The organism is Buchnera sp. (in: enterobacteria) (assembly GCF_056343165.1).
Genome location: NZ_JBWHTS010000004.1, coordinates 1 through 48,245, shown reverse-complemented (window position 1 = coordinate 48,245; position 48,245 = coordinate 1). Strand labels below are relative to the sequence as shown.

Here is a 48,245-nt window from a genome sequence, read left to right as displayed (position 1 = left end):
CAGGCTTTCGCCCATTGTGCAATATTCCCCACTGCTGCCTCCCGTAGGAGTCTGGACCGTGTCTCAGTTCCAGTGTGGCTGGTTATCCTCTCAGACCAGCTAGAGATCGTTGCCTTGGTAGGCTATTACTCTACCAACAAGCTAATCTCGTCTGGGTTCATCCAAAAGCATGAGGCCGAAAGGTCCCCCACTTTGGTTTTTCAACATTATGCGGTATTAGCTACCATTTCTAGTAGTTATCCCCCTCTTTTGGGTAGATCCCCAGATATTACTCACCCGTTTGCCGCTCGCCGACAAGAGAGCAAGCTCTCTTTCGCTGCCGCTCGACTTGCATGTGTTAGGCTTGCCGCCAGCGTTCAATCTGAGCCATGATCAAACTCTTCAATTGAAAAACTTTTCTTAAAGAAAGAAAATCTTTAAGATATTTTAAATAACAAAAATAGATTTTGTACTTAATTGTCTGTGCCCACACAGATTATCTAATATATTTTTAAAGAGCATTTTTATGTATTTGAAACTTTAGATTAAGAGATTACATTTTTTTTATTCTCTTGTCAACCTTTTTATAAATAATTTTTACATTTTTATATTAATATTTATTTAAAAAATATATTTATATTTTTTATCAAATAAATAATTTTGAAATTATACTTTAATAAATAAAAAATTATAATATATTATAAATATAAAATTATTCTTATTTCTTTTAGAAATATCATGAATATCTATTTTTATTATTTTTTTAACAGATCAAAACATTCAATACAATAAAAAAGGCTTTTATAATGAATTTAAAAAATATAATAAAAGAAGACATTAAAAATGCCCTCATTAAGATTAAAAATATAAAATATGATCCTATTATTACATTAAATAAAAAAATAACACTAGGTCATTATCAACTTAATAATTTAATAAAAATAGCTAATATATTAAAATTAGAACCATATCAATTATCTCATATAATAATCTCTGATATTAAAAAAAAATATATTTATAAAGAAATAACATTTTCTCAGCCAGGTTTTATTAATATTTTTATTAATTCAAATTGGATCTCTGAAAAATTAGAAGAAATCTTTATTTCAGCTCGTCTTGGTATAAATCGTTATCAACCAAAAAATATTGTAATAGATTATTCTTCTCCAAATATTGCAAAAGAAATGCATATTGGGCATTTGCGTTCAACAATAATTGGAGATGTTATGGCAAGAATATTAGAATTCTTAGGACACAATGTAATTAGAGAGAACCATATTGGTGATTGGGGAACACAATTTGGAATGTTGATTGCATATTTAGAAGATAAAAAAATAAAAAATTGCAATTTTTCTCTCATGAAACTAGAAGAATTTTATTGTAAAGCGAAAAAAAAATACGATATTGATGATTTATTTGCAGAAAAATCTAGAAAATACGTAGTAAAGTTACAAAATGGAGACAAATATTGTCATTCTATTTGGAAAAAATTAGTTTCTATTACAATGTTAGAAAATTACAAAATGTACGAAAAACTAAATGTGACTTTAAAAGAACATCATACTATGGGAGAAAGTGTATATAATAAAATGCTTCCTGATATCGTTGAAGATCTCAAAAACAAAAAGATAGCATTTGAAAAAAACGGTTCTATAATTGTTTTTTTGAAAGATATTCAAAATAGATCAGGAGAATCTATGGGTGTTGTTATTCAAAAAAAAGATAAAGGTTTTTTATATTCCACTACTGATATTGCTTGCTTTAAATATAGATATCAAAAATTATGTGCTGATCGTATCATATATTATACTGATTCTCGACAGCATCAGCATTTGAAACAAGCATGGATAATAGCTAAAAAAGCTAATTATATATCTCAAGATTTATTGTTAGAACATCATATGTTTGGAATGATGTTATCAAAAAATAAACGTCCATTTAAAACTCGTGATGGTAATACTATAAAACTTTCTACACTATTAAATGAATCTGTAGAAAGAGCAAGAGATTTAATTAAAAAGAAAAAGCCTAATTTACCGAAAAAAAAACTTATTCAATTAGCAACTATAATAGGTATCGGAGCAGTAAAATATGCCGATTTATCTAAAAATAGAAATACTAATTATATATTTGATTGGGATACAATGCTCAAGTTTGAAGGAAATACAGCTCCATATATTCAATATGCTTACACTAGAATCATATCTATATTAAATAAATCTATTATCCCTAGAAACAAATTAAGAGAAAAAGTTATTTTAAAAAAACAAAGTGAAATTAATCTAGCCATTAAAATATTAGAATTTGAAGAAATTATTTTACTTATTGCTCACAATGGAACACCTCATATATTGTGTAAATATCTCTATGAACTTGCAACAAGTTTTTCTAATTTTTATGAAAGTTGTTCTATACTTTTTTCTAAAAAAATAAAAATTACCAAAAGTAGACTTAAATTATCTATTTTAACTGCTAAAACATTAAAAAAAGGATTAAATATGCTTGGAATAAAAATATTAAAAAAAATGTAAAATATAATTAATAGTTAAAATTTTCAAAAACAGTACGGTGGGGAAATAATATAGTACTATTAAGTGCACTACTTACTACCACACCAATCTGTATTCAAAAGCATGAATAAATAATTTTGTTTTTATTAAGTTCCAATAATATTTGTTATTTTTATTTTCTTTATATCTGTAATTTCAAATTGAGATAAAACAGTTAGTTCTGGAAAACTTTGTCGTAAAAATCTCGATAAAAAATAACGTAAAGGATGACTGACTAATAATATTAGAGGAGAACCGATTAATATTTGTTTTTTAATTGCTTCTTTAGTTTTTGTCAATAAACTTTTAGATAAATTAGGTTCTATAGTATTAGCTCCGGATTTTAAGCTATTTAATAACAATTGTTCTAAATTTGGTTCTAATCCTATTATTTCAACAATATTATTTTGATTAAATAATTTTTGCATAATAAGTTTTCTTAATGCAATACGAACAATACTTGTTAATTCATTTGGATCTTTTTGATTTTCTGCATATTCTGATAGTGTTTCTAAAATAGTTCTCATATCACGTATTGGGACTTGTTCTAATAATAAATTCTTAAGAACTTTATGAAGAACTGTTAAATTAATTATATTAGGAATTAAATCCTCAGTTAATTTTGGCATTTCTATGCTAACATGCTCTAATAATTTTTGAGCTTCTTGACGGCCAAACAACTCATCAATATGATTAGTAATTAAAACATTTAAATGTGTTGAAATGACAACACTAGCTTCTATAACAGAGTAACCCTTTTTTTGAGCTGTGCTTTTAAAATCTTCATTAATCCAATATCCAGATAAACCAAAAGCAGGTTCATATATTTTTTCAAAAGGTAAAGATTCTGTTTCTCGACCTGAATGAATAGCCATAAAACGTCCAAAAAAACATTTTCCTTGACCTACTTCTACTCCTTTAATAAAAATGCGATAAACATTTCCCGACAAATGCATATTGTTTTTAACACGTACTAATGGCGGCAAAAATCCAATTTCTTGAGCGATTTTTTTACGAACTACGCGAATTCTTTCTAATAAGTCACCTTTCTGATTAACATCAGTCATTGGTGTTAATTGGTAACCTATTTCTATTCTGATCGGATCTTCCAGTTCAACATCATTCCAAGACGCTTCTGAAATTGAGTCATGTATTAGTTTGTATTTTTTATTAGAATGTAAAAAATTACCTTCTAAATCATATTTTCTTTCATATAGCCACCAAGAAAGAATAAATAATAAAACCGTAAATACTAAAAATATAATATTTGGCATGCCTGGGACTAAACCAAGAACACCTAATACTATTGCGCTCAACAAAACAACTCGAGGATTATAAAACAATTGGCTAACCATTTGTTCTCCAACGTTCTGATTGCTACTGACTCGAGTTACAATAACACCTGCTGCAGTCGAAATAACCAGAGCTGGAATTTGAGCAACTAAACCGTCTCCAATAGTTAGTAATGTATAAACTTCTACTGCTTTGTTTAACAACATATTATGTTGTATTAAACCAATAATTAACCCCCCGAAAATATTAATAATCATTATTAAAATTCCAGCAATTGCATCTCCGCGTACAAACTTGCTGGCACCATCCATAGAGCCGTAAAAATCAGCTTCTTGTGTTATTTTTATGCGACGTTTTTTAGCTTTCTCTTCACCAATTAAACCTGCATTTAGATCAGCATCAATTGCCATTTGTTTTCCTGGCATAGCATCCAATATAAATCGAGCACCAACTTCTGCTATTCTGCTAGCTCCTTTAGTAATAACAATAAAATTAATAATTACTAAAATTATAAAAACAACTATTCCAATAGCAAAATTTCCACCTACTAAAAAATGGCCAAACGATTCAATTACTCTTCCTGCTGAATCAGTTCCAGTGTGACCCCTTAAGAAAATAACACGAGTAGAGGCTACATTTAAAGCCAAACGCAATAATGTAGAGAACAGCAAAATTGTTGGAAAAGCAGCAAATTCTAAAGTATGACGAGTAAACATAGAAACAAGCAAAATTATTATTGATAAAGCAATATTAAAAGTAAAAAAAATATCTAAGACTAAAGGTGCTAGTGGCAAAACCATCATTGATAAAATCATCAAAATAAGTATTGGACCTGCAAGTATTTGCCATTGAGTTGTTTTTAAATTTTTTATAATACGAAAAAAAGAAGATAAATTAATCATTAGTCTTATGTTCTCCTGTAAAAGTTAATTCTAATGGAACTGATATATTTCTAGGTTTTTCAGGAAAAACGCCACCTTCTTTTTTCCATTTTCGTACTTTCCAAACCCATGCTAAAACTTCTGCGACAGCTTTGTAAAGAGGACCTGGAATATATTGTCCTATTTCGGAATAACGGTATAATGAACGCGCTAATGATGGTGCAGAAATAATAGAAATATTATTTTTCAGAGCTAAATTTTGTATTTTAACAGCAATTTCACCCGTGCCTTTTGCTATTACTTTAGGTGCATTCATTTTTCTTTCATCATATTTAAGTGCAACAGAATAATGTATTGGATTAGTTATAATCACGTCGGCTTTAGGCACATCTGCAATCATTCTTCTACGTACAGAAGCCTTCATTTCTTGACGAATTCGTATTTTTATATTCGGATTTCCTTCTTTTTCTCTAAATTCATCTTTGATTTCTTGACGAGTCATTTTTAATTTTTTATAGTAGTTGAATTGCTGCCAAAAAACATCAAAAAAAACAATGGGAATTAATCCTAATATAACTAAAAAACAACAAACAGAAATTATATTGAATCCATATAATAATGAAGATATATAATTTTTATTAATCAAGAATAATATCTGAAATAAAGCACTCGATAAATACCAAAAAGATATGCTACTAACTACAAATATCTTTAATATTATCTTCAAAAATTCTACTATTATTTGAATAGAAAAGATTCTTTTTAAACCCTGAAAAGGATTTAATTTTATCAAATTAAATTTTAACGATTTTAAATTTAATTCAATACCACTAAACAGTATAGGAGGTATTGTAATTATAATTAACAAAGATATTAAAAATGGAGAAAAAACAAATAATATATCTTTTAAAGATGCAAAAATTTTTAATAAAATGTTATTTTTATTTAAAAAATCGTTTTTATCAAAACAAAAACTACTAGACATCATTTTAATAAAATGTAAAATAATTACATCTCTATACCACCATAAGTTTATAAATCCAACCAATAAGACCAATAAAGAATTTAATTCTCTAGAATACCTTGATTGTCCTTTTTTGCGAAATTTTTTAATACGATGCTCAGTAGGATGTTCAGTTTTTTCCTCATTTACATTATGATTCATTATAAATATTTTCAACCACTATTTTATACATGAAAAATTCATTAAACCTCTGTATTAGAAAAAAAACAAGTTAATTTTATTAATGATTCAAATAGATTATATTTATTTTTTGAATATTAATAATATATATAATTATATTTAATTTTTCTAAAATACATATTTTTTATATTGATTTTGTATTATTGATGTTCACATTTTTAAATATATTAATCTAATATAAATTATTTAATATATAATATTATTATATATGAAATTACATTCACTATTAAAAATAAATTTTTTCAAATATAAAAATTCTATTTTTAATAAAAAAATTTTATTTTTGAGATCCCAATCGATGCTTACAAGTCAATATTTTTTATCAACTTTAAAAAACACACCCTGTGATGCTAAAATTATTAGCCATCAACTAATGTTAAGAAGTGGCATGATTAGAAAAATATCTTCCGGTTTATATATTTGGCTCCCAACTGGAATTAGAGTACTAAAAAAAATAAAAAAAATAATTAGAGAAGAAATGAAAAAAATAAATGCATTAGAAATTTCAATGCCTATTATACAACCTGAATATTTATGGGAAAAAAGTGGTCGTTTAAATATATACGGAGAAGAATTGATAAAATTTTCCGATCGTCGTAAAAATAAATTTGTTTTAGGACCTACTAATGAAGAAATGGTAACTAAATTTATTAGTAACGAAATCGCTTCATATAAAAATCTTCCTTTGATTATATATCAAATACAATCAAAATTTAGAGACGAAACACGCCCTCGTTTTGGAATAATCAGAACACGTGAATTTACCATGAAAGACGCTTACTCTTTTCATATTGATCAGAATTGTCTAGAAAATACTTATGATAAATTTTATAATAGTTATATTAATATATTTAAAAAAATTAATCTGGATTTTTGCGTAGTAAAAGCTGATTCAGGTTCTATGGGAGGGAATATTTCTCATGAATTTCAAGCCTTTTCTAAAAACGGAGAAGATGAAATAGTTTTTTCTAATGATAAATCATATTCTTCAAATATAAATATGGCTGAATCTATAGAAACAGTTAATTTCTTTAAAAATCAAAATCAATTTAAAATTATCCAAAATAATAATATACAAACTAAAAAATCTATAATAATTTCGGAGAAATTAAACACACCATTAAAAAATCAAATTAAAACCTTTTTGGTTGAAACAAAAATAAATAATATCAATTCAATAGCTGCTTTATTAATACGAGGAGATCATGAATTAAATTTATATAAAATAGAAAAAATTGACATAATAAAAAAACCTTTAGTTTTTCTTGATGAACAAAAAACTATTTCATTTGCAGGAGTGAAAAAAAAATTCTTAGGTCCTTTAGGATTAAACATTCCTATTATTGCAGATATTTCTACTTATAAAATGAAAAATTTTACTACTGGTTCAAATATTGATGAACATTTTTTAATTAACGTAAATTGGAATGTTGATCTACCTGAACCAATAATAAAAGATATTAGAAAAGTTACAGAAAATGACTTAAGTCCAAATGGTATTGGCTATTTAAATATTAAAAAAAGCATTGAAATTGGTCATATATTTCAAATTGGACAAAAATATTCTAAAAATATAGGAAAATCTATTAAAATTAAAAACGGTAGAAAAGAAAATTTATATATGGGATGTTATGGAATAGGAATAGAGCGAATTTTAGCAGCTATTATTGAGCAAAATCATGACGAAAATGGTATTATCTGGCCAAATTCCATTGCGCCTTTTGAATTAGTTATTTTGCCGATAAATATGGAAAAATCGAACAAAATTAAAAAAATAGCAAACTCTTTATATAAAAATTTTAAAAAAACAGGAATAGATGTCATATTAGACGATCGACATGAACGGCCAGGAGTTATGTTTAATGAAATTGATTTAATTGGTATTCCTCATCAAATTATTATTAGTTCACGTTCAATAAGCAGTAATAATATCGAATACCGGGAAAGAAAAAACAAGAAAAATATTTTAATTGACATAAAAGAAATAATCAATTTTATTTTGCAAAAACTCAAAAAATAATATTACAAATGAATTTTGTTTTTATAAAAAGCAATTTTTCTAGAAAATTATTTTGTTAATTCTAATTAATATAATTAATCAAATTTTTTTAAAAAATTTGATTAAAAATTTTTTATAATGTGTTGAGCTGGTTTTATAAAAGAAAATACTAGTATAAATATCATCTTATATAAAATCAGTATTAATATATTTAATTTTATTTTTGCATGATTGGTATTATATAATATTAAAATTGAAAAATATCAAGAATTACAAGCTGTTATTTATTAAAAATTCGAAAGTATAAATTTTTTTAAAAAATTTTTTCACTTATATTCTAATTTTATATTTTTTGAACCTACTAATAATTTTAATTCACTTAGAAAATCATCAGTAATTGTTATAAACCATTTTTTGTTTAATTGCAAATTTGCACATGGTATTTTTTGATAATCAAAAATACAAACAGGAATATTTCCTTTCAATTGTTTGTCTAAAAAATTATATAATATTTTTAAAAAAAATATATCAGTTTTCTCTTTATTTAATATAACTATTAATTTATTGATATTATTTTTTCGCATCATGTTTAAATCTGTAAGATCATAAGCTGTCATTTTTATATTTTGATTTATAAAACTAACATTTAAAACTCCTCTCACAAATAAGATCATGTTTAGTTTTAAAATAGATTCATGCTGATTCAATAAATTTGAAAAAATCACAACTTCTAGACGACTAGTATTATCATCTAATATTAAAATAGCTATACGATTCTTATTTTTAGTTATTTTAATTTTAATAGAAACTATGATTCCTGCAACTAAAATTTTTCTATTTTTTTCACAAAATTTTAACTGCGATAATTTTATACCATTTACATAATGTATTAGTTCTTTTTTATATTGATCAATAGGATGTCCTGTTAGATAAAATCCTAAAACTTGATATTCATTTTCTAATTTATTTTTTTCAGAATTAAACAAATCAACAAAATTATTTTTTTTTACTTGACTTAACTCGTTTTTAAAAATACCGAAAAGACTTTCTTGCTTAAAAAATTTTGTTCTAAGAGATTCTTTTGATGCATTGATAGCATCATCAATAGATTTCAGCAAATAATTTCTATTTTTTTCAAAACAATCACAACTTCCAGACATTATTAATTTTTCTAAAACTCTACGGGTTATCTTATTAGAATCAATCCTCATACAAAGATCGAATAAATCATGAAAAAACCCATTTTTTTCACGTTCTTTAATAATATTTCTTACTGAATTTTCTCCTATACCTTTAATTGCACCAATACTATAAACTATACTGTTGTTTTCATTGACATAAAACTCATATTTGCTTAAATTAATATTTGGAGGTATAATTTTTACTCCCATATGAAGAGATTCATTGACTAAAATAAGAATTTTTTCTGTATTATCAATATCAGACGTCATAGCTGCAGCTATAAATTCAGCAGGATAATGTGATTTTAACCATAAAGTTTGATAAGATAATAAAGCATAAGCTACAGAATGAGATTTATTAAAACCATATCCTGCAAATTTTTCTAATAAATCAAAAATTTTCATGGATAATTTTTGATCAATACCATTTTTTAAAGCTCCGGCTTCAAATATAGCTCGTTGTTTTGACATATCTTTTAAATTTTTTTTACTCATTGCTCGTCTTAAAATATCTGCACTACCTAATGTATAACCAGCTAAAACTTGTGCTATTTGCATGACTTGTTCTTGATATAATATAATACCATATGTCGATTCTAGTATAGGTTTTAATAATATATGCTGCCATTTATGATCTGGATATGAAATATGCTCTCGCCCGTGTTTTCGATTAATAAAATTATCTACCATTCCAGATTGCAACGGACCAGGTCTAAAAAGTGCTACTAAAGCTATAATATCTTCGAAACAATCAGGCTTTAATCTATTAATTAAATCTTTCATCCCATACGATTCTAATTGAAAAACACAAGTAGTTTCAGATTTTTTTAATAAATTAAAACATTTAATATCATTCAAAGGAATCACATTAATATCTATTAATTTTTTTTTATGAAGATTTAATTTCATATTAATCATTTCTACAGCATGATTAATAATTGTTAACGTTCGCAAACCAAGAAAATCAAATTTTACTAATCCTACATATTCTATATCATTTTTATCAAATTGAGTAACTGGATTATTCCCTTTTTCATCACAATATAATGGACAAAAATCAGTAATTTTAGTAGGTGAAATGACCACACCTCCTGCATGTTTACCAACATTTCTATTTATTCCTTCTAACTTTTTAGCGATATCAACTAAACTTTTAACATCTTCATTATTTTTATAAAGATTAGACAATTCAGATTCTTCAGAAAACGCTTGATTTAAAGTAATTCCTGGATCTAAAGGTACTAATTTAGATAATTTATTAATAAATCCATATGAATACCCTAAAACTCGACCTACATCTCTAATAACAGCTTTTGCTGTTAGTGTTCCAAAAGTAATAATCTGCGCTACTGCGTTTCTACCGTATACATCTGAAACATGATCAATTACTTTATCACGTTTTTCCATACAAAAATCAATATCAAAATCAGGCATTGAGATACGTTCAGGGTTCAAAAACCTTTCAAATAAAAGATCAAAAGAGAATGGATCCACTTCTGTAATTTTTAAAGCATATGCTACAAGAGAACCCGCACCAGAACCTCTTCCCGGACCTACTGGTATATTATTATCTTTAGCCCATTGTATAAATTCCATAACAATTAAAAAATATCCAGGAAAACCCATTTTATTAATTATGTTTAATTCCATATCTAGGCGATTTTTATACTGATTATAAATATATTTGTAATTTTTTTTCTTTATGTGCAAAAATCTCAAACGTTTTTTTATCCCTTGATATGCTTGCGTAATTAAATAATCTTTAACATTTGTTTTTCCAGTTGAGAAATGAGGTAAAAAATACTTTCCAGAATTTATGAAAACATTACAACGCTTTGCAATTTCTACAGTATTTATAAGTGCTGCTGGAATATCTGAAAAAAGATCAAACATTTCTTTTTCACTTTTTAAAAATTGTTGATCACTATAATTGTCTTGAATTTTTGAATGTTGTAATGTTTTGCCTTCGTTGATAGCAATTCTAATTTTATGGATTTTAAAATCTTCTTTATTTAAAAAACAAACATCATTTGTAGCAACAACGGGAATGCCTTGAGATAAAGATAAATCTACAGCTAAATCTAGATATTTTTCTTCATTTTTTCTATTAGTACGAAATAATTCTAAATAATAAGAACCAGGAAAATATTTTTTATAAAATGATAAACAAGTAGATATTAATGAAGATTTACCATAAAGCAAAACTTTCCCAAGTTCACCTTCAGAACCTCCGGAAAGTAATATTAATCCTTCATTTAGTTCTAATAACCATTTTTTTTCAATAGTCACATCGCTATTGTTTGTATAGCCTTTTTGATAAGCGTATGAAATTAATAAAATTAAATTTTTATATCCTTCTTTTGTAGAAGCTAACAAAGTTAATTTTGTCAATTCGTTCTTTATTAAGTCAGAAAAAAATTGTACTGTAATACCAATAATAGGTTTTAAACCTAATTTATGAGCTGTGCTATAAAATTTAATTACACCGTATAAATTATTATAATCAGTTATCGCAATAGCTGGCATGTTCAAAGATGCTGCTTTTTTAACTAGGTCTTCAGGCTTTGATAATCCATCAACAATTGAATAATCACTATGAACATGAAGATGAATAAATTTTGGTTCATTCATATATTTTTCCGGTATTGATACATAAATAAATATTTTACAATAAATATTTTTTAGCAAAAATAACGTTAGATTTACAAATGATGTTATTATTTACTAATGCTATATTTTTAAAAACTAACATGTTTTTGCTCGATTTTAAAATAGTTACTTGTATAAGAATTTGATCACCAGGAGTCACTATCTTCTTAAAACGAGCATTATCTATACCTACGAAATGATATAATTTACCTATATTTAATTTACCTGTACTTTTATATATTAAAATACTTGCAGCTTGAGCCATAGCTTCAATAATTAATACACCAGGGAAAATTGGTTTATTTAGAAAATGCCCCTGAAAAAAAGGTTCATTTATAGTACAATTTTTTATGGCTTGCAAACATTTAAATATTTTAAAATTTAAAACTCGATCAATTAATAAAAAAGGATAGCGATGAGGTAAAATTTTTAAAATTTTTTTAATATTTAAAGTATTGTCTATAAAATTCAAAATGTTTACCCTGTTTAAAATTTTTTACATAAAAATTAATCTTATATTTTCAAAAATATAGATTACATTAAAAATGTATCACTACCAATTTTTACCAAAATTAAACTGAAATGGTTCCAACTGATAATTTTTATTTTTTTGAATAGGGATTGCATAAGAAAAAACTAATGGACCAATTGGAGAAAACCATTGCAATGAAAGACCAACTGATGCATAAATATCATTTAACATTTTTTCTTTTAAAAATGAACAAAAATCAATATTTTTAGCATCATCAGATTGTGTATCCCAAATATTACCAGCATCTAAAAATAAAGAAGAACGAAGAAACTTAGAATATTTTTTATCTACAAAAGGCGTGGGCACAATAAGTTCCAAATTCGAAACTAAAGTTAAGTTCCCACCAATAGAATCAATTGATTCACATATATTATTATTTTTATATCCAATACAATTATCTAAATGAGTGCTGTCATAAATTTTTTTAGGACCAATAGTATTGGTACGAAAACCACGAATATTATTCATGCTACTAGCATAAAAATTTTCATAAAAAGGAAGTTTTTCTTTATTGAAAAGATTTCCTATGCCCATGTAAAAATGACTTAAAAAAATAAAATTTTCTTTTTGATTTAAGGGGATATATTGATCAACATCTAACATTATTTTATAAAAATTATTGTCAGATCCAGGAATAGTATTTTTCCCGGTGATATGTATTTGATTGCCAGAAATAGGAAAATAACGATATTCTAAATTATCATATATCCAAGAATAATTTATAGTAAAATCATCCACTAAACTATTTTTTAAAAATGCTGTATTTAATGATTTTTTTATTAATGGAAGAGTGTTAATTTTTTTTTCTTGATTATTAATACCATTGTGAGTATATCCTAATCCAAAATTCAATCTATTAGTATTATTAATCAAAAATCCTAAATTACTTTCAAAACCATAAGTTTTTTTTATAAGATTTGAAACACTGTTAAAATTATACTTAAAATCGTTATAAAAAAATCTAGTGTTTAAATCTGTACTATTAGAAAAAAAATATGGATAACTCATGGATATATCAGCATAGTTTTGATTATCATTTTTAATGATACTAGCTTTTAAAGCATTTCCGGAACCAAACATGTTTTCTTGAGAAAAAGAAATATTAAAACTTGTACCACTATCTCTTCCATATCCTAAACCAAAATTTATGGAACCAGTAGGCTGTTCTTTAACTTTATAAGTAATATCTATTTGATTAGGTTTATTAGGATTGATTTGTTGAATTATCTCAACATCACTAAAATATTTTGTTTTTTCTAGTGATTTTTTTCCTAATTCTACTAACTTTATATTAAAGTATTGACCTTCTAATTGTTTAATCTCACGACGTAAAACTTTATCTTGAGTAGTTTCATTTCCTAAAAAATGAATCTTTTTTACAAAAAAACGTTGTTTAATATCAATATTAAAATCTAACGTTATTGTTTTTTTTTCGTGATCGATTTCAGGATTAACTATAACTGTAGAATTGATATATCCATTTTCAGATAAAAATCTTGTTATTTTATGTGCTATAAAATCAATTTTTTCTTTGTTATAAAATTCGTAAGGATTAATTTCAATTAAATTAGTAATAAATTCTCGATATGGAAACAAATCACCATTAACAAAAAAATTTGAAATTCTATACTTATAGCCTTCAGAAACATTGATTGTAATATTTACCTCATTTTTATCTTTTAAAAAATCTATTTTTTTAGTACTACAATCAAAATAAAAATATCCATGACGTAAATAAAAATTTCTTAAACGTTCTAAATCATTATTTAATTCTTTTGGAGAATAAGTAGATTGGTCTAAAAAATTCCACCAAGAATGATAATCTTTTAAATGCAACAACGAAGAGATTTTTTCTTTAGAAAAATCTTGAACGCCAATTATTTTAATACTATTGATTTTTATTGGGAGGCCTTCGTCAATTAACATTTTTAAATTAACAGTATTATCTCTATAAAAAAATTTTAATACTTTTATATTTGATTTGTATCTTCCTATATCATGATAAAAATCTTCTATTGTCTTGATAAACATATTAATAAAAAAATCATTAAATGGTTTTCCTTTTTCAATGTTTAATTTTTTTAAATATTTATCTAATATAGAATTCTTAACAATATCATTACCAGAAATAACTATATTAGAAATAATAGGTCTTTCTCTAATGTTAAATACAACAGTTTTTCCTGAAAAAATTACTTTAACATCTTCAAATTTTCCCGTTTTAAACAAAGATTTAATGCTATTTTTTACATCATATTGAGAAATTTCACTACCAATACTAAAAACAATTTTTTTTAACGCTTCGTTCTTTGAAAAGTTTTTTAACCCTTTAAACTGAATGTCTTTAACAAGTAATGTATTTTCTGCACAAACGAATGTACTAAAAAACATCAAAAAAGCTATAAAAAAATTTTTAATTAACATTATTATTATAATTTTTCCTGCAATAAACTTCTTATTTTCGTAAAATTTATTAAAAAATACTTACAAGTAAGAAAAATTATGAAGTAAAATAAAATTTAAAAAACATTCATTCATTATTTTTTTGTATTTTTTATTAAATTATTTAGTAAAAAAATATTTTTTAAAATAAATTAAAACTTTATTTTTAATATAAATTTAAAGTTTTTTACATAAAAATTTTTATAATAAAAAATATGCTATTCTTCATATTTTTTAAATCCTCCAAAACGACGTTCACGGGATATAAAAGAATCTATAGCACATTGGAATACATCTTGATTGAAATCTGGCCATAGAACATCAGTAAAATATAATTCAGAGTAAGCTATCTGCCATAATAAAAAATTACTAATTCTTTTTTCTCCTCCTGTTCTAATAACTAAATCTACCGGAAGAAGTTTTTTAGTCGATAAATATTGAGAAAGAGTATTTTCTTCAATATCATTTACATCTAAAATTCCTTGTTGAACTTTATTAACAATTTGTTTTATACTTTGAATTATATCCCATCTTCCACCATAATTTGCAGCTATATTTAAAATGAGACCGCTATTATTTAAAGTTATTTGTTCTGCATAATGAATGCTATCTTGTAATTTTTTATTAAAATATGTTATATCACCAAGAACTTTAAATCTAATATTATATTTTTTTAAGTTTTTAATTTCACTGTCTAATGCATAAGAAAATAATTTCATTAAAGATTTTATTTCAGATAGTGGACGATGCCAATTTTCACTACTAAAAGCGTATAGCGTTAATATTTTTAAATTATTTTTAATGGAAAATCTTATTGCTTCTTTGACTGCTTTAAAACCTTCCTTGTGACCTAAAAAACGCATTTTTCCCTTTTTATTGGCCCATCGTCCATTTCCGTCCATAATAATTGCTACATGACGAATATTATGTATATTTTTTTCTTTAAGTTCTTTTTTTTCTTTATGTTCTAATGAAAATTTATACTGCATAATACGTATATGTTTCTCTTTAAAAAATAATTTCGTTAAAATATCCTGAATAAGATGATTAATACATTAAAAATGCACCTTCAAGAAGATAAAGATAAAACTTTATTTTTAGCTAATATTCTCGCTTTTCTGTCAATTTCTAAAACATCTTGAACACATTTAGGTTCAGAAAAAAAAGAAGACATTAATATTTCAATATTTACCTCATAAATCTTAGTAAAAGAAATTTTAGAATGAAGAAAAGCTGATACAGCGATTTCATTGGCTGCATTTAAAACAATCATAGCAGATTGACTTTGAGAAAAAGCATCAATCGCTAACTTTAAACATGGAAATTGAATGAAGTTAGGTTCAAAAAACGATAAATGATTTAATTTAGAAAAATCTAAATAATCAACTCCTGCATGAATACGATTTGGCCAAGACATGGCATATGAAATAGAGACTCTTATATCAGGTACTGATAATTGTGCTAATACAGCACCATCACAATATTGTATCATAGAATGAACAACTGATTGAGGATGAATTAAAATTTTAATTTCTGATTCTGAAGCATTAAACAACCATCTTGCTTCAGCATATTCCAAACCTTTATTCATCATAGTTGCTGAATCCACAGAAATTTTTTTCCCCATCAACCAGTTTGGATGAGCACATGCTTGATCTGGAGTTACGCTAGATAAATCAGATGTAGAAAATTTATAAAATGGACCTCCGGAACCAGTTAAAACAAGATTTTTAATACTATTTTTTTTTAAACTAGATACTCCTAAATTTTTTTGAATTTCTAACGGTAAAACTTGAAAAATAGCATTATGTTCACTATCAATAGGAAAAATTTTAGCACCACTGGAAGCAAGTGCTTTCATAAACAAATAACCACATGTAATCAAAGATTCTTTATTAGCTAATAATATTGTTTTTCCAGCATGTATTGCTGATAATGTTGGCAACAAACCTGCCATCCCAACAATTGCAGATATCACTTGATCTGTTTCTTCTAATGAAGCCAACGTACAAATGTCTTTTTCTCCATAAAGAACTTCTGTTTTTATTTTTCTACTCTTTAATTTTTTTCTTAATATATTAGCGGATTTTTCATCTCCCATCGCCGCCCAATCAGGAGTAAAAAATGCACATTGCTGTACCATAGTAGCAACGTTTTTATTACCTACTAAAGCTATTACTTTAAATAAATTGCGATTTTTTTGAATTATAGATAATGTACTGATACCAATGGAACCCGTTGATCCTAAAATAGTAATTTTTTTCATAAGTATTCTTAATCATAAAAAATTAATAAATTTTTTATATAAATTTTTTAATTTACACTTTATTAGATCAATAATGTACATCTAAAAAATAAAAAACTTAAAATTTCATAAGTTCTATTTCTTTTTTAGATAAAATACAATCTATTTTTTTTATATATTCATCTGTCATGATTTGTATTTTAGTTTGTGAATTATGTTCATTATCTTCACTAATAATTTTATTTTTAAGAAGTTTTTTAATCTTATCATTTGAATCTCTGCGAATATTGCGAATTTTAATACGACTAGTTTCGGCATCATTACGAATAACTTTAATTAATTTTTTTCTTCTTTCTTCTGTTAATGGAGGTATTGGTACTAATATATCTTTACCTTGTAAAATGGGATTTAAATCAAAATTTGAATTCAAAATAGCTTTTCTAATCAAAGATGTAATAGAATTATCAAATACATTAATTTTAAGAGTATGAGAATCTTCCACTATTATATTAGATAGTTGACGTAAAGGTGTTTTGGAACCAAAATATTCAATATAAATGCCATGAAGCAATTGTGGTGATGCTCGACCAGTTTTGATATTATTAATATTTTTTTCAAATGTTTGAATACACATCTCCATTTGTTCACGAGTTTTGATGCTAATCTGATTGATCACATGATTACCTATAGAATATATTCTTAATTTTATATTATTTTAAAAACTTTTTAAAAACTTATATAGTTAGTATATATAGCCTTATCTAGTAATAAGAGTACCTTCATTATTTCCCGTTATAATACGATATAAAGATCCAGACTTATTTATATTAAACACTCGGATGGGTAAATTATGATCTCGTGCAAGTGTAAAAGCAGCTAAATCCATTACTTTTAGTTCTCTTTGAAGAACATCTTTATATGTTAATTTTTTATATAGAATAGCATGATCATCTTTTTTTGGATCTTTTGAATACACCCCGTCAACTTTTGTACCTTTTAAAATGATATCGGATTCAGTCTCGATTCCTCGCAAACACGCAGCTGAATCAGTTGTAAAAAAAGGATTACCTGTTCCAGCAGAAAAAATGACAATAAAATTATTAGATAATAAATTTATTGCTTCTTTACAACTATATATTTCACAAATACCATTTAATGGTATTGCAGACATTAAACAAGTCTTAATAGAAGAAATTGAATCAATTGTATCTCTCATGGCTAAACTATTAATAATCGTTGATAATATGCCCATATGATCTGCTGATACACGATTAAAACCTAATTTAGATAATTTTGAACCACGAAATAAATTGCCACTTCCAATAACTAATCCTACTTGAACTCCAATTTTAACTATAGATTCAATTTCTTTTGTTATTCTTTTTAAAGAACTTATATCAATACCAAAGTTATTAACTCCTTGTAATACTTCTCCACTTATTTTTAATAAAATACGTCTATATATAGATTTTTTATTTGTGGACATATCCTCAACCTAAATATATTTTATATTAACATGTTTTAAAATCCATATTTTAATTTAAAGAAAAATTCTATTTATAAATAACTTCACCTAATTCAAATCTAACGAACGATTTAATATATGAATTGTTTTCATTTAAAATATCTCCTACTGTTTTTGTAGGATCCATAATAAAACTCTGACCTGTTAAAGAAATATTATTAATAAATTTATTCATTTTTCCATCTATAATTTTTTTCAATAAATTAGGCGATTTCTTTAGATTACTTGCTAATTGTAATTGAATATCATATTCACGTTTAAAAACTGAACTAGGTACATTTTCTGGCTGTAAATATTCCGGTTTGCTTGCAGCTATGTGCATTGCAATATTTTTTAATATTATTTCATTTAAAAAAGCACCACTAACTAAAACACCAATACGAATGCCATGAAGATAGGAAATAATATTATCGCCTTCTATAAAACAAAAACGACGTATATTAATATTTTCACCTACTTTAAAAACTAAATCTGTTCTTTTTGATTCAAAAATATCTTTTAATTGATTAACATCTTTTATTTTTTTTTCTATTGCTTTTAATAAAATATCTTCTCCTAAAGAACTAAATAAATTATCTTTAGATACAAAATCAGTTTCGCAATTCAATTCAAGCATAACACCAATATTATTTTGAATTTTTGCAAAAATCATACCTTGATTAGTAATATTATTTATTTTTTTTTCGGCAACCAGTTTTCCTGACTTTCTTAAGTTATCAATAGCTAATTCAACATTTCCATTCTCTTTTAATAATGCTCGTTTACATTCTAAAAAACCTGCTCCTGTTCGAGATCTTAATTCTTTAATAAGACAAGAATTTATTTTGTTATTTGTCATGTTAGTTTCCTTTCGTATAAATAACTTATTTAAAACTTGTAAAGTTTTTAATATCTCAATAAATTTTTTTATTCAACATCTATATTATTTTTAGAATTAATCAAAATTTTATCCGATAAACTTTTATTATGTGTTTTAGATATAATAAGTACTATAGATTTTAAATATAGATTTACTGATCGAATAGCATCATCATTACCGGGTATAATATAATCTACACCATCGGGATTAGAATTAGTATCAACGATAGCAAATACGGGAATACCTAAATTATTAGCTTCTTTTATGGCAATATTTTCATGTGCTGCATCAATGACAAATAGACAATCAGGTAACCCTCCCATATTTTTAATACCACCTAAACTATTTTCTAACTTATACAGTTCGCGCGTTCTTATTAAAGCCTCTTTTTTAGTCAGCTTAGAAAATGTACCATCTTTAGATTCTATTTCTAGATCTTTCAAACGTTTTATAGATTGTCTAACTGTTTTCCAATTCGTTAGCATTCCACCTAACCAACGATGGTTAACATAAAATTGTTCACAATTGATTGCAGCTTCTTTGATTCCTTTACTAGCAGCTCTTTTAGTGCCCACAAAGAGTATTCTTCCTTTTCTTAGAGAAATTTTTTTTAATTCAGAAAGAGCAAAATTAAACATTGGAAGTGTTTTTTCTAAATTAATAATGTGTACTCTATTACGGGTTCCAAAAATAAAAGGTTTCATTTTTGGATTCCAATAACGTGTTTGATGACCAAAATGAACGCCTGCTTTTAGCATATCGCGCATTGATACTATTTCCATAGTCGCCTCTAAAATTAAATTAAAAACATTAAAATATTTTACAAGTATTATCTCAAACAAAAATAAAGATCAATATATTAATTTTTTATTTTTATTTAATATCTATGATATTTATATCATTTTTTTATTGTTAAAATGAATAATTATTGACATTTTTACATGATTTTACAATTAAATTTTTAAAAAAAAAAAATTAAAGTTATAATTTAAATCTTAAATTTTTTAAATTTATATAAAATGGTTAAATTTTATGAGTTGTATAATTAAAACAGAATCAGAAATTAAAAAAATGCGAATATCTGGAAAATTAGCATCTGAAGTCTTAGAAATGATAGAAAAACATCTGAAACCCAAAATAAGCACAGAGGATATTGATCAAATTTGTCATGATTATATTATTCATAAGCAAAAAGCTATTTCAGCATGTTTAGGCTATCATGGATTTCCAAAATCAATCTGTATTTCTGTTAATGATGTAGTATGTCACGGTATTCCCAGTAAAAATCAAGTATTTAAAGAAGGAGATATAGTTAATATAGATATTGCGATTATTAAAGAAAACTATTATGGGGATACTTCAAAAATGTTTTTTATAGGAGAAACTAGTCTTGTATCTCAACGTTTGTGTCAAGTTGCCCAAGAAAGTCTTTACCGATCTTTAAAAATAGTTAAACCCGGAATACCTCTATATAAAATTGGTGAAACTATTCAAAATTATGTTGAAAGCAATCATTTCTCTGTAGTAAAAGAATACTGTGGTCATGGAATTGGTCGTCATTTTCATGAAGAACCTCATGTACTACATTATAAAAACAAAGCGAATAATATTATTTTAGAAACAGGAATGATTTTTACTATTGAACCTATGATTAATTCCGGAAGCCCTCAAGTAAAATGCATGAAAGACGGTTGGACTATAAAAACTCAAGATCATTCTTTATCAGCTCAATATGAGCATACTGTATTAGTCACAGATTATGGATGCGATATTTTAACATGGCGAAAAGACGAAGAAATTTCTCCAAATTTGTTTAATAAAAATTAAATTTTTTATTATAAAAAATTTTTCTTACTTCATTAATGATAAATTAGGTTTAATAAAAATATGCAAGAATTCAAAAAAATAGTTGAACAAGCGTATGAAAATAAAAATACAATTCAACTTGACAATGTGGATCAGAAAATTTTAACAACCATTTTTCACGTTATTGAATTGTTAAATAATGGAAAAATTAGAATTTCAGAAAAGAAAAACGGTTCTTGGATCACACATGAATGGTTAAAAAAAGCAGTATTACTATACATGTATATAGAAAAAAATAAATTCGTTAAAGGAAATTATACTAATTACTATGACAAAATTCCATTAAAATATGAAAAATATGATGAAAAAGAATTTAAAAAAGAAAAAGCACGCATAGTACCACCAGCAACAATAAGATATGGTTCTTTTATTAATCATAACACTGTAATCATGCCTTCTTATATAAATATAGGTGCATACGTTGACCAAGGTACTATGGTAGATACTTGGTCTACCATAGGATCTTGTGCTCAAATTGGCAAAAATGTACATATATCTGGAGGTGTAGGTATAGGAGGTGTTCTTGAACCTCTCCAAAGCAATCCTACAATTATTGAAGATAATTGTTTCATTGGTGCTCGTTCTGAAATTGTAGAAGGAGTTATCGTAGAAACAGGATGCGTAATTTCTATGGGTGTTTTTATTGGACAAAGTACTAAAATATATGATAGAGAAAATGGAAAAATTTTTTATGGAAAAGTGCCGGCTCACTCTGTGGTAGTATCCGGAAGCTTGCCATCCAAAAATAAAAATTATAATCTTTATTCTGCTATTATTGTAAAAAAAGTAGATTCGAAAACATTGAGCAAAACAGAAATTAACAAATTATTACGAAATATAAAATAAATTGACATAAAGCCGCCCGTATTTTTCGGGCGGGGACCATGCAACAATTATTCACTTACTAAATATATACTATCATTACCTCTTTTAATATGAAAAACTAATATTTTAGGTTTAGTATTTAAAATTTTCTTCAATTCTTCTATGTTGCTTATTAATTTCTGATTAACTCTAATAATAATATCATCTTTTTTAAAACCAATCTTGAATGCAGGGCTATTGAATTTTACTTTTTCTACTTTTATAACTTTTTGTCCACTAGACACGTAATTGCTTAACTCTATACCTTCCATTCCTATATAAATGTTTTCTGAACCTGAATTATTTTTTATAGACTCTCTTAATTCAACAGTTATATGTTTAATTTTTCCTTCTCTAAACACTCCTAATTCCATTTTAGTTTTCACTGGCAAAGAACTTATTTCAGCGCGTAATGCTGAAAAACTAGAAATAGGTTTTTGATTTAAAGAAATTATAATATCACCAGCCTGAATACCTGATTCAGATGCAGACGAATTAGGTAAAACTTGACTGACAAAAGTGCCTTTTTGTGCATTTATTTCCATGATTTGTGCTAAATCTGAATTTAGCTCCATACCTATTATACCCAATTCCCCTCTTCTTACTTGTCCAAATTGAACTATTTGCTCAGTTAAATTTTTTACCATGTTTCCCGGAATAGCAAAACCTATTCCAATGTTACCACCATCTGGGGCTAAAATAGCAGTGTTAATTCCTATCAATTCACCGTCTAAATTAACTAATGCCCCACCTGAATTACCTCTATTGATTGCTGCATCAGTTTGAATAAAATTTTCATAGTGTTCAATGTTTAAACCACTTCGTCCTAAAGCAGAAATAATACCTGAAGTAACAGTTTCTCCAAGTCCATATGGATTTCCAATTGCTACAGTATAGTCCCCTACTCGTAAAGCATCAGAATTAGCAATCTTTATAGCACTTAAATTATTTGCATTTTTTAATTGTATTAATGCTATATCAGAACGGGGATCTTTACCAATTACCTGAGCTTCATAACGACGTCCATCACTCAATTGTACTTGAATTTTATTCGCATGCTCAACAACATGATTATTTGTTACTGCATATCCTTTATTAGCCTCAATAATTACACCAGAACCTAACGCTGTAAATTTTCCGTTTGTATTATCAGAATTAGGATTAATTTGACAAAAAGGAGAATGACGAAATGGTGAATTGCCTTGACAAAAAGGAGAATTATCGCCAAAAAATGGTTGAAATTGATGAGGTAAACGAGAATTACGTACAATAGTACTCCCTTCAATATTAATGCTAATTACTGAAGGCATAACTTTTTCTAACATTGGCGCTAAACTAGGAGATGATTCTCTTGTAACAGTGCTGTTGTTTATGATAGGAGCAATGTTACTCCAAGACATTCCAAAACTTAGTAATAGCGTCAAAATCAGTATTACTTTGCTTAATACCATGGCTGATTTTTTCATTATTTCTTTCTCGTGATTACAATCTAATCTGTAAATAAAAATATTTTATAATGCATTACATAATAGAATAAATTTTTATTATACACTCCATCGATATTTAACTCCATTGCTGGTTAACATCTATAATATAAAAATTTATACTAATATCAAGATTAGAAAAAAGACCATAAAAAATAAATATTTATTTTTTGGAAAATTTAAAAATCACAATAATTATCGTGCAAAAAATATCTATTATTTTATTTATTTAATGCAATCCAAAAAATTTATTTTAATTAATATAGGAGAACAACGTTCTTTATGTATTTTAATATAATTTATAGTATTTTTATCTTTATTGTACTCATCATGTTTAATTTTTATAAAAAACCGTTAAGTAAAGAAAAACAAAATGTTGTAGTATTAACAGGAAAAACCATGGGAACATATTGGCAAGTTAAAATTCCTAATTTAAAAAATAAAACATACATAAAAAATTTAATACAAAAATACTTAAATCAAGATGAAAATATGCTTTCATCTTGGAAAAAAAATTCTATAGTATCTCAATTTAACAAAAAAAAAAAAAATCAACTGCAAAAAATTAATGCAAATTTTTTTAAAATCATTTCAATGGCTTTAAAAGTCAATAAAAAAACTCATGGAAAATTAGACATTACAATAAGTCCATTAATTGATATGTGGGGATTCGGTACTAAAAAAAAACTTATTAATTATCCCTCAAAAAAAAAAATAAAAGAAAAAATTTATTTTACAGGAAGTCAACATTTAAAACTGATTAAAAATTCTTTTGGAATGTTTCTAGAAAAAGATATGGATGGAATAGAAATCAATCTTTCCACTCTTGGTGAAGGTTTTTCTGCGGATCATATATCATTAATATTAAAAAAAAAAGGAATAAAAAATTATACGATCTCAATTGGAGGAACTGTATTAGTTAAAACAGATAATTATAAAAAAAAATCAAAAATAATTGCCATTCAAAAACCAATTGATCAAAAAAAATCAATACATTTGTTAGCATATTTAAAAAATAATGCAATCAGCACAGCAGGTAGTTATCGTAATTATTATTTTCTTCAAGGACAACGTATTTCACACTTAATTAATCCCACTAACGGAAAACCTATAAATCATAATTTAGTTTCAGTTAGTGTTATTTCTTCAACAGCTTTAGAAGCTGACAGCTGGGACACGGGATTATTAATTTTAGGTTTTACAGAAGCTAAAAAATTAGCTCTAAGAGAAAATTTATCTGTCTGTCTTATTACTAAAGAAAAAAATATTTTTTCAACCTGGATTTCACCTAAATTTAAAAAATTTTTAGTGAAAAAATAATTTCTAATAAATTAGTATATAAAAATCAAATGATATAAACTATACTTAATTTTTTCTATTAATTGATAATATCTGATATATTTGTAATAATAAAAATTAATATTAATATCTAATTGAAAATTAATTCAAAAATAATGCAAAAATTTTTTAAATATTATTTTTTTTCAAAATTTTATACTAAATAGCGCTAATTTTATCTAGATAAACTACAGGATAAACTGATAGATAGCGAGCTAGGAAATAAAACCTAATAAATTATTATCCTGGAGGAAAGAAATGGAAATATTATCAGGAGCTGAAATGGTCGTTCGATCATTAATTAATCAAGGAATACAGCATATATTTGGTTATCCTGGTGGTGCTGTACTAGATATTTATGATGCCCTAAAAACTGTTGGTGGAATTAAACATATTTTAGTAAGACATGAACAAGCCGCAACTCATATGGCTGATGGTTATTCTCGTTCTACTGGAAAAACAGGAGTTGTATTAGTCACTTCTGGACCTGGCGCAACTAATGCTATTACTGGCATCGCTACAGCATACATGGATTCTATCCCTATGGTCGTTATATCTGGTCAAGTTGCTTCTTCATTAATCGGTTATGATGCTTTTCAAGAATGTGATATGATTGGTATTTCCCGACCAGTAGTAAAACACAGTTTTTTAGTTAAAAAAACTGAGGATATACCAGTCGTTTTCAAAAAAGCTTTCTGGTTAGCATCAACTGGACGACCAGGACCTGTAGTAATTGATCTGCCGAAAGATATTTTAAAAAAAGAAAATAAGTTTAAATGGCCAGAAAATATTAACATACGATCATATAATCCAACAACTAAAGGTCATATAGGACAAATTAAAAAAGCTCTACATACACTGTTAAAAGCTAAAAAACCCGTAATTTATGCAGGTGGTGGTATTATTAGTTCTAACAGCAGTGAAGAACTAAGAGTATTTGCGGAAAAAATAAACTGTCCTGTTACTACCTCTTTAATGGGATTAGGTGCTTTTCCAGGAACTCATACTCAAAATATTTCTATGTTAGGAATGCATGGTACTTATGAAGCTAACATGACGATGCACCACGCTGATGTAATTTTTGCGATCGGAGTAAGATTTGATGATCGAACAACAAATAATTTAAATAAATATTGTCCAAACGCTATCATTTTACATGTTGATATCGATCCAACTTCCATTTCTAAAACTGTATCAGCTAACATACCTATTGTTGGTGACGCAAAACATGTCTTGCGAAAAATGTTAGATTTACTACAAAAAGAAAAAAATATTTTATATTTAGAAAGTTGGTGGGATGTTATTAAAAAATGGAAAACAGTTAATAGTCTAAAATACAATCAAAATAGTAAAAAAATAAAACCGCAAACAGTTATTAAAACTCTTTTTAAACTTACAAAAGGTGAATCTTACATTACTTCAGATGTTGGACAACATCAAATGTTTACTGCATTATATTATCCATTTGATAAACCTAGACATTGGATTAATTCAGGTGGTCTAGGTACTATGGGATTTGGATTACCTGCAGCATTAGGAGTAAAATTAGCTTTACCTGATGAAACTGTCATCTGCATCACTGGAGATGGTAGTATTCAAATGAATATTCAAGAATTATCTACAGCACGACAATATAATTTAGCAATATTGATACTAAATCTTAATAATTCTTCTTTAGGAATGGTCAGACAATGGCAAGATATGATTTATTCTGGACGACATTCTCATTCTTATATGGATTCACTGCCAGATTTTGTAAAATTGTCAGAATCTTATGGACATGTTGGTATTAAAATCACTAAACCTGAAGAATTGGAAGAAAAATTAACAATAGCGTTGAATAAACTATCTCATGGGTATTTAGTATTTGTAGATGTCCATATAGATAATTCTGAGCACGTTTATCCTATGCAAATTCAAGGCGGCGGAATGAATGAAATGTGGTTAAGGAAAAAAGAGGTTTCCTAAAATATGCGAAGAATTTTATCTATTCTATTAGAAAACGAATCAGGTGCATTATCAAGAGTAATAGGACTATTTTCACAAAGAGGATACAATATAGAAACTATTACATTAGCGCCTACTGAAGATCCTTCTTTATCAAAAATGACTATACAAACAGTAGGAAATGAAAAAGCAATTGAACAAATTGAAAAACAACTTCATAAATTGATAGATGTATTAAGAGTCGTGCAAATTGGACAATCGTCTCACATAGAACGTGAAATTATATTATTAAAAGTTCAGATGAATAACCATCGTAAAGATGATATAAAACATATTACTGAAGTATTTCGAGGACAAATTGTAGACATAACATCTACAACATATATATTACAATTATCTGGAACTACAAAAAAAATTGATTCTTTTCTGAAAATTATACGTAATATATCAGAAATCATCGAGGTAACTCGTTCTGGAATTGTTGGTATTTCTAGAGGATAAATTTTTATATAAAAAAGAAAACATTTCATATATTCAAATTTCATATATTCAAATTTAATATTTAATAAAAATTTTAATTTTTTTATAAATTTTTTAAATGTTTTGATAAAAATATTAAAAAAATTTTTTAAATCTAAATTAATAATCTATTTCTATATATTAAACATGGTCATTTTAATATAAAATGACCATGCATTATCCTTACTTTAAATTATATACTTTTAATGAATTATTTTCCACAATGAATAGAATATTTAAACATATTCCAGTAATGAAAAAAGAATTAATTAATTCTTTAAAAATAAAGAGAAACGGTATTTATATTGATAGTACATTCGGAGCTGGCGGACATTCACATGAAATTTTGAATCAATTAGGAAAAAATGGAAAATTGTATTCTATTGATAGGGATCCAATTTCTGTTTCTATAGGTAGTAATATTAAAGATTCGCGTTTTCATATAATTAATAAGAATTTTTCAAAATTACTGGATTATGCAAAAAATGAAAAAATTATAGGAAAAGTTAATGGAATTATTTTTGATCTAGGGGTATCTTCATTACAAATTGATGATAATCAAAGAGGATTTTCATTTAAAAAAGATGGTCCTTTAGATATGAGAATGAACCCTAACTATGGAATTTCTGCTTCAGATTGGCTTTTTAAAAGTAATGTAAACGAAATTGCTTCTGTTTTAAAAAATTTTGGAGAAGAACGTTTTTCAAAAAAAATAGCTTACGCAATTAAAAATGTTAATCAAATAAGAAAAATAAATAGCACTTTAGAATTAGCTCATATTATCAAAAAGGCTATACCGATAAAAAATAAATTTAAACATCCAGCTAGAAAAAGTTTTCAAGCTATTAGAATTCATATTAATCAAGAATTAGAAGAAATTAAAAAAGCTTTAGAAAGCACACTAAAAATATTAAAACCAGGAGGACGTATATCAATTCTTAGTTTTCATTCTTTAGAAGATAGGATAGTAAAACAATTTATGATTAAACATAGTAAAAAAGCAATCGTTCCATCCGGGATGGCTGTTACAGAAAAACAATTAAATAAATTAAAAATATGCAAATTAAGAATTATCGATCGTATATTCCCCAATAAAAACGAAATAAATGATAATCCTAGAGCTCGGAGCTCTATACTTCGTATAGCAGAAAAACAATAATAAACATGAAAATTCAACGTTATGACTTACCAACAATAATTAAAAATGATTTTCTTTTGTACGGCAAAACTCATTTATTTTTATTAATAGCTGTCATATTATCTGCTAGTTTTGTTATTATGACAGTTTACAAAACTCGACTATTAATTACTCAAGAAGAAGAACTCGTTCTGCAAAAAAAAAAAAAATGATGAATGGAGAAATTTAATAATTGAAAAAAATTCTTTATCTCTTCATTCTAAAATTAAAAAAAAATAATTTTGATTTAATAAAGAAAATGCATAAAAAAGAAAAAAATAAATTTTTTAAAGAAAAAATGATAAAAAAAACAAACTATATAAATTGGAGATTTTTAATATTATCTAGTTTTATTTTTCTGTCTTTAATTGTTTTAACACTACGCATAATTTTTTTACAAATAATTGATTCTAATACACTTGTGATAAGAGGAGATCGTAGAACGTTAAGAACACAATCTTTACTAAATACAAGAGGTCTTATTATTGATCGAGAAGGATATCCTCTAGCAGTTACTGTACCAGTCAGTGCTATTTGTGCAAATCCATCATTAATTCCCGATACTAAAAACATCAAAAATAAAGAACGTTGGAAAGCTTTATCAAAATCTATTTCTACGCCACTAGAAAAAATATTTTTACATATAGATGCTCATAAAAAATCACAATTTATTTATTTAGCTCGCCAAATTAGACCTGAAATTTGTGAATATATTAAAAAATTGCACTTACCTGGCGTTTTTTTATTAAAAGAATCTAAACGATATTATCCTTTTGGAAAAATAGTAGCTCAACTGATAGGCATGACTAATATAGATGGAATCGGAATTGAAGGAGTAGAAAAAAGTTTTGATAATATGTTAACAGGGAAACCAGGAAAAAGAAAAATAAGACAAGACAACAAAGGAAAAATTATTGAAAATATATGTTTATTAAATAAAAGTCCATCAAACAACTTAACACTGAGCATCGATTCCGAATTACAAACTGTTGCATATTGCAAATTGTACAAAGCAATAAAAGAAAATAAAGCTGATTCTGGAACTGCTATCTTAATTGATATTAAAACCGGGGAAATTTTAGCTATGACAAATAGCCCCGGATACAATCCTAATAATAAAAGAAAACTGTTAAAAAATAATGTTCGTAATAGAGCTATTACAGATATTTTTGAACCAGGTTCAACAATAAAACCAATAGTCATTATGGAAGCATTAAAACTAGGAATAATTGAAGAAAATTCAGTAATTAACACTAAACCTTTTTTTATTAAAAAACATCAAATAAGAGATGTTTCTTACCATGAACAACTTAGTATAACTGGAATATTACAAAAATCGAGTAATATAGGAGTATCAAAAATTGCTCTGTCTATGCCAATTTCAAAATTAATTGATAGTTATATTAATTTTGGTTTAGGAACAACAACTCAATTGGGACTGGTTGGAGAAAAAAGTGGTTTTGTTCCTAAAAAAAAAAACTGGTCTGATTTAGATAAAGCTACTTTATCTTTTGGATATGGACTAATGGCAACACCTCTTCAGCTAGCACGATTGTATTCCATAATTGGTGGATATGGAGTATCTCGTCCACTTTCAATTATAAAAATTAAAAAACCAGTAGAAGAAAAAAGAATTTTCCCTGAAAAATATGTAAAAAAAGTAATTGATATGATGGAAAGTGTTGCTAGACCAGGAGGGGGAGGTGTGCAAGCTGCAGTTAAAGGATATCGTGTTGCCGTTAAAACTGGAACTTCAAAAAAAGTAGGAACAAATGGACGTTATATTAAAAAATATATAGCTTATACTGCAGGAATTGCACCAGCAAGTAATCCAAAATTTTCATTAATAATTGTTATCGATAATCCTAAAGGTAAGAAATATTATGGAGGTGCAGTTTCTGCTCCTGTTTTTAGTGAAATTATGACGGCAGCATTAAAAAAGATGAATGTCAAACCAGATAATTGATTAAATTAAAATGCTACTTTTAAATAAAAATTAAAAGGAACTGAATGAATAAAACTTGTCTAAAATATTTTTTATCACCATGGATTAAAAACATTCCAAATAAATATATTTTAAATTTAAACACAGACAGTAGAACCATCATTACAGGTGATTTGTTCATAGCTGTTCCAGGAATTGAGAAAGATGGACGCAATTTTATCTTGCAAGCTATTTATAAAAAACCAGAAGCAATTTTATACGAAACTGAAAAAAAAGAAAATCATGGAAAATTTAAATATATTAAAAATATTCTTATAATATATTTCTTTAAACTATCTGAAAATATATCCATGCTAGCAAGTCGTTTTTATAAAGAACCAGGAAAAAAAATAAAAATCGTTGGTGTTACTGGTACTAATGGAAAAACGACTGTAACACAATTAATTAATCAATGGAGTAAAATTTTAGGTGATAAAACTGCAACGATGGGAACTTTAGGAAATGGTTTTAATGACGAATTAAAACCGACAAAAAATACAACCTCTTCTGCTATTTTCATTCATTCTTTTTTATCTAAAGCATTAGAAAAAAAATATAAACTAGTTACTATGGAAGTATCTTCACATAGTTTAATACAAAACCGCGTTAAAGAAGTTCCTTTTTATATTGCTATATTTACAAATTTAACACAAGATCATCTTGATTATCATGAAAATATGAAAAAATATGAATCAGCAAAATGGTTATTATTTAGTAGACACAAAGTTAAAAAAATTATATTAAATGCTGACGATAAATTTGGAAAAATATGGTTAAAAAAACTAATTAACTTTTATACAATAGCAGTTACTATTAAAAATCCTAAACAAAAAAAATATTCAACAAAATGGATTAATGCTACCAATATTAAAAATCACAATAATTCTATTCTTATTACATTTGAATCAAGTTGGGGATCAGGTGAAATATCATCGAATCTAATTGGATGTTTTAACGTTAAAAATATATTATTATCATTAGTTTGTCTTTTAGAATTAGGTTATAGTTTATTAGATTTAATTCATACATCTAAAAAAATAATACCCGTAGATGGTAGAATGGAAACATTTACTACGACCAAAAAACCAACTTTTATTATCGATTATGCTCATACACCAGATGCATTAAAAAAAACACTTGATGCAATTCACCTTCATTATAAAAGATATATATGGTGTATATTTGGATGTGGAGGAGAAAGAGATCAAAAAAAACGTTCTATTATGGGAGCTATTGCGGAAAAAAATTCAAATAGAGTTATCATTACTAATGATAACCCAAGAAATGAAAAAGAAAAAAAAATTATACAAGATATTTTAAATGGTTGTAAAAACAAAAAAAAAATAATAATTATTCCTGATAGAAAAAAAGCAATATCTTATGCCTATTTTAAAGCAAAATATAATCATATAATTTTAATAGCTGGGAAAGGACATGAAAAAAAACAAATTATTCGGGATAAGCAAATAAATTATTCAGATAAAAAAATAGTCTTAAAATTATTGGAAAAAAAGATATGATTTCTTTATCATTAAAAAAAATTGCTTCCATTACGAATGGAAAGCTGTATGGAATAAATCGATTTATAGATGAAATCGTTATCGATACTCGAAAAATTGTTCCAGGCTGTCTTTTTATTGCTTTGATCGGCAAAAAATTTGATGCTCATATTTTCATAAACGATGCTATTAAAAAAGGATGCTATGCTTTTATTACAGAAAAAAATATAAATTCTTATGTTTCATATGTTACAGTAGAAAACACGTCTATTGCTTTAGGCCAAATTTCTGGTTGGATTCGTAAAAAATCTTATGCAAAAGTATTAGCTATAACTGGTTCTTGTGGTAAAACTTCAGTAAAGGAAATGACAGCATCTATACTAAAAAAAAATGGAAAAACAATATCTACTATTAGTAATTTAAATAATAATATTGGCGTACCCATAACTTTATTACAGCTTACAAAAAAACATAAATATGCCGTGATTGAATTAGGAGCAAGTAAACCAGGTGATATTTCTTATACGACCAATATCGCTCAACCAGAAATTATATTAATTAACAATATTCATTGCGCTCATTTAAAAGGATTTAAATCATTATTAGGAGTATCTAAAGCAAAATCTGAAATATTTTCTGGTTTAAAATCTAATGGAACGGTGATTATTAATTTAGACAGTCATCATCTTTCAAAATGGAAAAAAGATATAAAAAAAAATAATGTCTTATATTTTTCTATCAAAAAAAAAAGTATAGTAATTTTTTTTGTACTGATATTAAAATTTATGTACATGGCACATCTTTTACAATGCATACACCGCATGGAAAAATAAATCTTTTATTACCATTTCTAGGTTATCAAAATATATCTAATGCGTTAGCAGCCAGTGCTCTTTCTTTTGCCCTAAAAATACCTTTAAAAAAAATAAAAACAGGACTATTAGAAACTCCTATTATTCCAAGAAGATTGCAATCAATTATACTGGAACCTAATAAAATTTTAATTGATGACACTTATAACTCAAATGTTTCATCTATGATCTCAGCAATAAAAGTACTAGAAAACATGCCTGGTTACAAAATATTAGTTACTGGAGATATGGCTGAATTAGGAGAAAAAAGCATTCTATATCATAGAATGATAGGAAATACTGCTAATTTAGCAAATATTAATAAAATTTTTAGTATTGGTAATATAAGCAAGGAAATTACTAAAATTTTTAATAACGGAAAACACTTTTGTAACAAAAAAAAATTGAGTGAACATTTAAAGTACTTTTTTTTAAAGAAAAAAAAAATAACAGTATTAGTTAAAGGATCTCGCAGTGCAAAAATGGAAGAAGTAGTAGAAGAAATTCTTAAGGAGAGAAAAAAATGTTAATTTTTTTTAATAAATACTTAAATTTCAATTTAAATGTTGTTGCTGATATTCCATATCGCGTAATCTTTAGCTTATTGACTTCTTTTTTTGTTAATTTATATATAGGACCATATTTTATATGTTACTTTAAAAAATTACAAAAATATCAAATAATACGAAAAAATGGACCAAAAACACACTATATAAAAAATAAAACACCTACTATGGGTGGAATTTTTATAATTTTTTCTATACTATTTTCAACATTATTATACTGTAATTTATCTAACATTTATATTTGGTATGTAACTGGCATTCTAATCAGCTACGGTGTAATAGGTTTAATAGATGATTACAAAAAAATAAGTTGTCAAAATACTCAGGGATTAACATTAAAATTAAAATATTTTTGGTTATCTATTTTTGCTTTAATATTTATTTATATAATTAAAATTAATAATCAAGATATTATTTCTACCGAGTTGATAGTTCCTTTTTATATAAAAAATTCTTTTGAAATTAATTATTTATATGTATTTCTTTGTTATTTTATAATCGTTGGAACCAGTAATGCAGTTAATCTTACAGACGGATTAGATGGTTTAGCTATCATGCCTGTAATCTTTTTGACTTGTGGTTTTGCATTAATATCTTTATTTAGTAACAATATAAATTGTCCTAATTTTTTACATGTTCATTACGTAAAAAATTCAGAAGAACTAGCTATATTGTGCATGGCAATTATCGGTTCAGGATTAGGTTTTCTATGGTTTAATGGTTATCCCGCCAAAGTATTTATGGGAGATGTGGGATCTTTGTCATTAGGTGGTTCTTTGGGAACTATAGCAATATTATTGCATCAAGAATTATTGTTGGTTATCATGGGTGGCATCTTTGTTTTTGAAACAATATCCGTTATATTACAAATTATATCGTTTAAAATTAGAAAAAAAAGAATTTTTAAAATGGCACCAATTCATCATCATTACGAAGTCAAAGGCATATTAGAACCTTTAATTATTGTGAGATTCTGGATCGTGTCATTTATATTACTATTAATAGGTCTCATTTCTTTAAAGGTATATTGATGACATACAATTATTTTGGAAAAAAAATATTAATTTTAGGTATAGGATTAACAGGCATATCATGTCTTGATTTTTTTTTAAAAAAAGGAATACAACCTAAAATTATTGATGAATCCAAATGTCCTGCCAATCTTATTAAAGTTCCTAAAACAATTGAATATAGTTTGGGAAGTTTAGAACATAAATGGATATTAGAATCAGATTTAATTGTTATAAGCCCAGGTATTTCTTCATTTAGACCTATTTTAATGCAAGCCCGTTTACTAGGAATTGAAATTATTAGTGATATTGAACTATTTTCTAGAGAAGTAAAATGTCCTATTATTTCAATTACGGGTACTAATGGAAAAAGTACTGTGGCTACAATGATTGCAAAAATTGCAAAAAATTCAGGTTATCAAATTTCTCTGGGTGGAAATATTGGTTTTCCTGTTCTGAAAATGCTTGATAAAAAAGTGGATTTATACATAATAGAACTATCTAGTTTTCAATTAGAAAATACATTTACTTTAAAATCAAAAATAGCAGTTATTCTTAATATTAGTGAAGATCATATTAATCGATATCCACAAGGTTTTGAACAATATAAACAAACTAAGTTATCTATTTATAATCAAGCACAAATTTGTATAATTAATTCGAATGATAAAATAGATAATGCTATTTGTAAAAAAAATAAGAATTGGATTAGTTTCGGAACAAATAAAAGTGATTATTATATTGTTTGTAAAAATAACAAAACTATTTTAACTTATAAAAACAAAAAAATATTAAATGCTAACGAAATATTATTATCCGGTTATCATAACTATAACAATATATTAGTATCTATAGCGATTTCCGATGCAATGCAATTCCCTAGAAATAAAACAATAAATACACTTAAAAATTTCTCAAATTTACCACATCGGTATCAAATAATAAAAAATAAAAAAGGAATAGATTGGATAAATGATTCTAAATCTACGAATGTAAATAGTACTAAAGTTGCTTTAAATTCTATAAAAAAAACCGGAACAATACGATTATTATTAGGTGGAGATAGCAAGTCTGCAAATTTTAATGAATTAAAAATTGATTTTGAAAATCTTAAAATAAAAATTTATTGTTTTGGTAAAGATGGTATTAAATTATCAAAGATATGTAAAAAAAAGTCTATTTATGTTGAAAATTTAAAAACAGCGATGATGTTAATTTCAAAACAGGTTGAATCAGGTGATACGGTACTTTTATCTCCTGGATGCAGTAGTTTAGATCAGTTTTCCAACTTTGAAGAGAGAGGTAATCTTTTTATAAAATTAATAAAGGAAATAACTTGATATACACACAAAAAAAAAACACTAAAAATAAAGAGAAAATTAAAAAAATAAATAATAAAAAAGATTCTTTTTTTATACTATATGATCGTACATTAGTCTGGTTAACCCTAATTTTATTTTCTATCGGATTAATTATGGTTATCTCTGCATCAATCCCTATAAGTCAAAATATATATCACAATCCATTTTTTTTTATAAAAAGAGAAATTTTTTATTTTTTTTTAATATTTTTGTTATCTTTTATTTTTTTACGTACACCGATTATTTATTGGAAAAAAAAGAGTAATATTATACTGATAATTTCAATTATATTACTAATTTCTGTATTACTAATAGGTGATTCAATACACGGATCTTTTCGATGGATAAAAATCGGTTTTTTACATATACAACCTTCTGAAATATGTAAAATTTCCTCTTTTTGTTATATATCTAGTTATTTATCACGGAAATCCAATGAAGTACGTAATAATTTCTGGGGTTTTTTTAAACCCATAAGCATTGTTATAATACAATCAATTTTTTTATTAGCAGAACCTGATTTAGGAACTGTTGTTGTTCTTTTTTTTACTACTTTATCAATTTTATTTCTTTCTGGTGCTAAAATAGGACAATTTTTTATAATTATATCTATTGTCATATTATTAGTAATTTTATTAATATTATTAGAACCTTATCGTATTAAAAGAGTTCTATCTTTTTGGAATCCCTGGGAAGATCCATTTGGAAATGGATATCAACTAACACAATCATTAATAGCATTAGGTCGTGGAAATTTTCTAGGACAAGGTTTGGGAAATTCGATACAAAAACTAGATTATTTACCGGATGCACACAGTGATTTTATATTTTCTATTGTAGGTGAAGAGTTGGGCTATATTGGTTGCTTTTTAATATTATTAATAATTTTTGCTATTTCTTTTCGTGCTATGTGTATAAGTCAAAAAGCTTTTGAAACAAAACAAATTTTTCCAGGTTTTTTAGCCTGTTCTATTGGCATTTGGTTTAGTTTTCAAACATTGATTAATGTGGGTGCTGTTACTGGAATTTTACCAACTAAAGGATTAACTTTACCATTTATTAGTTATGGAGGATCTAGCTTAATTATAAACTCAATAGCTATTTTTTTTCTATTAAGAATTGATTTCGAAATAAGATTGAGGACATCACAAGCATTTCCTAGAGGAACTAAATGATTTCTAAAAAAATAATAATTATGGCAGGTGGAACTGGTGGACATGTTTTTCCAGGACTAACTATAGCTCGTTACTTAATTAAAAAAGGATGGTCTGTTAATTGGATAGGAACAAAAAATGGAATAGAGTCTAAAATTATACCTGAACATGGTATTAAAATTCATTTTATAAAAATTAAAGGATTACGTAATGCAAACTTAAAAAATTTAATTATTTCACCAATATATATATTACGTGCTTATTTTGATATTAAAAAAATAATAAAAAATTGGTCTCCAGACATCATGCTGGGAATGGGAGGATATGTATCTGGTCCAGGAGGAATAGCTGCTTGGAATTGTAAAATTCCATTTGTTTTACATGAGCAAAACAAAATTGCTGGGATAACAAATAAATGGCTTTCTAAAATATCTACAAAAAATATGCAAGCATTTCCTAATGTTTTAAAAAATGCAGAAGTAGTTGGAAATCCAGTTTGTGAAAGTATTATCAATATTCCTTCTCCTGTTCATCGTTTTAAAAATAGAGAAGGTCCTTTACGTGTATTGGTTATTGGGGGGAGTCAAGGGTCTACAATTTTAAATCGAATATTACCAGAGGTATCATTTTTATTAAAAAAAAAAATTATTGTTTGGCATCAAACAGGAGTTAATAAACTGGAAAAAACAAAGAAAAAATATCAGGAATTTCAAATAAATCAATATATAATTACCTGTTTTATAAAAAACATAGCTTCTGCTTATGAATGGGCTGACATCATTGTCTGTCGATCTGGAGCATTAACTGTAAGTGAAATATCAATAGTAGGAATAGCGGCGATTTTTATACCTTATCCACATAAAGACAAACAACAACATCGAAATGCAGAAAATTTAGAATTAATTGGTGCTGCAAAAATAATCGACCAATCAAGATTTAACACGAAATTAATAGTCAATATACTTAATTCACTTAACAGAGATAAACTTTTAAATATGGCAAAAAAAGCTTTTTCTCTTGGTGTTCGTGATTCAATGTTAAATATTTTTAATGTTATTAATAATATTCCTAAAAAAAAATAGTTTTTATATATTTAAACACATTAAAATCAAAAAGATAAAAATATGAATTCAAAAGATATAAAAAAAATAAATTTTTTTATTTCTGAAAAAAAAAATAAAAATATTCATCTTATTGGGATTGGTGGCTCAGGCATGGTAGGGATTGCTTTAATTTTATTAAAATTAGGATATAAAATTAGCGGTTCTGATTTATTAAAAAGTTTAGTCACAAAAAAGTTAATTAAACTAGGCGTAACTATATACTTTCAGCACTCTGAAAAAAATATTCAAAATGTTGATTTTATTGTTAAATCTGGTGCTATTTCATTGAAAAATAAAGAAATTATTGCTGCTAAAAAAAATAACATTCCTATATTGTTAAGAGCAGAAATGCTTGCAATATTAATGCGTTTTAAATTTGGAATAGCAATTTCTGGTACGCATGGGAAGACAACTACTACATCGATCATTTCAGATATTTTTATTGAAAGCAATCTCGATCCCACTGTAATTAACGGTGGTTTAATCAAATCAATTAATTCTTATGCAAGATTAGGATCTTCTCATTATTTTATTGTAGAAGCAGATGAAAGTGATGCTTCTTTTTTATATTTAAATCCAAAAATAGTTATTTTGACTAATATTGAGTCTGATCATATGGATTATTATGATGATAATTTTCAAAAATTAAAACATACTTTTTTAATTTTTTTGAAAAAAATTCCATTATATGGGACTGCTATAATATGTATAGACAACAACGCTGTTCGTGATATTTTACCTTATATCAAGTGTAAAGTAATTACATATGGATTCAATAAAAATGCAGACATACGAGTTTTTTGTTATAAACAAAATTATTTTCTTGGAAATTTTCAAATCGTTATAAAAAATAATGAAAAATTAAACATAACATTAAATATACCTGGTAAACATAATGCATTAAATGCAGCAGCTGCTATTGCTCTAGCAATAAATCAAGGTGTAAAAAATCATGATATAATCTCATCTTTAAAAAAATTTCGAGGTACTTGTAGAAGATTTGAATTTCTTGGATATCTTTCACTTAAAAAAAATATTAGTGATAATGTCAATTGTATGTTGATTAATGATTATGGACATCATCCTACAGCATTATCTGAAAATATTAAAACAATACGAAACAGTTGGCCAAATAAAAACTTAATAATGATATTTCAACCTCATAGATATACACGAACACATAATTTATATCATGATTTTGTTCAAATTTTATCTCAAGTTGATATTCTTTTAATATTAAACGTATATTCTGCCAACGAAAAATTCATTATTGGAGCAGACAGTCTCTCAATTTATAATAATATAAAAAAATTAAGAAAAAATCATGTAATTTTAATTTCTGATAATCATCTAATATTAGATACTCTTATTTCTAAATTAAGTGGAAATGACATTGTATTAATACAAGGTGCTGGAAACATAGATAAAATAATGCATAAAATATTAATTAAAAAAATAAAAAAGTGACAAAATGAACAAAAAAATAGCAGTTTTATTAGGTGGAACATCTTCGGAAAGAAAAATTTCAATAAAATCAGGATACGCTGTCCTTGAAAGTTTATTAAAATCTCAACTGAATGCGTATCCAATTGATATCCGCGATTATTGTGTTATGCAACTAAAATCAGAAGGATTTGATAAAGTATATATTTCGTTACATGGAAAAGGCGGTGAAGATGGCAGTATTCAAGGAGTTCTCGAATATTTAAATATTCCTTATACAGGAAGTGGAATTATGGCCTCCTCGATCGCTATGGACAAATTTAGAAGCAAATTATTATGGAAATCTCGCAATCTTTTAACAGCACCTGAAATTTATATTTCAAAAAAAAAAATTAATGAATCTTCATATAAAACTATAATAAAAAAAACATTGGAATTAGGATTACCTGTATTAATCAAACCAAATAATCAAGGATCAAGTATAGGTATCACACTAGTATCTCATATTGAAAAACTCAACGATGCCATCAAAATAGCTTTTAATTATGATGATAATATTCTTATTGAAAAATTTATAAAAGGACGAGAATATACGGTATCTATTCTAGGCGAAAAAACACTACCATCTATTCATATTTCAAGCAAAAATAATTTTTATGATTATAATGCTAAATATGTATCTTCTTCTACCCAATACTCATGTCCAAGTGGATTAAATATAACTCAAGAAAGAGAACTAAATAAGATAGCAATGTTAGCATGGAATACAATTGGATGCAGTGGATGTGGAAGAATTGATGTTATATTAGATAAAGAAAATAAATTTTGGTTATTAGAAGTAAATACTATACCTGGAATGACAAATAGAAGTTTAGTGCCTATGTCTGCTAAGGAAATGGGAATATCATTTGATGAGCTAGTATTATTAATTTTAAATATGCATAATTGACATTTATTTAAATGATAATTTGATTAGAACAGTTTTTTTAAAAACATTAGTATTCATTTTTATAATTTATATATAAAAAAATCAGAAAACCGTTCACTAAAAAAAAACTAAAGCAATACAGTACAGGCTAAAATAATGATCATATCAAAAGACAGAAAATTAGTAGTCGGATTGGAAATTGGTACTACTAAAGTCGTAACTATGGTAGGAGAGGTATTGACAAATGATACGATTAAAATAATTGGCTTTGGAACTTGTTTGTCTAAAGGAATAGATAAGGGAAGAATTAATAATTTAGATTCAATAGTTTCATGTATACAAGAATCTATTAAAAAAGCTGAAATTATGGCAGATTGTCAAATTACTTCTGTATATCTATCTTTATCCAATAAATATATTAATTGTCAAAATGAAATTGGTATGATTCCAATCTCTGAAGATGAAGTAACAAAAGAAGATTTAGAAAACGTAATACATATTGCAAGATCGGTTCAAATTCCTAATGAACATCATATATTACATGTAATACCTCAAGAATATTCAATTGATCAGCAATCTGGGATAAAAAATCCTATAGGTCTTTCCGGAGTGCGTATGCAAGTAAAAGTACATTTAATTACTTGTCATCAAAATATGGCTAAAAATATCATTAAAGCTGTCGAAAAATGCGATGTAAAAGTTGACAAAGTCATTTTTTCAGGTCTAGCTTCAAGCAAAGCTGTTCTAACCGAAGATGAATGTAATCTCGGTGTATGTATGATTGATATAGGTGGAGGAACAATAGATTTTACTATTTATATCAATGGTTCTATACAATATAGCCAGGTTATACCATATGCTGGAAATATTGTGACTAATGATATCTCATATGCTTTTAGCACTTCTTTTTATGATGCAGAAAAAATAAAAATTAAATATGGTTCAGCAAAGAAACCATCTTTAGGATCATCAAAAACCATTGATTTTTCTAATATCAATAATAATTTCCCAAAAACTTTACAACAAGATGCATTAATAGAAGTTATTGAATCAAGATATATTGAGTTATTGTCTTTAATACAAGATAAAATAGTTTATATACAAAATAAACTCCGCCAAAAAGGAGAAAAATATAAATTATTAAGTGGTATAGTACTTACTGGTGGCGGATCAAATATTTCATGTCTAACTGAGTGTGCAGAAAAAGTTTTTCACAAAAAAATACGAATTGCTAAACCTTTTAACATTTCGGGATTAATAGAAAAAATAACTGAATCACATTACTCAACAGCCATTGGTTTATTACATTACGGAAAAGAATCTTATACAAAAATTGAAAAGAGACAAAAAGAAAATTCTTTTCTTGAAAAAATTTTTAAACAAATTAACAATTGGTTTAAAAAAGAGTTTTAAAAATATATTATAATTAACATTATATCAAATATAGATATATATTGGAAACGATCATGCTTGAACCTACAGAATTAAGTAATAATGCAATCATTAAAGTAATTGGTGTCGGAGGTGGAGGTGGAAATGCAGTAGAACATATGGTTAGAGAACGTATTGAAGGTGTTGAATTTTTTGCAGCAAATACCGACGCGCAAGCATTAAAAAAAATAGAAGTAGGACAAACTATACAAATAGGAAACAATATAACAAAAGGACTAGGTGCTGGAGCTAATCCAGAAATTGGACGCACCTCAGCAGAAGAAGATAAAGAATTGCTTAAATCTGCACTAGACGGTTCCGACATGGTTTTTATAGCAGCTGGCATGGGAGGAGGGACTGGAACTGGAGCTGCTCCTGTAGTGGCAGAAATTGCAAAAGAATTAGGTATTCTCACAGTTGCTGTAGTAACCAAACCCTTCAATTTTGAAGGTAAAAAAAGAATGATTGTAGCTGAACAAGGTATAATTGAATTATCAAAATATGTAGACTCCTTAATTACAATTCCTAATGATAAATTATTAAAAGTTCTAAGTCGGGGAATTTCACTACTTGATGCTTTCAGTGCAGCTAATAATGTTTTAAAAGGAGCTGTACAAGGTATTGCTGAACTAATTACAAGACCCGGTTTAATGAATGTAGATTTTGCTGACGTACGTACTGTCATGGTAGAAATGGGATATGCCATGATGGGAACCGGAATATCTTCCGGAGAAAATCGCGCAGAAGAAGCTGCAGAAATAGCTATATCTAGCCCTTTGCTGGAAGATATCGATTTATCTGGTGCTCGTGGTGTATTAGTTAATATTACTGCTGGTTTCGATTTAAAATTAGATGAATTTGAAACAGTTGGAAATACTATTAGATCCTTTTCTTCAGATAACGCAACAGTTGTTATAGGTACTTCTTTAGACCCTGATATGAATGATTCTCTTCGCGTAACAGTTGTTGCTACTGGTATTGGAATGGAAAAAAATTCAGATATTAATCAAATAAAAAACAAATCTTCTAGAGAAGTATTAATGGATTACCGTTATCAATATTTAAACACATCTCCGAAAAAAATAGATCAGAAAACCATAAAAAAAGAAATAAAAAATTCAGAAGAAAAAATTAATAAAGAACCAGAATATTTAGATATTCCATCTTTTTTGCGTAAAAAGTCAGATTAATTTTTTAAAAATATTGAATTAAATAAAAGTCAAGAATGTTATTATCTCTAATATCCTGCGCCAATAACAATAACAACTAAATTATTTATCGGCGCATGGAGATATGTACTGTAGATTAGAAGACGCACAGATAAAATTTTTAAAAAATATTTATTTGTGATAAAATTGTTCAGAAGATCTAATTGAAATAATATATATACAATATTATGAGAATAAAATAAAAATGGAAAATTCTTTTAAAGAATATCTTAAATTTACTGAAAAAGCAATTAAAAAAATAAAAAATATAATTGAAAAACAAAAAAATTCTAAATCTAAATTAAGAATTTATATAAGTGGTGGGGGGTGTAGTGGTTTCCAATATCAATTTATTTTAGATACTTCATTAAATGAAGACGATATTATAATAACTCAATCAAATATTTCATTTATCGTTGATCCTATTAGTTTGCAATATTTGTATGGTGCGCAAATAGATTATCTAGAAAATCTTGAAGGATCTAAATTTGTAGTTTCTAATCCTAATGCAAAAAATACATGCGGATGCGGTTCATCGTTCAGTATCTAACTCACATAAGATAAATTAAACAATCAATCTTATACAATTTTAAATTATTAAATGCATATCATATTTAAATGAAAATTGGAATAATAGGCGCTATCAGTCAAGAAACGAAAAAATTAAAAAAAATAATATATCCTTATGTAGAAAAAAAAATTGAAAACGTTAAAATTTATATAGGAATGTTCGAAAAAAAAAATATTTTTTTAATCACATCAGGAATAGGAAAAGTTTCTGCTAGCATTTCTACGATGATTCTTATTAATTTATTTCAACCAGATATTATTATCAATAGCGGCTCTGCTGGAAGCTTAAATTCATCATTAAAAATAGGTGATATTATTATACCGAAGACAATATGCTATTATGATGTAAACTTAACAAATTTTGGATATGATCTAGGACAAGTACCAAAATATCCAAAAAAATTTATAGTTAATAAAAAAATATATAACTTTTGTAAAAAAAATTCTTCTAAATATCAATTGAAATCTATAAAAGGACTTATTATTAGTGGAGATTCATTTATTAGAGAAAAATCATGCATAAAATACTTAAAAAATCAATTTCCTTCTGCAATAGCTGTTGAAATGGAATCTGCTGCAATAGCTCAAGTTTGCTATAAATTTAACATCCCTCTTATTGTTATAAAATCTATATCGGATTTATCTGATAATAATGCTACTCTCAATTTTAAGAAAAATATTTCATTCGCATCACTTCAATTTTCAAAATTTGTAAAGATAATTCTAAAAAATTTAACCAATATATAAATATCATGTAATCTAATTAATAATTGATAGCATTCTTATATTATTTTTGATAATCTTTATTAAAATAATTTTTAAAAATTTTACTTTTTTAAATATTTCTATAAAAAATTTTTATATAAATAACAAATTTATTTTTAATAAGTAATTGTTGCAAAAATCATTATCCTTCTTTGAAAAATTCCGAAAATAAAATCTACTATTTCATAGTACTCGTAATTTTTTATTAATCCCAAAATAATCTATGACATTACATTTTATAGGACATATAAATATAACTATGGATCAGAAAAAAATATGGCATGAAAAACTTCATCGTTATCTTGGACAATATTTTGTAGTTGAAAAATTATTATATAAAAAGAAAACTCCACATCATAAAGTAATAATTTTTAAAAATGCTATATTTGGTAAGATCATGGTAATAGATGATATTGTTCAAACAACTGAACGTGACGAATTCATATATCATGAGATGTTAACTCATGTACCTATATTTACACATGGTTCAATAAATAACGTATTAATAATAGGTGGAGGTGATGGTGGTATACTTCGCGAGGTATGTAGACATGAAACAATTGAAAATATTACCATGGTTGAAATTGATATCAATATTATTGATTTATGTAAAAAGTATTTTCCAAATCATAGTAAAAATGCTTATCAAGATTCTCGATTAAAATTAATTATTGATGACGGTTTAAATTTCATAAAAAAAACAAAAGAAAAATTTGATTTAATTATATCAGATTCTACAGATCCTGTTGGTTGCGGAAAAAATTTATTTCTATCAGAATTTTATTTTCATTGTAAAGATTGTCTTAAAAAAAACGGTATTTTTGTATCACAAAATGGTGTTTTCTTTCTTCAAGAAAATGAAACTATTTGTACTTATAAAAATTTAAAAAAACATTTTTATGATGCAAGATTTTATCAAGCAAATATTCCTTCTTATCATGGAGGAGTTATGATGTTTGCATGGGGTACTAATAACATGGAATTCCGTGAAAATACATTAGAAAATATACAATCACGCATAAAGAAAACAAGATTATCTTTTAATTACTATAATGCTAAAATTCATATAAGCAGTTTTTTCTTACCGCAATATATTTTGAATACATTAAATAAAAGTTAAAAATCCTTTTACAGGAGAGCAATTAAATTGCAAAAACTAAAATTACATGGCTTTAATAATTTAACTAAAAGCCTAAGTTTTTGTATCTATGACATTTGCTATGCAAATACTAACGATTCACGTAATAGTTATATTGCGTATATTGATGAACAATATAATGCTGTTCGATTGACTAAAATTTTAAAAAAAACTTGTTCTATTATTGGTGCTAATGTTTTAAACATATTTCATCAGGATTATGAACCTCAAGGTGCAAGTGTTACTATTTTAGTATGTGAAGAACCAATTAATCTAGAGAAGATTGATGTTTTAAATAACAATATTATATCATCTTCTGTACTTGCGCATTTAGATAAAAGTCATATTTGTGTACACACGTATCCAGAAAGTCATCCTCAAAGTGGGATTTGCACGTTTCGAGCGGATATTGAAGTTTCAACATGTGGTATTATTTCACCTCTAAATGCATTGAATTATCTTATACATCAATTGGAATCAGATATTGTGACAATTGAATATCGTGTTCGCGGATTTACTAGAGACATTCATGGTATAAAACATTTTATTGATCATAAGATAAATTCTATTCAGAATTTTATGTCAAATGATATAAAATCAATGTATGATATGGTTGATGTTAATGTATATCAAGAAAATATTTTTCATACTCGAATGTTATTAAAAGAGTTCAATTTAAAAAATTATTTATTTAACATTCATGTAAAGGATCTAGAACAAGAAGAACGTTCTTATATTATCAATTTACTCTGGAGGGAAATGCGCGAAATCTATTATGGGAGAAATATATTTATGACAGACCCAAATTAAGTGTGGTTTATTAAAATATATATTTAATAAAGAAATTTAATTATATTATTTAATAAACATTTTGGACCAATAAAGTTTTTAGACAAAGAAGAGATTATAGAAGTTTAATTTCTATAATCTTTTCTTTGTCTAAAAACTTTATTGGTTCTAAAAAATAGAGTTTTTCAAAAATATTAATAGTTATTTATTAATTTTGTAATTCAATACATCTGTCGCTGTGCCTTGAAAAACTTCTGCACATAAACCAATTGATTCGTATAAAGTAGGATGAGCATGAATAGTCAACGAAATATCCTCAGCATCACAGCCCATTTCAATAGCAAGTCCCACTTCACCAATTAATTCACCCGCATTTGTACCTACTATGGAACCGCCAATAATTTTATTATTTTCTTTATTAAAAATCAATTTTGTCATTCCTATGCTGCAATTCGAAGCAATAGCTCTACCTGATGCACTCCAGGGAAAAGTTGCGATATCATAATTTATATTTTCTTTTTTCGCTTGTGTTTCATTTAGTCCCACCCAAGCGATTTCAGGTTCAGTATATGCTATTGATGGAATTACTTTAGGTTCAAAATAATGCTGTTTACCAGAAATTACTTCTGCCGCAATATGACCTTCATGAACTCCTTTGTGAGCTAACATAGGCATGCCCGTTACGTCACCAATGGCATAAATATGAGATATATTTGTTTTTAACTGTTTATCTACTTGTATAAAACCTAAACTATTTATTTTTAATCCTATTTTATCCAATCTTAATGTATCAATATTAGGAGTTCGTCCTATTGCGACTAGCACGGCATCGTAAAAAATATTATTTTTAGTAATATTTTCTTGCATTATATCTACTGTTAATCCTGTTTCTTTTAATTTAATGTTATCTATATGAGTATTCAACATTAAATTAAATCTTTGATTAATAGATTTTATGTACACATCAGCAATATCTCTATCTACGGAAGGAAGAAAATGATTAAATCGATCAATAATATCAACCTTTGAACCTAATGAACTATATATTGTAGCCATTTCTAAACCAATAATACCACTACCTATAATTAAAAAACGATTGGGTATACTTTCAAATGATAACGCATCAGTCGAATCCCAAATTTTCACATTATCACTAGGTATTGAAGGAATTTTAATAGGTCTAGAACCTGTTGCAATAATTGCATTATCAAAGAAAATATTATACTTGTCTTTCTTGCTTGTAACAAAAAGACTTTTATCAGTGTCAAAAACAGCATTGCCTTGAAAAATTCGTATTTTTCTTTTTTTTCTCATGTTAGATAAACCATCAGTCAGTTTATTAATAACATTTTTTTTCCAATTCTTAATTTTTTTAATATCAATAACTGGCTCATTAAAAGAAATGCCTGTTTCATGTAATTCTTTTGCTTCTTTAATTACCTTAGCTATATGTAACAACGTTTTTGAAGGAATACAACCAACATTTAAACAAACACCTCCTAATTTATCATAACGTTCTATTAGAACAGTATCTAAACCTAAATCTGCACAACGAAAAGCTGCAGAGTAACCTGATGGACCCGATCCAATAATTGCAACTTGCGTATAAATTTTTTGATTCATCATAACCTCTAGCAAGTAAATTTAAACAAGCATCATTTGAAAAAAATAAAATGTAAAAACTACATAATTAAAAATCGTATATCAGATAAAAGTTTACTGATAAATACAATAAAACGTGCTGCATAAGCCCCATTAATTATACGATGATCATAAGATAAGGATAATGGCAGTATTAAAGATGGAATAAACTCTTTGCCATTCCATAATGGTTTGATTTGAGATTTTGAAACACCAAGAATTGCTACTTCAGGTGCATTAATAATGGGAGAAAACCAACCACCTCCAATCC

39 protein-coding genes and 1 rRNA gene are annotated in these 48,245 nt (G+C 26.1%); 25 read left to right on the top strand and 15 right to left on the bottom strand.

Annotation, left to right across the window (positions count from 1 at the left end):
• Window positions 1-388, bottom strand: a 16S ribosomal RNA gene (locus ACTP5B_RS02835); the annotation flags it as partial.
• A 397-nt stretch (window positions 389-785) separates the two neighbouring features.
• Between ACTP5B_RS02835 and argS the strand changes: the two genes are divergently transcribed.
• A complete protein-coding gene (gene argS, locus ACTP5B_RS02830; RefSeq protein WP_464829835.1) occupies window positions 786-2,510 on the top strand; it encodes an arginine--tRNA ligase in 1,725 nt (574 codons plus the stop codon).
• 125 nt (window positions 2,511-2,635) lie between these two features.
• Here argS and flhA read toward each other — a convergent pair whose 3' ends face one another.
• Entirely contained in the window at window positions 2,636-4,723 is a 2,088-nt protein-coding gene (gene flhA / locus ACTP5B_RS02825) for a flagellar biosynthesis protein FlhA (protein WP_464829833.1), read from the bottom strand.
• Window positions 4,716-5,867, bottom strand: coding sequence for a flagellar biosynthesis protein FlhB (gene flhB, locus ACTP5B_RS02820; RefSeq protein WP_464829831.1), 1,152 nt, complete (start codon window positions 5,865-5,867; stop codon window positions 4,716-4,718). The genes flhA and flhB overlap by 8 nt, the downstream gene beginning before the upstream one ends.
• 337 nt (window positions 5,868-6,204) lie before the next feature.
• Between flhB and ACTP5B_RS02815 the strand changes: the two genes are divergently transcribed.
• On the top strand, window positions 6,205-7,926 hold the full coding sequence (locus ACTP5B_RS02815; protein WP_464829829.1) for a proline--tRNA ligase: 1,722 nt from the start codon (window positions 6,205-6,207) through the stop codon (window positions 7,924-7,926).
• 305 nt (window positions 7,927-8,231) lie between these two features.
• Here ACTP5B_RS02815 and dnaE read toward each other — a convergent pair whose 3' ends face one another.
• From dnaE to rpsB, 9 genes are all read right to left on the bottom strand, one after another.
• A complete protein-coding gene (gene dnaE, locus ACTP5B_RS02810) occupies window positions 8,232-11,717 on the bottom strand; it encodes a DNA polymerase III subunit alpha (protein ID WP_464829827.1) in 3,486 nt (1,161 codons plus the stop codon).
• A gap of 34 nt (window positions 11,718-11,751) precedes the next feature.
• On the bottom strand, window positions 11,752-12,207 hold the full coding sequence (gene fabZ, locus ACTP5B_RS02805; protein ID WP_464829825.1) for a 3-hydroxyacyl-ACP dehydratase FabZ: 456 nt from the start codon (window positions 12,205-12,207) through the stop codon (window positions 11,752-11,754).
• 81 nt (window positions 12,208-12,288) lie between these two features.
• Window positions 12,289-14,658 (bottom strand): outer membrane protein assembly factor BamA, encoded by a 2,370-nt coding sequence (gene bamA / locus ACTP5B_RS02800; protein ID WP_476693225.1) that lies wholly within the window; start codon window positions 14,656-14,658, stop codon window positions 12,289-12,291.
• A gap of 269 nt (window positions 14,659-14,927) precedes the next feature.
• Entirely contained in the window at window positions 14,928-15,698 is a 771-nt protein-coding gene (uppS, locus tag ACTP5B_RS02795) for a polyprenyl diphosphate synthase (RefSeq protein ID WP_464829821.1), read from the bottom strand.
• Between the two features lie 80 nt (window positions 15,699-15,778).
• Complete coding sequence (ispC, locus tag ACTP5B_RS02790; RefSeq protein WP_464829819.1) at window positions 15,779-16,975, bottom strand: 1-deoxy-D-xylulose-5-phosphate reductoisomerase; 1,197 nt, start codon at window positions 16,973-16,975, stop codon at window positions 15,779-15,781.
• 97 nt (window positions 16,976-17,072) lie between these two features.
• Complete coding sequence (frr, locus tag ACTP5B_RS02785; RefSeq protein WP_464829817.1) at window positions 17,073-17,630, bottom strand: ribosome recycling factor; 558 nt, start codon at window positions 17,628-17,630, stop codon at window positions 17,073-17,075.
• A gap of 81 nt (window positions 17,631-17,711) precedes the next feature.
• Complete coding sequence (pyrH, locus tag ACTP5B_RS02780) at window positions 17,712-18,440, bottom strand: UMP kinase (RefSeq protein ID WP_464829815.1); 729 nt, start codon at window positions 18,438-18,440, stop codon at window positions 17,712-17,714.
• A gap of 67 nt (window positions 18,441-18,507) precedes the next feature.
• The gene (tsf, locus tag ACTP5B_RS02775; RefSeq protein WP_464829813.1) at window positions 18,508-19,317 is read right to left on the bottom strand and encodes a translation elongation factor Ts; all 810 of its coding nucleotides are present in this window, start codon (window positions 19,315-19,317) and stop codon (window positions 18,508-18,510) included.
• Between the two features lie 68 nt (window positions 19,318-19,385).
• Complete coding sequence (gene rpsB, locus ACTP5B_RS02770; protein WP_464829811.1) at window positions 19,386-20,120, bottom strand: 30S ribosomal protein S2; 735 nt, start codon at window positions 20,118-20,120, stop codon at window positions 19,386-19,388.
• A gap of 250 nt (window positions 20,121-20,370) precedes the next feature.
• On the opposite strand from rpsB, the gene map reads away from it, so the two are divergent.
• On the top strand, window positions 20,371-21,165 hold the full coding sequence (gene map / locus ACTP5B_RS02765; protein ID WP_464829809.1) for a type I methionyl aminopeptidase: 795 nt from the start codon (window positions 20,371-20,373) through the stop codon (window positions 21,163-21,165).
• Between the two features lie 60 nt (window positions 21,166-21,225).
• A complete protein-coding gene (gene dapD, locus ACTP5B_RS02760) occupies window positions 21,226-22,050 on the top strand; it encodes a 2,3,4,5-tetrahydropyridine-2,6-dicarboxylate N-succinyltransferase (RefSeq protein ID WP_464829807.1) in 825 nt (274 codons plus the stop codon).
• A gap of 47 nt (window positions 22,051-22,097) precedes the next feature.
• On the opposite strand, the gene degP is transcribed toward dapD, so the two are convergent.
• Window positions 22,098-23,534, bottom strand: coding sequence for a serine endoprotease DegP (gene degP, locus ACTP5B_RS02755; protein ID WP_464829806.1), 1,437 nt, complete (start codon window positions 23,532-23,534; stop codon window positions 22,098-22,100).
• A gap of 300 nt (window positions 23,535-23,834) precedes the next feature.
• On the opposite strand from degP, the gene ACTP5B_RS02750 reads away from it, so the two are divergent.
• From ACTP5B_RS02750 to speD, 21 genes are all read left to right on the top strand, one after another.
• Window positions 23,835-24,872: an FAD:protein FMN transferase gene (locus ACTP5B_RS02750; RefSeq protein WP_476693224.1), complete on the top strand. Its 1,038-nt coding sequence runs from the start codon at window positions 23,835-23,837 to the stop codon at window positions 24,870-24,872.
• 276 nt (window positions 24,873-25,148) lie between these two features.
• Window positions 25,149-26,858, top strand: a complete 1,710-nt coding sequence (gene ilvI, locus ACTP5B_RS02745) for an acetolactate synthase 3 large subunit (RefSeq protein ID WP_464829802.1) — start codon at window positions 25,149-25,151, stop codon at window positions 26,856-26,858.
• 3 nt (window positions 26,859-26,861) lie between these two features.
• Window positions 26,862-27,338: an acetolactate synthase small subunit gene (gene ilvN, locus ACTP5B_RS02740; RefSeq protein WP_464829800.1), complete on the top strand. Its 477-nt coding sequence runs from the start codon at window positions 26,862-26,864 to the stop codon at window positions 27,336-27,338.
• Window positions 27,339-27,579: 241 nt separating this feature from the next.
• Entirely contained in the window at window positions 27,580-28,515 is a 936-nt protein-coding gene (gene rsmH, locus ACTP5B_RS02735; protein ID WP_464829798.1) for a 16S rRNA (cytosine(1402)-N(4))-methyltransferase RsmH, read from the top strand.
• Between the two features lie 5 nt (window positions 28,516-28,520).
• Window positions 28,521-28,706: a cell division protein FtsL gene (locus ACTP5B_RS02730; RefSeq protein ID WP_464829796.1), complete on the top strand. Its 186-nt coding sequence runs from the start codon at window positions 28,521-28,523 to the stop codon at window positions 28,704-28,706.
• Window positions 28,707-28,792: 86 nt separating this feature from the next.
• On the top strand, window positions 28,793-30,499 hold the full coding sequence (gene ftsI, locus ACTP5B_RS02725; protein ID WP_464829794.1) for a peptidoglycan glycosyltransferase FtsI: 1,707 nt from the start codon (window positions 28,793-28,795) through the stop codon (window positions 30,497-30,499).
• A gap of 44 nt (window positions 30,500-30,543) precedes the next feature.
• Window positions 30,544-32,037, top strand: a complete 1,494-nt coding sequence (gene murE, locus ACTP5B_RS02720) for a UDP-N-acetylmuramoyl-L-alanyl-D-glutamate--2,6-diaminopimelate ligase (protein WP_464829792.1) — start codon at window positions 30,544-30,546, stop codon at window positions 32,035-32,037.
• A complete protein-coding gene (locus tag ACTP5B_RS02715; RefSeq protein ID WP_464829790.1) occupies window positions 32,034-32,849 on the top strand; it encodes a Mur ligase family protein in 816 nt (271 codons plus the stop codon). Before murE ends, ACTP5B_RS02715 begins: the two co-directional genes overlap by 4 nt.
• Window positions 32,825-33,397 carry a glutamate ligase domain-containing protein gene (locus ACTP5B_RS02710; protein WP_464829788.1) on the top strand — a complete coding sequence of 191 codons (573 nt, stop codon included), beginning with the start codon at window positions 32,825-32,827 and terminating at the stop codon, window positions 33,395-33,397. The genes ACTP5B_RS02715 and ACTP5B_RS02710 overlap by 25 nt, the downstream gene beginning before the upstream one ends.
• On the top strand, window positions 33,391-34,464 hold the full coding sequence (gene mraY, locus ACTP5B_RS02705) for a phospho-N-acetylmuramoyl-pentapeptide-transferase (RefSeq protein WP_464829786.1): 1,074 nt from the start codon (window positions 33,391-33,393) through the stop codon (window positions 34,462-34,464). The genes ACTP5B_RS02710 and mraY overlap by 7 nt, the downstream gene beginning before the upstream one ends.
• Window positions 34,464-35,783, top strand: a complete 1,320-nt coding sequence (murD, locus tag ACTP5B_RS02700) for a UDP-N-acetylmuramoyl-L-alanine--D-glutamate ligase (RefSeq protein WP_464829784.1) — start codon at window positions 34,464-34,466, stop codon at window positions 35,781-35,783. The genes mraY and murD overlap by 1 nt, the downstream gene beginning before the upstream one ends.
• A complete protein-coding gene (ftsW, locus tag ACTP5B_RS02695) occupies window positions 35,780-36,979 on the top strand; it encodes a cell division protein FtsW (protein ID WP_464829782.1) in 1,200 nt (399 codons plus the stop codon). Before murD ends, ftsW begins: the two co-directional genes overlap by 4 nt.
• Window positions 36,976-38,040, top strand: coding sequence for an undecaprenyldiphospho-muramoylpentapeptide beta-N-acetylglucosaminyltransferase (murG, locus tag ACTP5B_RS02690; RefSeq protein ID WP_464829780.1), 1,065 nt, complete (start codon window positions 36,976-36,978; stop codon window positions 38,038-38,040). The genes ftsW and murG overlap by 4 nt, the downstream gene beginning before the upstream one ends.
• Window positions 38,041-38,082: 42 nt before the next feature.
• Complete coding sequence (gene murC / locus ACTP5B_RS02685) at window positions 38,083-39,528, top strand: UDP-N-acetylmuramate--L-alanine ligase (protein WP_464829779.1); 1,446 nt, start codon at window positions 38,083-38,085, stop codon at window positions 39,526-39,528.
• Window positions 39,529-39,532: 4 nt separating this feature from the next.
• Window positions 39,533-40,453 carry a D-alanine--D-alanine ligase gene (locus tag ACTP5B_RS02680; protein ID WP_464829777.1) on the top strand — a complete coding sequence of 307 codons (921 nt, stop codon included), beginning with the start codon at window positions 39,533-39,535 and terminating at the stop codon, window positions 40,451-40,453.
• A 135-nt stretch (window positions 40,454-40,588) separates the two neighbouring features.
• Entirely contained in the window at window positions 40,589-41,845 is a 1,257-nt protein-coding gene (gene ftsA, locus ACTP5B_RS02675) for a cell division protein FtsA (RefSeq protein WP_464829775.1), read from the top strand.
• Between the two features lie 53 nt (window positions 41,846-41,898).
• Entirely contained in the window at window positions 41,899-43,053 is a 1,155-nt protein-coding gene (gene ftsZ / locus ACTP5B_RS02670) for a cell division protein FtsZ (protein WP_464829773.1), read from the top strand.
• A gap of 223 nt (window positions 43,054-43,276) precedes the next feature.
• The gene (erpA, locus tag ACTP5B_RS02665) at window positions 43,277-43,621 is read left to right on the top strand and encodes an iron-sulfur cluster insertion protein ErpA (protein WP_464829771.1); all 345 of its coding nucleotides are present in this window, start codon (window positions 43,277-43,279) and stop codon (window positions 43,619-43,621) included.
• A gap of 68 nt (window positions 43,622-43,689) precedes the next feature.
• Window positions 43,690-44,388: a 5'-methylthioadenosine/adenosylhomocysteine nucleosidase gene (locus ACTP5B_RS02660; RefSeq protein ID WP_464829769.1), complete on the top strand. Its 699-nt coding sequence runs from the start codon at window positions 43,690-43,692 to the stop codon at window positions 44,386-44,388.
• A 277-nt stretch (window positions 44,389-44,665) separates the two neighbouring features.
• Window positions 44,666-45,526, top strand: a complete 861-nt coding sequence (gene speE / locus ACTP5B_RS02655) for a polyamine aminopropyltransferase (protein ID WP_464829839.1) — start codon at window positions 44,666-44,668, stop codon at window positions 45,524-45,526.
• A gap of 21 nt (window positions 45,527-45,547) precedes the next feature.
• Complete coding sequence (gene speD / locus ACTP5B_RS02650; RefSeq protein WP_464829837.1) at window positions 45,548-46,354, top strand: adenosylmethionine decarboxylase; 807 nt, start codon at window positions 45,548-45,550, stop codon at window positions 46,352-46,354.
• A 180-nt stretch (window positions 46,355-46,534) separates the two neighbouring features.
• Here the strand turns inward: speD and lpdA are convergent, their stop codons facing one another.
• Both lpdA and ACTP5B_RS02640 read right to left on the bottom strand, forming a co-directional pair.
• Complete coding sequence (gene lpdA, locus ACTP5B_RS02645; protein WP_464829768.1) at window positions 46,535-47,956, bottom strand: dihydrolipoyl dehydrogenase; 1,422 nt, start codon at window positions 47,954-47,956, stop codon at window positions 46,535-46,537.
• 59 nt (window positions 47,957-48,015) lie between these two features.
• Window positions 48,016-48,245, bottom strand: a 230-nt coding sequence (locus tag ACTP5B_RS02640) for a 2-oxo acid dehydrogenase subunit E2 (RefSeq protein ID WP_464829766.1), incomplete at its 5' end; no start/stop codon positions are given.

Excerpts from the sequence above, each read along its gene's own strand:
- argS (WP_464829835.1), top strand. The coding sequence starts at position 786 with ATGAATTTAAAAAATATAATAAAAGAAGACATTAAAAATGCCCTCATT.
- flhA (WP_464829833.1), bottom strand. The coding sequence starts at position 4,723 with ATGATTAATTTATCTTCTTTTTTTCGTATTATAAAAAATTTAAAAACA.
- flhB (WP_464829831.1), bottom strand. The coding sequence starts at position 5,867 with ATGAATCATAATGTAAATGAGGAAAAAACTGAACATCCTACTGAGCAT.
- ACTP5B_RS02815 (WP_464829829.1), top strand. The coding sequence starts at position 6,205 with ATGCTTACAAGTCAATATTTTTTATCAACTTTAAAAAACACACCCTGT.
- dnaE (WP_464829827.1), bottom strand. The coding sequence starts at position 11,717 with ATGAATGAACCAAAATTTATTCATCTTCATGTTCATAGTGATTATTCA.
- bamA (WP_476693225.1), bottom strand. The coding sequence starts at position 14,658 with ATGTTTTTTAGTACATTCGTTTGTGCAGAAAATACATTACTTGTTAAA.
- uppS (WP_464829821.1), bottom strand. The coding sequence starts at position 15,698 with ATGCAGTATAAATTTTCATTAGAACATAAAGAAAAAAAAGAACTTAAA.
- ispC (WP_464829819.1), bottom strand. The coding sequence starts at position 16,975 with ATGAAAAAAATTACTATTTTAGGATCAACGGGTTCCATTGGTATCAGT.
- pyrH (WP_464829815.1), bottom strand. The coding sequence starts at position 18,440 with ATGTCCACAAATAAAAAATCTATATATAGACGTATTTTATTAAAAATA.
- tsf (WP_464829813.1), bottom strand. The coding sequence starts at position 19,317 with ATGACAAATAACAAAATAAATTCTTGTCTTATTAAAGAATTAAGATCT.
- rpsB (WP_464829811.1), bottom strand. The coding sequence starts at position 20,120 with ATGGAAATAGTATCAATGCGCGATATGCTAAAAGCAGGCGTTCATTTT.
- map (WP_464829809.1), top strand. The coding sequence starts at position 20,371 with ATGAGTTGTATAATTAAAACAGAATCAGAAATTAAAAAAATGCGAATA.
- dapD (WP_464829807.1), top strand. The coding sequence starts at position 21,226 with ATGCAAGAATTCAAAAAAATAGTTGAACAAGCGTATGAAAATAAAAAT.
- degP (WP_464829806.1), bottom strand. The coding sequence starts at position 23,534 with ATGAAAAAATCAGCCATGGTATTAAGCAAAGTAATACTGATTTTGACG.
- ACTP5B_RS02750 (WP_476693224.1), top strand. The coding sequence starts at position 23,835 with ATGTATTTTAATATAATTTATAGTATTTTTATCTTTATTGTACTCATC.
- ilvI (WP_464829802.1), top strand. The coding sequence starts at position 25,149 with ATGGAAATATTATCAGGAGCTGAAATGGTCGTTCGATCATTAATTAAT.
- ilvN (WP_464829800.1), top strand. The coding sequence starts at position 26,862 with ATGCGAAGAATTTTATCTATTCTATTAGAAAACGAATCAGGTGCATTA.
- rsmH (WP_464829798.1), top strand. The coding sequence starts at position 27,580 with ATGAATAGAATATTTAAACATATTCCAGTAATGAAAAAAGAATTAATT.
- ACTP5B_RS02730 (WP_464829796.1), top strand. The coding sequence starts at position 28,521 with ATGAAAATTCAACGTTATGACTTACCAACAATAATTAAAAATGATTTT.
- ftsI (WP_464829794.1), top strand. The coding sequence starts at position 28,793 with ATGCATAAAAAAGAAAAAAATAAATTTTTTAAAGAAAAAATGATAAAA.
- murE (WP_464829792.1), top strand. The coding sequence starts at position 30,544 with ATGAATAAAACTTGTCTAAAATATTTTTTATCACCATGGATTAAAAAC.
- ACTP5B_RS02715 (WP_464829790.1), top strand. The coding sequence starts at position 32,034 with ATGATTTCTTTATCATTAAAAAAAATTGCTTCCATTACGAATGGAAAG.
- ACTP5B_RS02710 (WP_464829788.1), top strand. The coding sequence starts at position 32,825 with ATGCATACACCGCATGGAAAAATAAATCTTTTATTACCATTTCTAGGT.
- mraY (WP_464829786.1), top strand. The coding sequence starts at position 33,391 with ATGTTAATTTTTTTTAATAAATACTTAAATTTCAATTTAAATGTTGTT.
- murD (WP_464829784.1), top strand. The coding sequence starts at position 34,464 with ATGACATACAATTATTTTGGAAAAAAAATATTAATTTTAGGTATAGGA.
- murG (WP_464829780.1), top strand. The coding sequence starts at position 36,976 with ATGATTTCTAAAAAAATAATAATTATGGCAGGTGGAACTGGTGGACAT.
- murC (WP_464829779.1), top strand. The coding sequence starts at position 38,083 with ATGAATTCAAAAGATATAAAAAAAATAAATTTTTTTATTTCTGAAAAA.
- ACTP5B_RS02680 (WP_464829777.1), top strand. The coding sequence starts at position 39,533 with ATGAACAAAAAAATAGCAGTTTTATTAGGTGGAACATCTTCGGAAAGA.
- ftsA (WP_464829775.1), top strand. The coding sequence starts at position 40,589 with ATGATCATATCAAAAGACAGAAAATTAGTAGTCGGATTGGAAATTGGT.
- ftsZ (WP_464829773.1), top strand. The coding sequence starts at position 41,899 with ATGCTTGAACCTACAGAATTAAGTAATAATGCAATCATTAAAGTAATT.
- erpA (WP_464829771.1), top strand. The coding sequence starts at position 43,277 with ATGGAAAATTCTTTTAAAGAATATCTTAAATTTACTGAAAAAGCAATT.
- ACTP5B_RS02660 (WP_464829769.1), top strand. The coding sequence starts at position 43,690 with ATGAAAATTGGAATAATAGGCGCTATCAGTCAAGAAACGAAAAAATTA.
- speE (WP_464829839.1), top strand. The coding sequence starts at position 44,666 with ATGGATCAGAAAAAAATATGGCATGAAAAACTTCATCGTTATCTTGGA.
- lpdA (WP_464829768.1), bottom strand. The coding sequence starts at position 47,956 with ATGAATCAAAAAATTTATACGCAAGTTGCAATTATTGGATCGGGTCCA.